Below are 47,715 nucleotides of genomic sequence, written 5' to 3'. Positions count from 1 at the left end.
GGTGGCGAGCTGGGCGGTTTTCTCGGTCAGGCCGAGGTCGACGAGCATGCCGATCAGCTCGGCCCGTTCGGCTTCCGCGCGGGCGCGGCGGCCGGCCCGACGGGTGGCACCGGCGGCGCGAACGGCCGAACCGGCGGCGGCGCCGGCTGCGGAGGTTGCTCAACCTCGTGCGAGTGGGTGGGTATCCGCATGGGTCCGGTGTCGCGCTGTGTCGGGGCAGGCGGTGGGTGGGCCGGGCCCTGATGCGGCCCCGACGGCCCGCCCGGCGGCGCGACCGGCGGCGCGATCTGAAAAACCAGCCGGGGACCGTGCTGCGGATCACCGAGCGTGATCGCCTGCCCGTCGTGGATATCGACGGCCGGCACCCGGAACCCGTTGCTGAAGATGCCGCTGCGGCTCTTGTCGATGGCCACCCAGTGCGTGCCCAGGAACCGCAGCAGAACCTCCGGGCGAGGCGCCTGCGGCGGGGGCCCCCCGAGTTGCTCCAGCGGAATGTCGGCCCCGGCGCCGTAGCCCACGACCACGTCGCGGCCCGGCGGGAAGACGTACCGCATCGATCCGACCCATACGGTGAGCGGGGAGGCTGGCACGGCGGAAGCCTCGGGCCGCATCGAACGCCACCTTTCGTCGCCGGTCAGACGGAATTGATCTTGTCTTCAGACCAATCGGGGATTGATCCAGTGTCTACCCGTTGCGGGTCGGCGATCCACCCGGCGCCGATCAAGCCGATCACAGGGTGTTCCGACGCGGCGCGGCCGCCGCATTGTCGAGTAGTCGGCGCAACACGTCGACCGCATCGGACAGCACCTGGCGGTCGGACGGCTCGAGCAGGGCCAGTTGCGGTTCGATCGCGGCCGCGCGGTCGGCCCGCACGGCGTTGAGCGTGCGCAATCCCTCATTCGTGATGCGAATGCGGACCGCCCGGGCATCCCCGGGGTCGACGGTTCGGGTGACCAGGCCGGCGTCCTCGAGGCGGCGCACCTGCGTGGTCATCGTGGGCTGCGAGCAGTGGTCGACGGCGGCCAGATCGCCGATGCGGGCTTCTCCGTTTACTTCGATGGTGGCCAGCAGCCTGGCCTGCGCGGCGGGCAACGGCATTTGGATGCGCTGGGTGGCCAGGCGATTGAGGCGCGCGACGACGGCGAGCAGGTCTGCTCCCAGGCCAGGCTGGGGATCGGTGTTTGCGGCGTCAACGACATCGGTGTGGTTGGCGGCGGATGCATTCATACCTACATCGTTGCATAGCTTTGCTAAGCGAGCGGAACCGTGGACACCCTGATATCCGTCTGTGTGCTGCGCGGACTTGGCGTCGCGGCCTGGCAGAATCGTTAGGGTGACCGTTCCGAGATCTCCCCGGGTAGGCCGTCGGGGTGGGTCGCTGCGTCCGGTCGAATTGGCGCAAGCCTCGGTCATGGGCGCGCTGTGTGCGGTCATCGCAATCATTTCCGTCGTCATCCCGTTCGCGGCGGGATTGGCCTTGCTGGGCACCGTGCCCACCGGGCTGCTCGCCTACCGTTATCGGCTGCGGGTGTTGCTCGCGGCGACGGTTGCCGCCGGGATGATCGCCTTCCTGATCGCCGGGTTGGGCGGTTTGATGACGGTCATCCACTGTGCCTACATCGGCGGGCTGACCGGAGTCGTCAAGCGCAGGGGCCGGGGCACATTCACGGTGGTCGTCTCGTCGTTGATCGCGGGGGTCGCCTTCGGCGTGCTGTCGGTCGGCGCGCTGACCGTCATGACCCGGTTGCGGCACCTGATTTTCGACGTGATGACCTCGAACGTGCACGGGGTCGCGTCCTTCCTGGGACGCGTGCATCTGCAGCGGCCCGCCGATGCGCTGATGCGGTATTTCTCCTGGGCATTGGGCTACTGGCAGTGGTGGATGGTGGCCTACTACGGCCTCGGAATCATGGTCGTGTCGTTGATCGGCTGGTGGGCGCTCTCCCGTCTGCTGGAGCGGATGCGCGGCCTGCCCGATGTGCACAAATTGGAGGCGTGGGACGGAGGTGAGGGCGACGCATCGGTCGGACCGGTTCCCGTGCGGCTGGATCGGGTGCGCTTCCGTTACCCCGGCGCCGGCCAAGACGCGCTGCGCGAGATCAGCCTGGACCTGAAGGTTGGGGAGCACGTGGCCATCACCGGGGCCAACGGCTCCGGGAAGACCACGCTGATGCTGATCCTGGCTGGCCGCCCACCGACGTCGGGCAGCGTGGAGCGACCGGGCGCGGTGGGTCTGGGCGAGCTCGGCGGCACGGCCCTCGTTTTGCAGCACCCCGAAAGCCAGGTCCTGGGCACCCGGGTGGCCGACGACGTGGTGTGGGGCTTGCCGCCGGGCACCGAAATCGACGTGAACCGATTGCTCAGCGAGGTCGGCCTCGAGGCACTCGCCGAGCGCGACACCGGAAGCCTGTCCGGCGGCGAACTGCAGCGCCTGGCGCTCGCCGCGGCGCTGGCCCGGGAGCCGGCACTGCTGATCGCCGACGAGGTCACCACCATGGTCGACCAGCAGGGCCGAGACGCGTTGTTGGGTGTGCTCTCCGGCCTCACCGCGCGGCACCGCACGGCGCTGGTGCACATCACGCATTACAACAACGAGGCCGATTCCGCGGACCGCAGGATCGATCTCAGCGATTCGCCGGATAACACCGGCATGGTCGAGACCTCGGCCGCGCCGACACCCGTTGTCCCGGTGGACTACCACCGGCCGCACACGCCGGTCATCGAACTCATCGGCGTCGGCCACGAATACGGCAGCGGCACCCCCTGGGCCAAGACCGCGCTGCGCGACGTCAACTTCGTGGTGGAGCAAGGAGACGGTGTCCTCATCCATGGCGGCAACGGGTCGGGTAAGTCGACGCTGGCGTGGATCATGGCCGGCCTGACCATCCCCACGGCCGGCGCCTGCCTCATCGACGGCAAGCCCACCCACGAGCAGGTCGGCGCGGTGGCGTTGTCGTTCCAAGCGGCCAGGCTGCAGTTGATGCGCAGCCGCGTAGACCTGGAAGTGGCTTCGGCAGCGGGCTTTTCGCACCTCGACCAAGATCGGGTCGCAACCGCTTTGGGCGTTGTCGGGCTCGATCCCACGCTCGCTAAGCGGGGCATCGACCAGCTCAGCGGTGGCCAGATGCGCCGTGTCGTGCTGGCCGGGCTGCTGGCGTGTTCGCCGCGCGCCTTGATCCTCGACGAGCCGCTGGCGGGTTTGGACGCCGCCAGCCAGCGCGGCCTGCTGCGGCTGCTGGAAGACCTGCGCCACGACCGGGGCCTGACAGTCGTGGTGATTTCACACGACTTCGCCGGGCTGGAGGAGCTGTGCCCGCGCACCCTGCATCTGCGCGAGGGCACCGTCGAGCCGATGCCGACCGCGGCGGGGGGCATCGCGTGACGACGACTTCGACGACGGCAACGGCGGGCGGCGCAACCCGTCGCCCCTCTCGCCCGGTGGTGCTGCTGATCCCGGTGCCCGGACGTTCGGCCATCCACGATCTGTGGGCAGGGACCAAACTGCTTGTCGTTTTTGGTCTTTCGGTGCTATTGACGTTCTACCCGGGCTGGGTGACGATCGGGATTTCGGCGGCGTTGGTGGTCGCGGCGCTTCGGATCGCACGCATTCCGCGCGGCGTGCTGCCGTCGATACCACGGTGGCTGTGGATCGCTCTCGCGTTGGGCTTCATCACGGCCGCCCTGTCCGGTGGTAGCCCGAAGATCTCGATTGCCGGCCTCGAGATCGCGCTCGGCGGGGCGTTGAACTTCCTGCGGATCACTGCGCTGTCGATCGTGTTGCTTGGGCTGGGCGCGCTGGTGTCCTGGACCACCAACGTCGCCGAAATCGGCCCCGCGTTGGCGACGTTGGGCCGACCGCTGAAGATCTTCCGGATCCCGGTCGACGAATGGGCGGTGGCGTTGGCGCTCGCGCTGCGCGCGTTCCCGATGCTGATCGACGAATTCCAGATCCTCTACGCCGCGCGCCGGCTGCGCCCGAAACGAATACCGAAGAGCCGCAAGGCCCGTCGTCGGCGACATGCCCTGGAGCTGATCGACCTGATGGCCGCCGCCATCACCGTGACCCTGCGGCGCGGTGACGAGATGGGCGACGCGATCACCGCGCGCGGCGGCACCGGTCAGCTCTCCGCCCGTCCGGTCCGGCCGAAGCTGGCCGACTGGGTGACGATCGCCATCACCATCGCGGCCGGCGGGGCGGCGGTGGCGCTCGAGACGATGATGCATTCGCCGTACTGAGCGTGAAAGTGGCCGAGGCTCAAAGCGTCCGCGCGATCGCGGCCCGTGTGCACGAAGTCTGGGATGTCCTGGCCGATTTCGGCTCGATCGCTTCGTGGGCCGATAACGTCGACCACTCGTGCATTCTGTCCTCCGGTCCCGACGGCGCGCGAGTCGGGACCGCACGGCGAGTTCAGGTCAAACGCGACGCCCTCGTCGAGCGCATCACCGAGTTCGACCCGCCGCACACACTCGCCTACGACATCGAAGGCCTGCCCCGGCGCCTGCGCAGGGTGACTAACCGCTGGACGCTGGCGGCCGGGGGCGATTCGACCGTCGTGACCCTGACCAGCATGGTCGAAATCGGCTCCCGCCCACCGCAGCAGCTGGCCGAACGCGCGCTGTGTCGCTTCCTCGCACGACAGTCCGACGCGATGCTCGCCGGGCTCGCGAACCGATTGGAGAACGCCCGTGTCTGATCGCCCCGACATCGTGATCGTGATGACCGACGAGGAGCGCGCGGTTCCGCCGTACGAGGATCGCGGCGTGCTCGCCTGGCGCGACCGAACCCTGACAGGCCGCAAGTGGTTCGAAAGTCACGGCGTCAGTTTCGCCCGGCACTACACCGGCTCTCTGGCCTGCGTGCCCAGCCGCCCAACGATTTTCACCGGGCACTTCCCCGACCTCCACGGGGTCACCCAGACCGACGGCATCGGGAAGACGGCCGACGATTCGCGCATGCGTTGGCTGCGCCAGGGCGAGGTGCCGACACTGGGGAACTGGTTCCGCGCGGCCGGCTACGACACGCACTACGACGGCAAGTGGCACATCTCGCACGCCGATCTGATCGATTCCTCGACCGGCCGCGCGCTGGCCACCAACGACGACGACGGCATCGTCGATCCGGTGGCGGTGCAGCGCTACCTGGACGCAGATCCACTGGGCCCGTTCGGATTCTCCGGCTGGGTGGGCCCGGAACCGCACGGCGCACTGCTGGCCAATGCCGGCATTCGCCGCGATCCCCTGATCGCCGAGCGGGTGGTCGCTTGGCTCACCGATCGCTATGCGCGCCGTCGCGCCGGCGACCCCGCCGCGCAGCGTCCCTTCCTGCTCGTCGCCAGCTTCGTCAATCCCCACGACATCGTGCTTTTCCCGACGTGGTCGCGCCGCGGCCCGGTCAAGCCGTCACCGTTGGATCCACCCCCGGTGCCCGCGGCGCCCACCGCCGACGAGGACCTGTCGACCAAGCCCGCCGCCCAGATCGCGTTCCGCGAGGCCTACTACTCCGGCTACGGCCCGGCGCCCGCGATCAATTGGACCTACGACCGCAACGCCCAGCGCTACCGCGACCTGTACTACCGGCTGCACGCGGAGGTGGACGCGCCGATCGACCGTGTGAGACGGGCCGTCACCGAAGGTGGTTCGGACAACGCGGTTTTGGTGCGGACCGCCGATCACGGCGATCTGCTCGGCGCCCACGGCGGGCTGCACCAGAAATGGTTCAACCTCTACGACGAGGCGACGCGCGTTCCGTTCGTCATCGCCCGGATCGGCGCGGGCTCGACGTCGCCTCGGGTGATCACGGCGCCGACGTCGCATGTCGACCTGGTCCCGACGCTGCTCGCAGCCGCCGGTGTGGATATCGCGGCGGTGGCCGCGTCGTTGGCTCAGACGTTCTCGGAAGTGCACCCACTGCCGGGCCGGAATCTCATGCCGATCGTCGACGGCGCACCCGCCGATGACGGCCGAGCCGTCTACCTGATGACCCGCGACAACATGCTCGAGGGCGACAGCGGCGCATCGGGCCTGGCGCGCCGCCTGAAGCGCACCGTCAATCCGCCCGCGCCCCTGCGCATCCGAATCCCCGCGCACACCGCCTCCAATTTCGAGGGACTGGTCCTCCGCGTGGACGAGGCGACGGCGACCGGGGGCGGCGGGCATCTGTGGAAGCTGGTCCGCACCTTCGACGACCCGGGCACCTGGACCGAACCCGGCGTGCGTCACCTTGCGGCCAATGGACTTGGGGGAGAGGCCTATCGGACGTCGCCGCTGGATGACCAGTGGGAGCTCTACGACTTGACCGACGATCAGATCGAAGCCGTCAACCGGTGGACGGACCCGGGCCTGCACGAGTTGCGTCAGCACCTGCGGGCACAGCTGAAACACGTCCGCGCCAGTTCCGTCCCCGAACGAAATCAGCCGTGGCCCTATGCGTCTCGTCGACCGCCGAGCCCGGCTCCGTCCAGGCTGCGGCGGCTGGTTCGGCGGGTGCGTTCGCGAGCGTAACGCCATGGCGAAAATTCGACCGGAATCTCGCCGTGGCGTTACACCCGCATGGGGGTAGGCGTCAGGTCCGCATTCGGTCGATGAGGTTCGACAGCACCACGATGCTTTCGCTGCGTTCGATGTCGGCGCTCGCCCGGATCCGCTCGAGGGCGGTCTCCAGGTGCCGCATGTCGCGGGCCAGCACGTGCAAGATCGCATCCGACGTGCCGGTCACGGTCGCGGCGCTGACCACCTCCGGCATATCGACCCAGGCCGCCCGCAGCTGATCGGGCGCGATCGTGCCGTGGCAGAACACTTGCACAAACGCCTCCGTGTTCCAGCCGAGCGCATTGCGGTCGATGACGGTGGTGAAACCCTTGATCACGCCGTCGTCCAGCATCCGGTCGACGCGACGCTTCACCGCCGGCGCCGACAGGTTCACCTTCTGCCCGATTTCGGCGAAGGTGGCTCGCGCGTTCTCGGTGAGCTCGGAGAGGATGCGCTCATCGGTCTCGTTTAGACGTTCCATGCGACTCCTCAACGCAACAAATCATCGTAGGTGCGATCCTAGCGCAATAAATCGTCTATAGACACGCAAGAATCGTCGTTTGCTTGTCACACGAACCGCAAATACCGTTGATTTATGACGGATTCATACGTCGTGGCACCCGCGCCTCCGAGGCCAACCCGCAAGGCCCGGGCCCGCCGGTACGCGATGACCCGGCCGGACTTCTTCGCCGTCGAGTACGCCATCAATCCGTGGATGGATGTCAACGCACCGGTCGGTGCCCACCTCGCGCAAGCGCAGTGGCGGGCGCTCTACCAGACGTACGTCGACCTGGGCCACCGCGTGCATTTGATCGACCCCGTTCCCGGGCTGCCGGACATGGTCTACGCCGCGAACGGCGGATTCATCGCCGGCGACGTCGCCGTCGTCGCCCGGTTCCGACACGCACAGCGCGCCGGCGAGTCGAGGGCCTATGCCGAATGGATGTCGTCGATGGACTATCGGCCCGTGACCACCCGTCACGTCAACGAGGGGCAGGGCGACCTGCTGATGGTCGGCGACATGCTGTTGGCGGGCTACGGCTTTCGCACCGATCTGCGCGCCCACGACGAAATCTCGGCTCTGCTGGGCGTGCCGGTTGTGTCCCTCGAGCTGGTCGATCCCCGGTTCTATCACCTCGACACCGCGCTCGCCGTTCTCGACGACCACACCGTTGCGTTCTATCCGCCGGCGTTTAGCACGGCAGCGCAGGAGCAGCTGCGCGCGCTGTTCCCCGACGCAATTGTGGTCGGGAGCGCCGACGCATTCGTGCTCGGGTTGAACGTCGTTTCCGACGGCCTGCACGTCGTGCTTCCCTCTGCCGCAACGGGTTTCGCTGCTCAGCTGCGCGAAGCTGGCTTTGGGCCGGTCGGCGTCGATCTCTCCGAGCTGCTCAAGGGCGGCGGTTCCGTCAAGTGCTGCACGTTGGAGGTATTTCCATGACGATCCTCGACGCCCGCACCGAGCCCGCAACCGACGCGGCGATCGAGCTGGTCGAAAGGCATGCGGCGCACAACTATTCGCCGCTACCCGTGGTGGCGGCCAGCGCCGAGGGCGCCTGGATCACCGACGTCGACGGCCGGCGCTACCTGGATTGCCTGGCCGCCTATTCGGCGGTCAACTTCGGCCATCGCAACCCGGAGATCACCGCGACGGCCCACGCCCAACTCGACACTGTCACGCTCGTCAGCCGCGCGTTCCACTCCGAGAACCTCGGACGATTCTGCGCCGCGCTAGCCCAATTGTGCGGCAAAGACATGGTGCTGCCGATGAACTCGGGCGCCGAGGCGGTCGAGAGCGGTCTGAAAGTCGCCCGCAAATGGGGCGCCGACGTCAAGGGCGTTCCGAACGGTCACGCCAACATCATCGTGGCCGACAACAATTTCCATGGCCGCACGATCAGCATCGTGAGCTTCTCGTCCGACCCGACGGCTCGGGACGGCTTCGGACCCTTCACACCGGGATTCCGCTCCGTGCCGTTCGGCGACGCCCCGGCGCTGGCACGGGCGATCGACGACAACACCGTCGCGGTGCTACTGGAGCCGATCCAGGGCGAGGCCGGGATCATCGTCCCCCCCGACGACTACCTTCCGGCCGTGCGCGCGCTGTGCGACGAGCGCAACGTGCTGATGATCGCCGACGAAATCCAGTCGGGCCTGGCCCGCACCGGCCACACGTTCGCCTGCGACCACTGGGGTGTGGTGCCGGACATCTACCTGCTCGGTAAGGCCCTGGGTGGCGGGGTGATTCCGCTGTCGGCGGTGGTCGCGGACCGCGAAATCCTCGGCGTGCTGCATCCCGGCGAGCACGGCTCGACGTTCGGCGGCAACCCGTTGGCCGCCGCGATCGGCACGACAGTCGTGTCCATGCTGGCGACGGGGGAATTTCAGGCGCGCGCCGCCGAATTGGGCGCCCACCTGCACCGGCGCCTGGAGGCGCTGATCGGCGACGGTGTGCTGGCGGTGCGCGGCCTCGGATTGTGGGCCGGCGTCGACATTGAACCGTCCCTGGCCACCGGAAAGGGCATGAGCCTGCAGTTGGCCGAGCGCGGGGTGCTGGTCAAAGACACCCACGGCTCGACGCTGCGCTTCGCGCCGCCCCTGGTGATCACCGAGCCGGAAATCGACTGGGCGATCGACCAATTTGCTTTTGCGCTGGCGGAGGCTGCCTCATAATCAGCTGATCCGACATCAGGAGGCGCAATTGCCGGCCACGTCGATCGGCCTGAGACAGCAGATGCTGCGCCGCCGCCCGGTGACCGGCGCTCCCGTCGCGCACGGGGCCGCGGACCACCTCAAGCGCAGTTTCGGCACGTTCGAGCTGACCATGTTCGGCGTCGGCTCGACGATCGGCACCGGCATTTTCTTCGTGCTCTCGCAGGCCGTGCCGGAAGCCGGTCCGGGAGTGATCGTCTCGTTCGTCATCGCCGGCATCGCGGCCGGACTCGCGGCCATCTGCTATGCCGAATTGGCTTCCGCCGTACCGGTTTCCGGTTCGTCGTACTCGTATGCCTACACCACGCTGGGCGAGGCGGTCGCGATGGGTGTGGCCGCCTGCCTGCTGCTGGAGTACGGCGTGGCCACCGCGGCGGTCTCGGTCGGCTGGAGCGGCTACGTCAACAAGCTGCTGAACAACTGCTTCGGATTCCAGATGCCGCATGGGTTGTCGGCGGCGCCGTGGGATTCGGACCCGGGCTACATCAATCTGCCGGCGATCGTCCTGATCGGCATGTGTGCGTTGTTGCTGGTCCGCGGCGCCAGCGAGTCCGCTCGGGTCAACGCGATCATGGTGCTGATCAAGCTCGGCGTGCTGGCCATGTTCGTGATCATCGCCTTCACCGCCTTCGACGCCAACCACCTCCAGAACTTCGCGCCGTTCGGTGTCGCCGGCATCGGCTCGGCGGCGGGGACGATCTTCTTTTCGTTCATCGGCCTCGACACGGTGTCGACGGCGGGTGATGAAGTGCGAAACCCGCAGAAGACCATGCCGCGCGCGCTGATCTCGGCGCTGGCGATCGTCACGACCGTCTACGTGCTCGTCGCGTTGTCCGCGCTGGGCACCCAGCCGTGGCAGGATTTCGCCGCGCAGGAGAACGCCGGCCTGGCCACCATCCTCGACAACGTCACCCACGGCAGGTGGGCGAGCACGATCCTGTGCGCGGGCGCGGTCATCTCGATCTTCACCGTCACCCTGGTCACCATGTACGGCCAGACCCGCATCCTGTTCGCCATGGGCCGCGACGGACTGCTGCCAGCGCGGTTCGCGACGGTCAACACCCGCACGATGACCCCGGTGAACAACACGGTGATCGTCGCGATCGCGGCGGCCCTGCTCGCGGCCTTCATACCGCTCGACAAACTGGCGGACATGGTGTCCATCGGCACCCTCACCGCGTTCATCGTCGTCTCCGCCGGCGTCATCATCCTGCGGGTGCGCGCACCCGACCTGCCCCGCCCGTTCAAAGTGCCGGGTTACCCTGTCACGCCGGTACTTTCGGTGCTGGCGTGCGGGTACATCCTCGCCAGCCTGCACTGGTACACCTGGATCGCGTTCACCGGCTGGATCTCGGTGGCGTTGATCTTCTACTTCGTCTGGGGTCGTCACCACAGCGCGCTCAACGACGGCGGCGACCACCTCATCCCGACCGCGGCCGCGTCGGAAGACGAGCCAAGGGAACTGCTGTGACCGTTGTCGTCGGCTACCGGGCCGGCGAGGTCGGCCTGTCCGGGTTGTATCTGGCCGTGCGCGCCGCGCGGACGCTCGAGACGTCGCTGACCGTGGCGACCATCGTGCCCCAGCCGTGGCCGACACCGTCGTTCGCCCGCGTCGACGCCGAATACGAGCACTGGGCTGACCAACTGGCCGCGGACTCGGCGGCCGAGGCAAGGGGGTATCTCCACGGCGTGGCCGACGGGCTCGAGGTCACCTACTCCCACCGTGCCCACCGGTCGGTGTCGGGTGGATTGATCGAGCTGATCGCGGACGTCGACCCCGAGGTCCTGGTGCTGGGGTCATTGCCCAGCGGCGGGCGCGGCCAGGTGGTGATCGGCTCGACCGCCGACTGGCTGCTGCATGTGTCGCCGGTGCCGGTCGCGATCAGCCCCCGCGAATATCGTTCGTACACAGGTGGATTGACCCGGATCACATGTGCTTACTCCGCCACCCCGGACTCGGTTGACGTGGTACAGCGGTGCGTCGACTTCGCGCGGCGGTTGGGGTTGCCGGTACGGGTGATCACGTTCGCGGTCCGCGGCAAGACGATGTATCCACCCGAAGTGGGTCTGGACGTTGAGGATTCGATCCTGCAGGCGTGGGCGGCGCAGGCGCGGGACGTTCAGGAAAACCTGAAGACCGACGGCGTCGTAGACGCGGACGTTGCGCTGGACGTGGTGACCGGCCAGAGCTGGAGCGAGGCGCTCGAGAAGGTGGACTGGCAGGACGGCGACGTCCTGGCATTGGGCACGTCGCCGCGCGGCGACATCCGCAGGGTCTTCCTCGGATCGCGCAGCGGAAAGATCATCCGCGAGAGCACGGTGCCGGTGGTGGTGCTGCCGGGCTAGCGGCGGGCGGCGGCGTTGGCCGCCTGTTGGGCCCGTCGCAGAATATCCGCGACATCGCCTCGGCCCAGGAACATTTCGTCGAAGTAGCTTTGCAGCGCTGTGTCGCCGGCGGCGAAGCCCGCCCCACCCGGGGCCGGAATGCGCGGCCCGTCGAGCACCGTGAAGAACGGTGTGACATCGACGCCGCGGGCGGCCCAATAGGAGTAGTAGACCGGTTGGGCGGACAGCACGGCAGGGATGGCAGCACCCTGACGGCCCAAATACGCGTTGCCCTCGCCGCTGCCCATCCAGGCCAGCACCTGCCGCACCGCATCTGGGTGCTTGGTCGCGGCGTTGCCCGCCGCCGCAATGCCATTGGTGACGCTCACCCGACCGGCGGGTCCGATCGGCAGCATCGCCACACCCCAGTGGAACCGGGCATCGCGGGCCACCGCTGCCAGGTTGTAGGTGCCGGACTGAAACAGCGCCATCCTGCCGGCAAGAAACTGGTTGCGGGAGAAGTCACCGTTGTCGTTGGTGTCCGAGGCGGGCGGGGCGACGTGGTCGTCGTTGATCAGGCGGACCAGGTAGCGGAAGGCCTTGATCGCGGCGGGGTTGTCGAATGCGAACTCGTCGCCGCGCTGAAATACCCCGCCCGCCGACCCGATGTAGTTGAGGTAGATGGCCTGAGCGTCGTTGGCGGCGTTGTACCCCCACTGACGTACCCGCCCGGCGTCGAAACCCGGTGTGCCCGCGGCATGTCCATCCGCGTCGAAGGTGAGCCGGGACAGCAATGGCCGCAACGTGTCGTCGCCGTAGGGACTCCACCGCGCGCCGTTCAGCTGGGCGGGGTCAACCCCCGCGGCCGCAAGCAGGTCCGCGTTGTAGAACACGGCGATGCCGGCGTCGGTCAGCTGCGGCACACCCCACAGCGCCCCGCCGCGGGTGAATTGATCGACCACGGCCGGCTCCCACGCCGACGCGGCGCCCGGGCCGAGCGTCTTGCCGATGTCCAGCAGCCGGTCGCTGTCGGCATACGCGGCCAGATAGGCGTTGGACACCCAGAAGATGTCGTCGGCGCTGCCGCCGGCCACGTCGGTGCGCAGGGTGTTGAAGTACGTCGAGTAGGCGACCGTGTTGAGGTGCACCTGGATATCGGGATGCGCGCGGGTGAATGCCTCGAACGATTGCCGATATGCCGTACCGATCTGATCGCCCCAGACCCGCACCGTCACAACGATCTTGCTGCCGTGCGGGTCGCCGGAATAATCCAGCAGCATCGCCGTCGCGGCCAACAACGCCGCGACGAGGGCGATCGCTCCCGCAACCATCGTGGAGAACCGAGGACGGGTCATCGCGTGCGCCCAGATTGCCGTGGTGGTCGTAAATTCGTGAAAATCGCAGCCATGGCGGCAATCTCGGCGCGAGTCCGGGTCACTTGAGCCCCGACACGACGATCGACGCGACGATATGCCGCTGGAAGATCACGAATAGCACGATCAACGGCGCGATCGCGATCGTGGTCGCGGCCATCACCAGCGTCCACTGCGAGTTGAAACGCGACTGCAGGTCGGCCGTAGCCACCGTCAGCACCCGCCACTTGTGGCCACTGGTGATCACCAACGGCCACATGAAGTTATTCCATTGCGACACCACGGTGATCAGCGTCAGGGCGGCCAGGACCGGACGGCTGGACGGAATCACCACGTGCACGATCACGTCCAACGTGGTGGCGCCGTCGAGGCGCGCGGCGTTGATCAAGTCGCTCGGAATGATCCGAAAATGCTCGCGCAGCAGGAAAATCGCGTAGGGCGAGCCGAACATGAACGGCAACACCAACGCCCAGAACGTGTTGCGCAGACCGAGCTGCGCCATCATCAGGTACATCGGGACTACCGTGACGGTGCCCGGCACCATCAGCGTCGCGATGTAGACCCAGAACAGCGCGTCGCGCCCGGGAAACTGCAGCCGAGCAAACGCGTAGGCAGCCAGCACCGAAAACGTCAGTTGGCCAACCAGAATCACCGCCGTCATCAACGCGGTCACCGCCGCCGCCCGGCCGAACCCGGCGCCGGCCAGGTCGGCATAGTTGGCCAGCGTCGGTGGCCGCGGCCACTGCAGCGGTGTGCCCGTCGCGAATTGGTGGGCCGACGTGAACGATGTCAGCAACCCAAGCGCGAAGGGCGCCAACGTGATCAGCGCACCGAGTGCGAGGCTCGCGTAGATCACGCCGTTGGAGAGGCGACTAGGTGAGGTCATAGCTGATCCGCCGCCGGAAGTACAAGTGCTGGACGGCCGTGACGCCGACCAGGATGACGAACAGCACCACCGCCATGACCGACGCCCGGCCGATCGCCGCCGAGCCGAACGCCTCGGCGTAGATGCGGTGGGCCACCAGGTCGGTGCGGAGTTCCGGACCGCCGCCGGTCAGCGCGTAGACGGTGTCGAAAACCTGTGCGCTGCTGACGATCCCGGTCACCAGGACGAAAAACATCGTCGGCCTCAGCATGGGCAGCGTGATGCGCCAGAACCGCTGCCAGGCGGTGGCGCCGTCGGTGCGTGCGGCGGCGTAGATGTCGGCTGGGATCGCCAGCAGCCCCGCGAGAAAGGACAGCGAGACGTAGCCGACGTTGGTCCACACGACCACCGCCGACACCAGCGGCAGCGCAAAGCTGGGATCCGACAGCCAGCCGATGCTGTGCCCGAGCACGGCGCTGACGGCGCCGTCGGTGGGAGCCAGGATCCAGCGCCACAACACGGCGATGGCCAGCGGCGCGCAGATCCACGGCAGCACGTAGAGGGTGCGAAACAGGCCGGTGCCCGGCAACTCGCGAGCCAGCATCGTGGCGGCGGCCAGCCCCAGCACGGTCTGCGCGGGAACGACGATCGCCACGAAGACGGCGGTGACGATCAGCGAGTTGCCGAAGTCGGCGTCGGCCAGCACCGCGCGCCAGTTGGCCAGGCCCACGTAGCGCAGCGGGCCGAGCAGGTCCCAGCGGTACAGGCTCAGCCAGATCACCACGAGGATGGGCAGTAGCAAGAACGCGACGACCCCGAACAGGCTGGGCGCCAGCAGGGCATAACCCAGCGGAGTGGATCGGCGGGGCGCGTCGGCCATGGGTGTATTAAAGCGGGTCGTTACGGTGGATTCGTGACACCGAACCGGGGGATCGATGCCGACTTCCTGGACCTGCCGCGCCACGAGCTGGCCGACGCCGCGCTGTCGGCGGCCACCAAGGCCGGGGCCAGCCACGCCGACCTGCGGGTTCACCGCATCAGTACCGAGATCGTCCAGCTGCGTGACGGCGAGCTGGAGACCGCGGTCATCAGCCGAGAGGTGGGCCTCGCGGTGCGCGTGATCGTCGACGGCACCTGGGGATTCGCCTCGCATGCCGAGTTGGCGCCGTCGGTCGCCGCCGAGACCGCGCGCCGTGCCGTGCATGTCGCCACCACGCTGGCGACGCTGAACACCGAGCGCGTCGAGCTCGCGCCGGAGCCGGTCTACGCCGACGCCACCTACGTGTCGAACTACCGGATCGATCCGTTCGACATCCCGGCCGCCGACAAGATCGCCGTGCTCGAGGATTACTCCGGGCGGCTGCTGGACGCCGACGGCATCGACCACGTGTCGGCCGGGTTGACCGCGGTCAAGGAGCAGACGTTCTACGCCGATACCTTCGGGTCGTCGATCACCCAGCAGCGGGTGCGGCTGCAGCCGTCGCTGGAAGCGGTGACCGTTGATGCGGCCGCGGGCAGTTTCGACTCGATGCGCACGCTGGTGCCGCCGATGGGCCGGGGCTGGGAGGTGGTGGCCGGCGACGACGTGTGGAACTGGACCGACGAGCTCGCGCAGCTGCCGTCGCTGCTGGCCGAGAAGGTCAAGGCGCCCAGCGTTACCCCGGGCCGCAACGACCTGGTGATCGACCCGACCAACCTGTGGCTGACGATTCACGAATCCATCGGGCACGCCACCGAATACGACCGCGCGATCGGCTACGAGGCCGCCTACGCCGGAACGTCGTTCGCCACCCCCGACAAGCTTGGCACCATGCGCTACGGGTCGCCAGTGATGAACGTGACCGCCGACCGCACCGTCGAATTCGGCTTGGCCACAATTGGTTACGACGACGAGGGCGTGGCCGCGCAAAGCTGGGATCTGGTGCGCGACGGGGTGTTCGTCGGCTATCAACTCGACCGGGTGTTCGCGCCGAGGCTGGGGCAGCAGCGCTCCAACGGCTGCTCGTATGCCGATTCGCCGCACCACGTGCCGATCCAGCGGATGGCCAACGTGTCGCTGCAGCCCGGCCCCGACGACACCAGCACCGCCGATTTGATCGGCCGGGTCGAGGACGGCATCTACATCGTCGGCGACAAGTCGTGGTCGATCGACATGCAGCGCTACAACTTTCAGTTCACCGGGCAACGGTTCTTCCGGATTCGCGACGGCCGCCTGGACGGCCAGTTGCGCGATGTCGCCTATCAGGCGACCACCATCGACTTCTGGAATTCCATGGAAGCCGTGGGCGGCGCGTCCACCTGGCGGCTGGGCGGCGCGCTCAACTGCGGCAAGGCCCAGCCCGGACAGATCGCCGCCGTCAGCCACGGCTGCCCGTCGGCGTTGTTCCGGGGCGTCAACGTGCTCAACACCCGTACAGAGGGTGGCCGATGATTTCAGCGCAGCACGTCGTCAACATCGTTTTGGACGAGGCGGCGAAACTCGGCGGCGCCAACGAGACCATGGTTCTGGTCACCGACCGCGTCGAGGCGACGTTGCGCTGGGCGGGCAATTCGATGACCACCAATGGGGTTTCGGTCAACCGCAGCGTGACGGTGATTTCGATTGTGCGCGACGGCAGCAGCACGCGCGTCGGCACCATGGTTTCCGCGGAAGTGGATCCGCGGGTGATCCCCGGGCTGGTTGCGGCGTCCCAGGACGCGGCCCGCTCCGCGCCGGAGGCCGGCGATGCCGCGCCGTTGCTCGCCGATACCGGGGTGCCGGCTGATTGGAATGCCCCCGCACCGGGGACAGGGCCGGAGATATTCGGCGACCTCGCCGCCTCGCTGAGCCGCGGGTTCAAGGGCAGCGACCGTTTGTATGGCTATGCGCACCATAGTGTTTCGACGACGTTCCTGGCGTCGTCGACCGGGTTGCGCCGCCGCTTCACCCAGCCCGCCGGTGCGGTGGAGATCAACGGCAAGCGTGGCGACGCGAGCGCCTGGGTGGGGGTCGGCACGCCCGATTTCGTCGATGTGCCAACGGATCTGCTGCTCGAGCAACTGTCGACGCGGCTCGGTTGGGCGCAGCGGACCGTCGAATTGCCAGCGGGGCATTACGAGACGCTCATGCCCCCATCGACGGTGGCAGACATGATGATCTACCTGGGCTGGTCGATGGCCGGCCGCGGCGCGCGCGAGGGCCGGACCGCCTTCTCCGCCCCCGGGGGCGGGACCCGGATAGGGGAGCGGCTCACCGATCTGCCGCTGACGTTGTTCTCCGATCCGATGGCGCCGGGCCTGGCCTGCACGCCGTTCGTCGCGACGAGCAACTCCTCGGAGACCGTGTCGGTGTTCGATAACGGCATGGAGATCGGCCAGGTGGACTGGATCCGCGACGGGGTGATCAACGCGCTGGCGTATCCGCGGGCCATTGCCGCCAAATACGACGCCCAGGTCGCCGTGGCCGCCGACAACCTGGTGATGACGGGCGGGTCGGCTGAGCTGGCCGACATGATCGCGGGCACCGAGCGCGGCCTGCTGCTGACCACGCTGTGGTACATGCGGGTGGTCGACCCGACCACCCTGCTGCTCACGGGCCTGACCCGCGACGGCGTATACCTGGTCGAAGACGGCGAGGTGACCGCGGCCGTCAACAACTTCCGCTTCAACGAGAGCCCGCTGGGCCTGCTGCGGCGGGCCACCGAGGCCGGGGTCAGCGAGAAGACCCTGCCGCGGGAGTGGGGAGATTGGGCCACCCGGGCGGCGATGCCGTCGCTGCGCATCCCGGACTTCTACATGTCGTCGGTGAGCCAGGCGCACTAGCCAATTGCCCAGCGGCGGGGCGGGTTCTAACGTGTGACGAATGCTGACGCGGTTAGTGGCGTTGTCGCCAGGCGACGGACGCATCGCGGGACTGGTGCGGCGGGTGTGCGGGCAGACGTTGTCACTGCCGCCGTTGCCCGCGTGCGTCGAGGTGGACGAGCCCGCTTCCGAGGCGGAGGCCGTCGTCGCCGAGTTCGCCGAGCAGTTCAGCGTCGACGTCTCGGCGATCACCGGCGAGCAGCGGTCGCGGCTGTGGAAGCAGTTGGGGGACAGCACCTTTGGTGTTGTGGTGCAGATGTATATCGCCGACTTCATTCCGCGGGTGCGCGCTGGGTTCGAGGCGCTCGGTATCGGGTCCGAACATCTCGGCTGGGTTGACGGGCCGATCTCGTGGGATCACGCCACCGACCCTTCCGATGTGGTGTTCAACGACTTCCTGCCCGCGGTGGCGCGGATGCGGGCGCTTGATCCCGTCACCGCCGAGCTGGTCCGGCTGCGCGGCGCGGCCCAGCACAACTGCCGGCTGTGCAAATCCCTGCGCGAAACCACCGCCCTCGACGCCGGAGGCTCCGAGACCCTGTACGGCGATATCGAGCGGTACGAGGACTCAAGTTTGCTCGACGAGCGCGCTAAAGCAGCGCTTCGCTACACCGATGCGTTAATTTGGACTCCTGCGCACCTCGTCGCCGACGTTGCCGCCGAGGTGCGCTCCCGGTTTTCCGAGGCGAAGGCCGTGGAGCTCACCTTCGACGTCATGCGCAATGCCAGCAACAAGATCGCGGTGTCGCTGGGCGCCGACGCCGCCCGAGTCGATCACGGCACCGAGCGCTACCTGCTCGACGCCGAGGGCCAGACGGTGTTCAGCTGACGGCGGCGTGGCACCATTGGTGCCGCACCAAGCGGGGGCGGTAGCTCAGTTGGTTAGAGCCGCGGACTCATAATCCGTTGGTCGCGGGTTCGAGCCCCGCCCGCCCCACGTCAGCTGTATGACCTCAGTTGATGCCCGACAGCTTGCCTTCGGGTGATGCCCGACAGTGTTCCGGCTGATGGTTGACAGATACCTCGGCTGATCCTTGACACTCCTTCGATGAGGGAGTTAACCGTGGCCGAGCAGAGGGACCGGGCCTTGCTGGCGGTGATGGGTTAGCGATTTCGCAGGTCGCCGAGAAGGTGGGTGTGTCGCGTCAGACGCTGCATGCCTGGTTGGTGTGAACCGTGCGATTCTGGAAAACTTCGGCGCGATCAGAGCAGGAGAGGCGTGTGACAACCACCCATTCTGAACGGCTCCCGCTGCTGACCCAGCGTGACCGCATCATGATCACCATCACGGTTATCGCGGCCATGGCGACCGGAGTTCTGCACTTCGCCCACGTGAATGCAGTGCTGACGTTCATCGTGTCCGCACTTGCGTTGGCCACGTTGGCATCTTTGGTCGGCCGTTCGGTGGAGGCGCTCGGAGACCGGCTCGGGCCCAACGCGACTGGGATACTGCAGACGGCGTTGGGGAACCTGCCCGAATTGTTCGTCATACTGTTCGCACTCAAAGCAGGTCTTTATGGGGTGGTTAAGGCCACCATCGTCGGCTCGATTCTCTCCAACGCCCTGCTGGTGCTCGGGCTGTCCTTCGTGGTCGGCGGTATCAAACACGGCCGCCAGCGCTTCGCCGCCGACGACGGACGCACCCTCGGATTGATGTTCACCCTCGCGGTATTCATCCTCGCTGTGCCCTCGCTCACCGCTGCAACACACACCCCGGCGCAACCGCACGAGCGGGCGGTGTCGGTCGTCGTCTCCATCGTCATGCTTGCGCTGTTCGCACTCTCGCTGCCCGCCACGCTCGGAAAGCGTGCTGTCGACCCGGTGGGGCAAGTTCGTCATGAAACGTCCAGAGCGTCGTCTCCCATTGTGGCCAGCCCCGATTCGGCCAAAGCCGCCAGTGTGGCGGCAGCACACGGGGAGTGGCCGCTGGCGATGGCTATCGGCATGCTGGCCGTCGCCGGGATCGGTGCGGCCTTCGTGTCGGAATGGTTCGTCGCCGCCCTAGAGCCGGCGATGCATGCAGCGGGCATTAACGAGGTGTTCGCCGGTCTGGTGATCGTGGCGATCGCCGGCAACGCTGTGGAGAATTTCGTCGGCATTCAGCTGGCGGCCAAGAACCAGATGGACTACGCGGTCCAGGTAATCCTCCAGTCGCCTGTCCAGATCGCGCTCACCATCGCCCCGATCGTCTGCCTGGCGGCGGCATGGCTCGGCCAGCCTGGTTTCGATCTGGTGTTCTCACCGCTGTTGCTGGCGTCGATGATCATGTCGGCGCTCGTTGCGGTGCTGGTGACCTTCGACGGCGAGTCGACCTGGTTTGAGGGGACGGTGCTCATCGCGCTCTACGTGGCGATCGCCACGTCGTTCTGGTGGGGGTGAGTACCTCAACCGTCGGAGATCCGTCGTCGCGCCTGGCGAATTCGCGCTCAAGGCTTGCCCTCCGTCAGCACGGTCGAAATCCACCGGACTGCGGCCACGTGGCAGCGGCCTGACAGCGGTGTGCTCCGCTCGTCGTCTTCCGTGTAGCTGGCGGCGCCTGTGGCCGATCCTGAGGATAGACTCGCGGCATCGAAGTTCCAGGTGGCGCCGCTAATCCGTGGTTCGCAGCGACCGCCGATCGTGAAAGTCGGTGGTGTGCGGTGATCGGGTCTGGCGGCGAGGCCGCTGACGCTGCGCTGGAAGTCATGCGGTCGGACGAGGACGCAGCAGCGGGTTTTCGGGAGTGGCTGGCCGCCGCAGAACGGGCCGGTCAAAGAGTCCTGCGGGAGCCTGACGGCACGTACGTGTTATGGCGGCGCGACGACGTCCTCGCCGCCGTACGTGACGGCGAAGTCTTCGCCAGCCGCCAAGGCGAACTGATGGAAGGCAATCCGCCGTTCGGCCCGTACCGGAAAATCATGGTCGAGCTGTTGTTCAATCCGGAAAATTCGCGGGAAATGCTGAAGCCCGTGCGTGGGATCATTGAAAATTGCGTCAGCGCCCTAGCGACGACACGAGACCGTTGCGACGGCGCGGCTGTCGCTGAGGTTGTTTGGCGCGCAGCATTCGTTACGGTCTGCGGGCTGCCGACTGACGTCGCTCTTGAAGCGGTCGACACGGAGCTGGTGCGGGAGACCCGTCGAGCGCCGCAGGGTGGCCCTGATGTGATCAGCCGCCTCGCCACCCAACCCCTCAGCGACAAAGAAGTGTTGGGACTGATGGCGTCGGTGGGCCGCGGTTTGATTTTCGCGTCGTTCGCTATTAAGGCCGGGCTGGCGGTGCTGGCGCGGATGCCGATGCTTCAGCGGGAGCTACGCGAAAATCCAGGCCGGCAACGCAGATTCATCGAGGAACTGCTGCGGTTGGATGGCGGGGCGAAGACCGTTTCACGAATCACGAGTCGCAGCGTGACAATCGGCGGAACGACGATCCCAGCCGGGTCCCCTGTCGAGTTGTGCGTCGGACTTGTTCACCGTGATGAGACCGACGAGATGTCAGGTCACAGCATTAAACTGGATGGCCCGCAACGGAATTGGAGTTTTGGGGGAGGACCGCACCGGTGTCCGGCGTCGCACCTGGCCCGGGATCTGCTGGGCGCGTTCTTTGAAGTGTGGCTTGCCAGAGTCCCATTTTTCTCGTTCGACTGGAACGGCGGCGATGTCCCCAAAGCGTGGTACCCCAAACCCTACGATCCTTCGCGGGGCGCAATTTTCGAGGGTTGGTTCCCTGCCCACGTGCCACTCAGGTGGGGACCAGAGCGGTGACTAGGGACGGACCTACCCCGGCGAGTTCTCGCTCTACTACGACGCGTTAACGCCTTAGAGGATGTAGAGCATCTCTTGGTACGTGGGTAGCGGCCACAAATCATCGGCCACAACGCTTTCCAGTGTGTCGGCGGCGGTGCGCACCGCGTGCATCGCCGGCAGCAGCTGCTGCTGGGCGTGCTTGGCCTCGTCGAGGGCCGACACCGCCGACTGGTCGGACAGCGCCGTCCTCAGCGTCGCCAACGCCGCGGAAAGCTCGGCAAGCGGAGCCGAAACCGCTTCCAGCGCAGCCGTGCTGGGATTCACCCCGGCGGCCTTCAAAGTCGCGACGTTCTGCGCGAGCTCCGTTTGATAGCGAATCGCCGCCGGCAGGATGATTGTCGTTCCGATCTCCAGCGCCAGCTTCGCCTCGACTGCGATGGTTAGCGCGTACTGCTCCAGGCGCACCTCGTACCGGCTCTGCAGCTCGCGCTCGGTGAAGACGCCATATTTCTCGAAGACTTCGATCGCTGCCGGCTTGATCAGCTCAGGAATCGCGTCCAGCGTGGTCTTGAGGTTGGGCAGTCCGCGCTCGGCCGCCTCGATCTGCCAGTTCTCGGAATACCCGTCCCCGTTGAACACCACCGCGCCGTGCTCGGTGATGACCTCGGTGAGCAGCTTTTGCACTGCCACGTCGAAGTCTTCGCCGTTTTCCACAGCCCGCTCGAGGACGGTCGCGAGGTAATCGAACGAATCGGCCATGATCGTGTTGAGCACGATCATCGGCACGGCTACCGTCTGCCCGGAGCCGGGCGCCCGGAACTCGAATCGGTTGCCCGTGAAGGCGAACGGACTCGTGCGATTGCGGTCGCCCGCGTCGGTCGGCAGCGGGGGCAGCGTATCGACACCAATGATCATGGTGCCCTTGCCCTTTGATGACGTCGCCGCTCCTTTGGCTATCTGCTCGAAGACATCGGCGAGCTGTTCGCCGAGGAAGATCGAGATGATCGCCGGCGGTGCCTCGTTGGCGCCCAGCCTGTGGTCGTTGGTGGCGGACGCGACCGATACCCGCAGCAGCCCGGCGAACTTGTGCACGGCACGGATTACCGCGGCGCAGAACACCAGGAACTGTGCATTCTCGTGCGGGGTGTCACCGGGCACCAGCAGCGAGCCCAGCTCAGAGTTGCCGACCGAAAAGTTGACGTGCTTGCCCGATCCGTTCACCCCGGCAAAAGGCTTCTCGTGGAACAGGCACTCCATGCCGTGCTTTTTGGCCAGCGTCTTGAAAATCGTCATCAGCAGCTGCTGATGGTCGGAGGCGATGTTGGCCCGTTCGAACATTGGGGCCACTTCGAATTGGCCCGGGGCCACCTCGTTGTGCCGAGTCTTGGCGGGAATACCGAGCTTGAACAGCTCGCGCTCGGTGTCCATCATGAAGCCCAGGACACGCTCGGGCACCGCGCCGAAGTAGTGGTCGTCGAACTCCTGGCCTTTGGGCGGCTTGGCGCCGAACACGGTGCGACCGGCGTTGATCAGGTCGGGCCGCGCGAGGAAGAAGTGCCGATCGATTAAGAAGTACTCCTGCTCGGGGCCGCAGAACGATACGATTTTGTTTAGGTCCTTGTGGCCGAACAGTTTCAAGATGCGCTCGGCATGCACACCCATGGCCTGCTGGCTGCGCAGCAGCGGTGTCTTGTAGTCCAGTGCCTCACCGGTCATCGAAACGAAAACCGTTGGGATGCAGAGCGTGTTGCCGTTCGGGTTCTCCAGGACGTAGGCGGGGCTGGTGACGTCCCAGCCGGTATATCCTCGTGCCTCGAAGGTGCTTCGCAGGCCACCCGAGGGGAAGCTGGACGCATCGGGCTCACCCTGGATGAGGGTCTTGCCGGCGAACTCGGCGAGCGTCTGCCCGTCCGAAACCGGCTCCAGGAAACTGTCGTGCTTCTCGGCGGTCAGGCCGGTCATCGGGTAGAAGACGTGGGCGTAGTGGGTGGCGCCTTTCTCCAGCGCCCAATCTTTCATGGCTACCGCGACCGCGTCGGCGACGGCGGGGTCGAGCTTGGCGCCTTTCTCGATCGTCGCCGCGACGGACTTGTATACCGACTTGGGCAGCCGTGCCTGCATCTCGGCCTTCGTAAAGACGTTGCAGCCGAAGACCTCGCCGGGGGCTTCACCAGCGACAAAGCTGACGGCCGGAGGGATATAGGCCTCGACGTTGTTGATCGCCTGCAGGCGGACTGGGTTTCCGCTCAATTGAGTTCCTATCGCTGAGGGGGTCCGCGATTTTCCGGTTCGGACGATGGACCGCCTCACCCTAGGAAGGTTCGATGACAAATCTGTTACGGCGACGTCAATGGTAAAACCCGAACGGTTTAGAACCTTGATCGCGAACTTTCCGCACCTGGGCGTCGCGATGAGTTTTGCCCTCCGGTGCAGTCTGACCTGCATGGGCAAACTCATCTATGGCTTCAACGTGTCGGTGGACGGGTACATCGCCGACGCACAAGGCAACATCGACTGGGCCGATCCGAGCGAAGAACTGCACCAGTACTGGAACGACTTCGAGCGGGAGACCGCCCTGTCGTTCTACGGCCGGCGGCTCTACGAACTGATGTCCGCGTACTGGCCGACGGCCGACCAGGCCCCGGACGCGACCCCTCTGATCGTTGACTTCGCCCGCATCTGGCGTGACATGCCCAAGGTCGTGTTCTCGCACACCCTGCAGTCCGTCGACCGGAACTCCCGCCTGGAACGCGGCGACCCGGTCGAGGTGGTGACGAAGCTGAAAGCCGAAACCGACGGCAGGCTGGAGGTGGCCGGGGCGACGCTGGCCGCACCGATCGTGCAGGCCGGACTGGTGGACGAATACCGAATCGTGGTCGCGCCCACCGCCGTGGGCGGCGGCACCCCGTTCTTTCCGAGCCTGCCGTCATGGATCTCGCTGCGACTGTTGGAGAACCGCACCTTCCCGGGTGGCACGGTCCTGCTGCGCTACGAGGCGAAACGCGACTGATCGGACATACACAGCCCAGAGCATGGGGGGCAGAATCGAAAGCGTCCGCAACAGCGTCCACATCGTCGGGGAGAGTTGCCCGCAACGATCGATCGTCAGGGAGGAACAGGATCATGACGATCACACGGGGGATCACCGCAGCCGTCATGCTCGCCGGTTCGGCGGTCGGTACAGCTGGCAGCGCATCTGCAGACACGACGATGAGCGGTCACTACGTCATGACTGAGACGTATAACGATGGTCGGCCGGTAACCAACGATTGGAATTTCACTCCGTGCGGTGACGGATGCGCCTCGCTAGTTAGCAATGGAATCCTTGTTGGTCAGGCGCGATTGGTTAACGGACAATGGACAAGTCCAGAGGCGGCGGGTGACATCCACTGTCCCGACGGCACAGTGGTTCCCAATGCGAGTTCCGCCCGGATGGTGTGGGATCCGAACACCCTCGCGGGCACAGACCAAATAACCCTGACTGTGCCGGCCTGCGGTGCCCCGGCGGGGTACCAATACGGCCGTAGGATCCAACTCACGCAGGCGCCCTGACACAGATGTCTAGAAACCGCGCTTGGCGGCCCGCACTGCGGCAACGCTATCGTCATCCCCGCCGAAGTCGGCGCGGACGGCGTTGCGGCCGAACGCGAACAGCAGCAGCTCCAGCGGTTCGCCCGTCACCGTGACCGGCGAACCGCTGCCGACGGCCACCACTTTCTGACCGTCGGGGGTGCGCAGCGTCAGCCGCACGCGCACCGCGTTCATTGACTTCGACATTCCGGCCCGGCTGATCATCGCGACGCGCCGCCTCACCGACGCGCTGGTGCGCGCATCGAATTCCCTTGGCTCCCAGCCATTCTGCGCACGCCGGACGTCCTCATGGTGGACGAACATCTCGTGGACGCTCGCCACCGGGTCGAGAACCTTGAACACGGAAAGCGCCGGAGGACCCGAAGCGAACAGTTCGACCAGATCCTCCCACGTCCTCGTCGTCGCCAGTCGGGTCTGCATGCGCGCGGTGTAGGACGCCAAGGGCCCGAACACGAGGCCGGGCAACGCGTCGGGACGGCGTTCGCGCACCACCAGGTGCGCGACCAGGTCGCGGGTCGTCCAGCCCTCGCACAGGGTCGGGGCGTCCGGTCCCACTGCGCGCAGGGTTTCGATCATGGCGACCCGTTCGCGTTGGACCACCGACATGCCCACACGATAACGGTCGCACTACCAGCCCCATCAATCGGTGAAGTCGATCCGCACTGACACCGGTGTGGTTTCCAGAGCCTTTACCACCGTGGCTCCTAGTCGCCCGAACTTGCGGCCACGCGCGACGACGTCATCGTCGGGCCTCAGCGTCGCGACGCCTGTGCGCCAATGATCTCCTTGTCGCACGCGGATATTCGGGTTGTCAGCAATGTTGCGGCCCCACCCGGAGCGGGTGCCATGCTGACTAATGACCCACGCGCCTTTGTCATCGAATTGAGCGGACACGGGAACGCGGCGCACCTGGCCAGTCTTGCGCCCGATGGTCTCCAGCTCGGTGGCAAGCGCGGTTCGCACTCCCAGCTTGCTCAACCCTTTCACTATTGGGTTGAGAAAATAGCGTCCGATAGCCCGTTCCCTGCGGAACTTTCGTAGCGTCTTGGCGCCATTCGTATCCGTCATGGCAATCTCCGTATTTCGGATGTGTTGAGCAACGCATCAACCGTCAGCCAGTACCGGTGTCGATCGCGGCTTGCTCAGGCCGCTTTGCTTGCGGATGCCGTTGTCCAGCAGGGCAGCTGGCGCGACGCGCTTCAGCAGAGTCAGTTGTCGCGCCTGGCGGCCCGCGGGGTAGCGCAGTTTGACTCGCTTGTCGGTGGCCGCGGCGTACGTGGCATCGGCGACAACGTCGGGCAACTCCGCGCTGCGAATTTTCTCGGCGACCATCGCGCGGGCGGTCGCGCGATTATCGGCGTAGGTGGCCTGCGGTGTGTCGGCGTCCCACATGTTCGCCTCGAAAGCAGTTCGGGTGTAACCGGGTTCGACCAGCAGCGCGCGGACGCCGTACTCGCGAAGTTCGTGGTCCAACGATTCGGTGTAGCCCTCCAGGGCATGCTTCGACGCCGAGTACAGGGCCGCGTACGGCGCGGGAAGGTAGCCGAGCACGGAGCTGATATTGATGATGCGCCCACTGCCGCGACGGCGCATGTGCGGGAGCACCTCGTTGGTGAGGCGGATGACGCCGAAGAAGTTGGTCTCGAACAACGAACGGGCTTGCGCGATCGAACTCTCCTCGGCGGCGCCCACGATTCCCAACCCAGCGTTGTTGACTAGGACGTCGATGTGTCCGGCTCGGTCAATGACCTCCGACACCGCCGCGTGGACTGCTGTCTCGTCGGTAACGTCGAGCGCCAAGGTCTCGACGCCGGGGATCGCAGCGAGGCGCTGCGGCGCCCGCGAGGTGCCGAACACGCGGAATCCCGCGTTCACCAGTTTCTTTGCAATGGCGGCGCCGATACCTGAGGACACTCCGGTGATCAGCGCGACGGGCGGTGTGGATGTCATCGGGGCGACCTCTCCATGTGTTAGACCGGTTGGTCTACCTGACGTTAGTAGACCAATCGGTATACTGCAACCGACGGGCTTACCCGAGGGGCCCTGGAAGGGTGCGAGGATGACCGCGCGCGAGCGTCTGATCGGCAGCGCCATCGAACTGCTGCGCCGTAACGGGGTCGCCGGTACCGGCCTGGCTGCACTGCTCGAACACAGCGGCACGGCGCGCCGGTCGGTCTACCTGAACTTCCCTGGCGGGAAGTCGGAACTCATCACCGAGGCGACCCGGACTGCGGGCCGACTCATCGATTCGACGCTGATAGGCACAGCGCAGGTCGGCGACCGACGCGAATCGTTGGCCGCCTTCGTCGAGTCGTGGAAGGAGACGTTGCGCTCCAGCGACTACACCGCCGGATGCCCGATCGTTGCTGCCGCACTCGGACGCACGGAGTCGCCCTCGGCCGCCGATGCCGCCGGTGAGGTATTTGCCGAGTGGCAGACGATGATTGCCGGACGCCTGAGGGCCGAGGGAGCCGAGAACGACGAGGCGGAATCTTTGGCCACCACCGTGGTGGCTGCCGTCGAGGGCGCAGTCATCCTCTGCCTGGCCGCGCGATCGACCGATCCCTTGGACCGGACCGTGCAGATGCTCGACCGGCTGATCGCGCACCACATCCGGTGATGTCGAGAGGGCACAGATTTAGTGAGGGCCGTTAGAGGCCGGTGAAGGCGGGGCCTCAAACATCGTTGGATCGGCCACGGTGACGCTGGGCGGCACATCGCCTGTCCGGGTCGCGACGACGGGGGTTCGGTACACCGTTCCCTTGTTGCCGCATTCATTGGTGAGGACGGTTTCGATCGCAACGCCTCGCAGTGTGCCGTCGGGCTGTGGCTCCAATGACCAACTCAGTGTCGAGGTGTCGGCAGCTGTGCCGCTTGTTCCGCGGCACTGCACTGGTGGATGGAGATAGGGCGTGTCCTGCCAGTGACCGTCGGCGAAGTGGAGAACGTGCGCACCACCTGTGGCCTCGTTGTGGTTGGTGTCGGCCAGCCGGGATCCTGTGGCCACGCATCCCGTGGCTGTGCACAACGAACGAAACGCCCACCAATTAGTGGTCTGGGCGGTGGTGGGATCGCCGGTTGTTGGGTGGTCGTTGGCCGTTTGCTTTGCCCAGTCGTAGTCCACGCGATAGGCGCCGTCGAGCGCCGGACCCGCAGCGGCTGGGGCAGGGGTGCTGGCCGCCGGGGTCCCGCTGACTGTTGCTGGGTCGGCCATAGCGGCGCCCGGGGGGACATCGCCGGTCCGTGTCAACGCAAAGGGGGTCTGGACCACCGCTCCTTGATCGGCGCATTCGTTGGTGAGAACGGTTTCGGTCGCAATGCCTCGGAGCGTGCCGTCGGCCTGTGGATCCAATGACCACGTAAACGCCTCGGTTTCTGCACCGGCGACGACTTTTCCGTCTGCTCCGAGGCACCGCGGTTGCTGGATTTGGCCCTGAACAGGCGCGGCTTGCCAGCGACCGTCGACGAAGTGGAGAACGTGAGGAGATGCCGGCGTGCGCGCCCCTTGATGGTTGTTGTCGTCTGCCTGGGTCCCGGTGGCTACGCATCCGTTGGGTGTGCACGTTGAACGAAAGCCCCACCAAGTCGATGAAAGAAAGGCCCAACTGGGCTGGGTGTGCGCACCGTTCTGCGTCTGCTTTGAAAGGTCGTAGTCCACGCGATAGGCGCCGTCGAGTACGGGACCCGCAGCGGCGGCGGCTGCCGCTGGGGCAGGGGTGCTGGTCGCGGGCGCGGAGGTCTTCTGGTCGACGGCACCGATGTTGTAGATGAGGACGCCGAGCATGACGGCGAACGCGGCCACCGCTGCCGTGTCGACCACGATCCGGCGTCGCCTGCGCCCCAGAGCTCCCCACCCCGAACTCGCGGGCGCCGAGTACGCTGCCGCGCTGTTTCGTCCCTCGGGCGCCGACCCGCCGGCCTGCAGGAAGAAATCGCGCTGGTCGCCGGGCGGCCTGGCGTCTTGCACCATGCGCGGATAATACGACGGCACATCGGTGGGCGCCTGTTGTACGGCGTTGAGCAGCTCGCCGAGACTGACGGGATAGGCACACGAGATGCGGTCCGACCCCCCATCTGCGACGATCAGTGGAGCCATGAAACTACTGCCGACCCTGACGAGCTTTGCCGCCATCATCGGCATGGCCGTGCCCGCGCACGCCGATAGCACCGACGACGCATTCATCGCCTCGCTCAAAGCCGCCGGCATCACCTATTCCGACCCGGATGCGGCGGTAGGGGCAGGCAAATGGGTGTGCGACAAGGTAAACGGGGGCACGGACGTGTCGTCTGTCGTCAAGACGCTCGCAACCAAGAACGCCGCGCTGAACCCCGACAAAGCCACCAAGTTCGCGGCGATCGCCGCCAACGCGTACTGCCCCGGCGCGATCTCGACCACTGATGCCCCGAGCAGTGTGCCCAGCAGTGCGCCCAGCAGTGCCCCCGTGAGTGCGCCCAGCAGTGCCCCCGTGAGTGCGCCCAGCAGTGCCCCCGTGAGTGCGGCTAGCAGTGCGCCGAGCGATGTTCCTACCAGTGCTCCGAGCAGCGTCCCTCGGAGTACCCTAACGCCCTAGCCGCGCCGTCTATCGGGGCAGCACGGCCTCGATGGCGCTGATGACCTCGGGCGCGTCTGGCTCGGTCCGCGGCCGAAACCGATTGACCACCTCACCGTCGGGCGCGACCAGAAATTTCTCGAAGTTCCACTGAATGTCGCCGGCGTTGCCATCGGAATCGACGGCCTTGGTCAGCTCGGCGTAGAGCGGGTGGCGGTCATCGCCGTTGACGTCTGTCTTCTCCAGCAACGGGAACGTCACCCCGTAGGTGGTCGAGCAAAACTCCTGGATCTCCTCGGCCGTGCCGGGTTCCTGGCCCATGAACTGGTTGCACGGCACCCCGACAACCGTCAAGCCGCGGTCGCGATAATCCTTGGCCAGCTTCTCCAATGCCGTGTACTGCGGAGTGAGTCCGCATTTGGAGGCTACGTTCACGATTAGCGTTGCGCCGCCGGACAATTCGGCTAGCGTGGCCGGCTTGCCGTCGAGAGTGGTCAGGGCGATGTCTTTGAGGGTCACGCCGACGACGCTAACACCGCGCGCGTCGTGCGAGCAGGTGGCGCCTATTCGCACCCAATTCCATTGCCGTCTCGGTCAAGCCCGTAGATGTCCTTTCCAATGACGGTTACGGGACCCTTGACATAGGCCGGGCCGTTACCGCTACCGCCCGCACAGTCGACATCACTAGCGATAGGGACGCAGGCGCCCGAGTAATTCGGGTCGCATGACGGGCTTGGTTTTTTCGGTATGGGCGCTGCGGGGCCCAGCGACCGCTCAAACGATGCATCGACAGGATCGGCGGCGGCTGCGGGGGCGAGCGTGAGCGCCACGGCGAATCCAATTGTCACTGCTGTCAATCTACCCATGGTGGCGGATCGTAACCTCAACAGTGGCCGTCTGTTGGGGTTTCCATCCAAAGGCAAATACTCACGATCGCGGACGGCCAAATTAGGCGCGAAGCCTCTGCTACTGGCCCGCGTTGTGGGCCATATCGATGGCGTACTGACTGACGAAGGTGCCGGCCGGCGGATCGCCCTTGTCGCACGTTCCGTCCGATTCGCCGGGGCGTTTGATCCACAAGTAGGCGTCGGCGTGCGCGCCCGCGGTGGCGGTGGTAGGCGGAGTGCCCAGCCCCCGACCGCTGGGGTTGCACCAGTTGAGCCCGGCGTCGGGCGCTGGGCCGGCGCCGTTGCGCGACGTGTCGATCACGTAGTGCGAACCATTCGTGAGCCCCGAAATCGCTTCCCCGTAACCGATTTCGTCCGCGGTGGTGTAGAAGTTCGCGGTGTTGAGGCTGAAACCCCGCGCCCGGGCGACATCGACCTTGTTGAGCCTGGCGGCCATGTCTTCGGCACTATGCCAGCGCAGGTGACCGCCGTCGACGTACACGGCGGTCGCCGGACTGCGGGTTAGCGTGTCGACGGCGTAGCGAATCAAGTCGTAGCGTTCTTGGCGCTGGTCGGCCGACAGGCAATCGGCCATCGCGAGTGCATCGGGTTCGAGGATGATCGCCGTGCGCGTACCGCCCACGCCGGACGCGATGCCGTCGATCCACCCGCGGTAGTCGTCGGCCGACGCCATGCCGCCGGCGGCGAAGCTGCCACAGTCGCGGTGCGGGATTCCATAGATCGCCAGCACCGGGATGGCGCCGGCAGCCGCCGCGTCGCTGGTGTACTTGCCGACCGTCCCCGCCGAAGGGCCCGGCACAATCCAGTACGCCTGCGGCGTGTTGGCGATGGCGGTCAACTCGGGACTCGGTGGGTCGGCATGCTGCGCGGCGCGCATGGCCGCCGAGCCTGGATTGACGTAGAAGGGCATGCCGGCCAACGGATTGGCGTCATCAGCCAAGCGCACCGCCGGGGCGGGGCCGACGTGCACCGGGCTGGCTAGAAAACCGGCAACGGCCGCAATCGTCAGGAAGGGGGCGATCCACCGCGCGGCTGCAGCAGCAGCTGAGAACGTCACCCCAGGAAAATAGTGCATCTGAGCTTCTGTGCCGCCAGCGGGCTAAGTTACCCGTATGCGCCCTGTCCGCCTGCTCGGTGTAGTCCTGACGATCCTCACGGCGGGGCTGCTGCTGGCCGCTCCTGGTCAGGCCCAACCGCCGTCCAAGCTCACCGAGCACGTCACCGACAACACGGGGGCGTTGACGGACTCCAGTCGTGCAGCGGTCAGCTCGGCGATCGACCGGCTCTACCGCGATAAGCACCTCCAACTGTGGGTGGTCTACGTCGACAACTTCTCCAGGTTCAAACCCGAAAACTGGGCCGACCGAACCCGCAGTGCCAGCGAGATGGGCGACCACGACGCCGTGCTGGCCGTGGCCACCAACACCAAGGCGTACTGGCTAAGCGTGCCGCCGACGATGCAGGGCATCACAACCGACGAGTTAAACAGCTTGCGTAGCAACCAAATTGAACCAAAAGTGAACGCCAAAGACTGGGGCGGCGCTGCTATCGCTGCGGCTGACGGGTTGAACAAATCGGCAAGCTCGTCACACCGGATCTGGCCGCTGATCGCGATGGGCGTGGCCGTGATCGTGCTCGTCGTCGTCATCGTGGTGCTTCTCTTGCTCTACCAACGCCACCGCCGACGGGCCCGCCGCGTCGACTCCCGCGATGTGCCCATTGAAGGGAGCGGTCAGCAGCAAGCGTTGTCCACCGCGGACGCCCGACTGCGCCAAATCTCCGACTACGTCGGCAGGCATCACGACAGCATCGGCGCCGAGGCGAAGGCCCGCTGCGAAGAGGCGAGACGGTATTTGGCGGCGGCGCACGGCAAAGGAGCAAGCGACGAAGCAATTGCCTACGCCAATCGCGCATCGACGCTGGCCGCTCAGGCGCAATCCCTCGCCAACGCCGACGTGCAGGCGGCGCACCGCACGCCGCGGCGGCGAGGCACCACCTCCACGCGCTGATCCCCTTTTGCCTTCCTTTTAACGCGGACCTCCTGACTAGCGCTCATCCGACCGATAAATTGTCTTCGTGAGCAGCGACCGGCGGCCCCCGCGTTCGCCTGGCAGGGCAGGCGCGAGCCGATGAGCCGCCCGGACGAGCTGGCCGCGGCGCTCGACCAGATGGAGCGACTGGTGCGCGCCATCGTGGAGATCGGTTCCGATCTGGACCTGAATGTGACGTTGCAGCGAATCGTCAACGCGGCGATGGAGCTGACCGGCGCCCGATATGGAGCGCTGGGCATACGCGCGTCCGACGGCGGACCCGTCTCCTTCGTCCGTGCGGGGCTCGATGAGGACACTGCGCGACAGCTCGACGGTCTGCAGGTAGGTGAGGGCCTACGTCTCGACGATCTGAGCGCTGATCCGCAGGGCGCCGGGCTGCACACACCTGGCGCGCCGCTGCGGGCATTCCTCGGAATACCAATCACCGTGCGGGGCGCTGACTTCGGGACCCTTTACCTTGCCGACGACCGGCCCGCCCACCTGTTCTCCGACGCGCAGGAGGCAGCCGTCCGGGCAATGGCCACCGCGGCGGCGGCCGCGATCGACAATGCGCGACTTTTCGAGCGAGAGCGCGAGTCGGCGAAATGGACGAAGGCCAGCCGCGAGATCACGACCGCGCTGCTATCCGGCGACCCGCAGACTGGGCCGTTGCAACTCATCGTGAACCTGGCGCTCGAGCTGGCCGCGGCCGAACAGGCCATTTTGCTGGTTCCGAGCGAGCCCGATCTGCCCGCCGAAGACGTCGACACCCTTGTCGTGGCCGCTACTGCGGGCCGGTACTCCGCGGAGGTGATTGGTCGGCAGGTTCCGATGGAAGGCTCCACCACGGGCGGTGTCGCGCGCCGTGGCCTGCCGCTGATCACTGACTCCTTCGAATATCCGATCGAGGGGTTCACCGATGTCGGTGACCGTTCGGCGATCGTCATACCGCTGATCGCGGACGATGCGGTGCTTGGCGTGATCGCGGTTGCACGGGGCCCGCGGCAGCCGCCGTTCGGCACCGATTACCTCGAGTTGGTGAGTGACTTCGCCCGACACGCCGCTATCGCGTTGGCGCTGGCTGCAGGTCGCGAACACGCCCTCAACCAGGAACTCGCCCAAGCGGATAACGTCAATGACGCAGTGCAAGCGGCAGCCGAGGAACTGCGCCGCCTATGGCGGGCGCGCCGAGTCCTGGCTGTGACCTTTCTGGCCCACATCTCTGCTGCGGAAATCGATTCCGGCGCACCGGAATTGGTTTCGGTCGGCGAACCGACGCAGTGGGCCGATCTGCCGTCAGACACACGAGAGATGCTCAGCTCGATGCGGGACGGCGACCTACTCACTCCCCACACGACGAACCCCGGTGCGGCGGCCATCGCGCTGCAGCATCCCGAGGGCGTGCTCGTTGTCTGGATCGAGCTGACGGAGGAACGGCCGTTCACCCTCGAGGATCAGACCTTGCTAACGGTGCTCGCTGGCCGCCTGAGCCAGGGCCTGCAGCGGGTGCACCAAGTTGACCAGCAGCGCGAAACCGCGCTTGCCCTGCAACACGCAATCCTGGGCCCCGCTGATCTGCCGCGCGGGTTCGCGGTGCGCTATCAGGCCGCCACCCGACCTCTGCAAGTCGGCGGCGACTGGTATGACATCTTCGACCTCGAGGATGGCCGCATCGCGTTGATCGTCGGTGACTGTGTCGGCCACGGCCTCGGCGCGGCGACCGTCATGGGACAGGTGCGCAGCGCTTGCCGCGCGTTGCTGTTCGAAAACCCCAGCCCCGCGGCCGCCCTTGCGGGGCTAGATCGCTTCGCCGCCCGGCTTCCCGGCGCCAAATCCACGACCGCCGTCTGCGCAGTGCTCAACCCCGACACCGGTGAATTGGTGTACTCGACTGCCGGGCATCCGCCGCCGGTCGTGGTCCACGCCGACGGCACCACGCGGATGCTCGATGACGGCCACACCATCGCATTGGGCGTGCGACCCGACCGGCCCCGCCCCGAGGCCCTGGTGACCCTGCCGGCCCGCGCGACCCTGTTGCTCTACACCGACGGGCTGGTCGAACGTCGCCGTGTTCCCCTCGACGATGGCATCTCCCGCGCCGCCAGCTTCCTCGAGGAGGGCCGCGGTTCGCCTTTGGAGGACTTGGCGAACGAGATCATGTCCGGTCTCGCGCCAAGCGGCGGCTATCAGGACGACGTTGCCCTTTTGCTGTACCGCCAACCCGCCCCGCTGGAATTGGAGTTTCCCGCCGAAGCCAACAACCTCGCCTCATCCCGGAAAGCCTTGCGCACCTGGCTATCCCGAGCCCGGATAGGGCCGGATCAGGCTTTGAACGTGCTCATCGCCGCCGGAGAAGCCGTCGCCAATGCCATCGAGCATGGTCATCGCGACGATCCGGAGGGCACGATCAGCCTGGCCGCGATCGCGCTTGTCGACCAGCTGCTCGTGACGATCGCCGACACCGGCTCGTGGAAGCCGCCACAACCGGCCGCCAACCCCCATCGCGGCCGGGGTATCGCCCTCATGCGAGGGCTGATGCACGATGTCACCATCAACCTCGACACCGACGGAACCACAGTTCACCTATCCACGAGGATTACCTGATGCCCGCCTCGCTTACCCTCGACACCGCGCGCAACGACGACGGGAAACTCGTGCTGAGCGCGGCCGGTGAAATCGACCTGAGCAACATCGACGCATTCGACCAAGCCCTCGGCATCGCCATCACCGCGGCCGCGAACGACGGCGGAACTCTCACCGTCGACCTCACCGCCGTCGAATACTTGGACAGCGCCGCAGTCAACGCCTTATTCGCCCGGGCCGACCACATCCGCCTGATCGCTCATCCGGTCCTCATGCCCGTCCTGACGATCAGCGGTCTCGCCGAACTGGTCCCGATCGAATCCCCGCCGCCGGCAGCAGAGCGCTGACGCAGCGCGCGCCGTCGAAACGGAATTCATGTGCCGGACGCCGCAGCGGCTCGACGGTGGAATCCGGGTGCACGATGATCCCGCCGCCAGAGGGAATTCCCAGCCCGGTGCTCGCTCCCTGAAGCGAATGAATCGCCCGCGAAAGCCGCGCCCACTCGGCCCGCTCATCGTGCGTGTCGATAATCATCGGGACGAGTCCGAACACATCGAACAGCTCGATTGATTCGAGCGTCTCGACAATCCCGCAGCGCCCGAGTTGGACGGCGCCGGCCGAAATACCCACCAGGACAGCGCCATTGGCGTACCGGTTCAGGATCACGTCCTTTATGCCGGTTCTCTCGAACGTGTTCCAGCCAAGGCGCACATCACCGCCCGCGAGAACGATCAACTGCGCACCCGCCAGGAACGCGCGGTCGTCGGGGCCGAACGACGAATCGATCATCCGCCGCTCGGTGAGTCCGATCGCATCCATTGCCGCCTCGAAGATCTCGTAGAACTCCGGTCGATCCCCGTTGGAGGCACCGATGTAGGCCGCGGGGAGCGGTGTGTGCGGCGCGAATCCGGCGAGGGCCGCCTCGAGGATCAAACGATCCTGCCGCTTCCAGAACAGCAGCTGACTGTCCGCCAGCAGATACAGGGGTTGGATCACGCGGGTGGCGTGGGCGTCATGGAGGCGATGTAGTAGGTCTCGTGCCCAGTCGGGTATCCGCCGCCGTTGGTGGCGATGTGCACGTGGTCGTAGTGGTTCGCGGTTTCCGATCCGTAGTCGGCCGTCCAGCTTCCCGCGCCGACGCCGGGATAAATCTTCTGCCGCCAGATCACGTGGTTGATGCCCCATCGCTTGGCATTCGCCAGGGCATACCCCGCGATCTGGTTGCCGAGCTCGATGCCTTCCGGCGTGTGCGGGTTCGGGATCATCACGTCGATCGCCAACCCGTTGGGATGCCACGGCAACGGATCCTGCCGGTAGCCGTAGATGGTCTTGATCTCCGGAAACAGCACGCTGATGACGCGGGCCGCCCAGATGGTCTTGACCTGCAGCCTGTCCTCCGAAGCGACACCGGGCGACAGTGGGAACTGGAATTGCTGGGCGGTGGTGGGCGCGGTTGCCGCCAATGCGGCCAACTGTTCCGCCTCGGCCTGACTGGCGATGTGTGGGGCGCCGGGGGGCGCGGCCACCGGATCTTTCGGGGTCGCTGACGGGGTCGCCGTCGGAGTTGCCGCCGGGGGCTGGACGTAGGACCGAGGCTTGGTGTCTTGGGCGTAGATCATCGCCGCGGCGACGACGAGCGAGGCCACGATTGCCAACCATCGGCCCCGGCCGTTGGCCAACACGTTCGTGCTCACCAGCAGCACTTTAGTGCCGGGTGCGGCGCGTGTGGCGATCTTTTGACGTTGACTCGGCTACTTTCGGCCGGGAAAAACGATCGCCTGAGTCACGCTGCCGCCGTTGACGGTCGGCCCGAGCAACGTGCTGAACGTGTTGGCCGCCGGGTCGTAGGCCAGCAGCGAAGTGCCGGGACCGCAGCCGGCCGTGGCCACGAGTACCAGCTTGTCGCCACTTACGCCATTGACGATCACACTGTTGGACACGCCGGGCACCTTCACCCGCGTGGCGTGCCCGTCGGACGTCAGTCGGGACAGAAAAACGGTGCCGCATCCGCCAATTGACTGCGTGAACGTGCCGCTGGGCAACTGCCACGCGTCGGTATCGCCGAGGTCGCCGCTGAATCCGGGATCATTGCCGCCTCCCGAGTTGACCGCTGTCAGCGCGGTCGGCGCCGTGCCGTCGACGGGCACCTGCCAGAGCTGAATCGTGTGTGAAAAACGGTTGTCGTCGCTGCAACGCGCGAGAACCACCGTCGAGGTCCACCACCGAACCGGCGAGCACGTGGTGAGGTTGCCGGGTACCGGCAACTGTTTCCCGGGCGTCCCGTCGCTGCCCATCAGGGCAAGGCCTTTCGACGAGCCGAGGACGAGCTGCGCGCCGTCGGGCGTAGGGAGGGCGCCTCCCCGGTAGTCCTGCCCCAACGGATACGTCAGCTCGCGGTTGCCGGCGAGGTCGACGCGCTCGAGCGACGGCCGAGCGGGGAAGTGGCCCTTGCCAATCAGCATCGCCGTGCCGTCCGGGCGCGCGTAGCCGATGGGTCCCCCGTCGACGACGGGGAACGTGGTCTGCTTGCCGTCGCGAAGGTCAACGGCAATCGCCGTGTGGTCCTGCAACGACCCGGGTTTGAACGCGGAGACGAGGACATGGCTCCCGTCAGCCGACCAGTCGACCAATCGGGCCGTGGAGCCGGCCGGGAACGTGGTGATCGGGTAGCGCCCACCGGCCGGGTCGACCAAATACAGCGTCGTCGTGACCGTGGCCGGGTCGGGCTCGTCGGGGGCACCTTTCTCGCCGGGGCGATGGCTGATGGCCGGGCTCCACAACGCGAGCATCCAGCCGGGGCCGACCTGCGACCACGGGATGGTTCCGATCGCGGCCTCGACACCATGGGCCGCCGGCTGTGCCTCCGCCGCCGGTCTGTGTGCCGCAATCGAACCGGACCACAGCGAGCACCCAGCGGCCAGTGCCGTCGCCACCGCGACGACGCCGACTCGGGCGCGCCACCTCGTGACACGTCGTGATCGCACTCGAACATCCTTGTGGCTCACGATGATTGGTTTCCTTTCCAGATCAGGACAGCATTGATGCGAGTTCGATGCGCGGCACCGCGACTTTGTGTGGACCCGCGTGGTCCATCACCACTTGGTTTTGGCCGAAGAAGAAAATCACTGTCTCGTCGGTTATCGCGAAGTTGCGGTATGTCGTCTCGTCGAGGTCGGCGGACGGCGCGTCTAATTCGGCCCGGACGATCGGGTTGAGCACATCCATCGGCTTTGTCCCGGGCTTGAACAACGTGTCGAACGTGATGGGGACGTGCTTGACCAAGTCGAAGTTGAACGCCCGAAACGTCGTATCCGGGTGGCCCTCGTTGGCGGCGCCGGTGTCGTTGTCGATTTCGAGCACCAGGCTTTGGGTGCGCGCGTCCGGTTTTCCTGAACGGTAGGCCTTAGCCCTGACGAAATACTGATACGGCCGGTGACGCCCATCGCGCGGTCCGAACCGGGCGACCCAATCGATGAACTCGTCGCGATCCCGCTTCAGGAATGCGGCCACCGCCGGCATCTCCGGGTAGTCGAGGGGAAAGGTCATCTCGATCTTGTACGTCGATGTGGTGCTCCGCACGCGGCAGATGTTGTCGGGGCCGACGTCGCCGTTGAGCTCGGCGCACGCGGACTGCCCCTGCGCGGCAAGCGATGTGGCTACCGTCGTCGACGCGGCCTGACGCGTGACGCTCGATGTGCCGCAACCCGGCGCTCCGGCGATCGACGCCGTCGCCGCGATGGCGATGGCAATGCGACGCAACATGGTTTTCATGGCTGTGTCCATCACCGGGCCGGCAGCTCGAGGATGCGGAAGTGCAGGCCGTCGTTGAGATACACGTTGCCCTTGCTATCGACCGCCACGCTGCAGGGGTCCTTGAGGTCGGTGAACGGCAACGTGGTTGGGCCGCTCGCGCCCGCGTCCAGCTTCAGCACGCGGTCTGTCCCGAGGTCGACGACATAGACGTTGCCGCGTCTGTCGACCGCCACACGGGTAGGCAGTTTGAGGTCGCCGAACGGCAGCACGGTTGGGTCCCCGGCGCCGGGCAACAGCTTGAGCACCCGCTTGCCGTCGGAGTCGACGACGTAGACGTTGCCATCGATGTCGACCGTCACGCCCTCGGGGTGAATGCCGTTGAATGGCAAGGTGGTCGGGCTCGCGGACCCCGGTGCCAGCCTTAGCACCCGATTGTTGGTCGAGTCGCTGACATATACGTTGCCCGCGGTGTCCACCGCTACGCCGGCGATCACGTCGAGGTCGGTGAAGGGCAGCACGGCGGGGGTCATGGTCCCGGGGGTCAATTTCAGCACCCGCTTGTGGAAATCATCGGTGACGTAGAGGTTGCCGGCCGCGTCCACCGCCGCATCGAGGGTCCGGCCTAGGCCTATGTACGGCAACGGCTCTGGGTTACGCGTGCCCGCAGCCATCTTCCATACGTGGCCGAAGTACAGGTCGAGCGCGTACACGTTGTCCGCGCCGTCCACCGCCACGCCGGCGAGGTGGTTGATCGACCTGCCGAACGGCAACTCGATTTGCGGGGCATAGGTCACGGGGTGCGGCGGCTGGATAGCGCTCGGCGCGATATGCATCGCGGGCGCGCCCGCGATGGTCGTGGCGCACCCCGCGGTTGACAGTGCCGCCGTGGCGATCCCGACCGCCAGGGCGAAGGCGATTCGTTTCCTCATGCGTATCAGGCTGCGGCGGAGGCCTTGCGCGATTCTTGCGTCGGCCTTGTGCCGGGTCCGCGGTGCCATCAGTAGGGGGCCCTAACGCCGTCCCGCTGCATGGTCATGTCGCCGCAGCTGATCCCGCCTGCCGTGCTCCATACGGGGTCTTGAACCGAAGTTGCGGTAACGGTGTCCGAGCGGCCAATCGTCGCCATCGCGCCGTTCAGGTCAATTTCGGTGCGGCGCACCGTCAAGAGTGGGTCGTGCTGGTCGTCGTGCTGTTGTAGCAGCCCGACGAGGCGACGCCCTTCGCCGAGGTCGCTGCATCCGATGCCGTCGCCGTTGCCCCGGCGGTGTCCGAGATCGAATCGGAAGGGCTCGCCCCGTTGATCGACAACCGGGGAGATGGCGCAGCCGGACACCGCATACAGGATCGCCTCGCGGCCGGTGTCGACGATGATCTGGTGGTTGCCATCCTGTTGGGCGTCGATCAGTAGCGCGGAGCGCTGCAGGGGGCTGGGGCTATGAATCTGCGCCCCGCCGTAGCCCCGGGCGGTGACGATGCCGACGACCGTGTCGCTGATCCACAGCGTGGCGGGCTCGCCGTAGGCAGCGCTGACGTCCTTGCTCGTCGCACCGGGTGGGGGCCTACCCGGCCCGCACTGCGCGTCCGCGATGGCGGGCGGCGCGGTGGCGATGCCGAACGATGCCGCCGCGGTAACGAGGAGCGTCACGGTGTTGATTAAGGTGCGGCTCGTAAGCTGTTGGTGGCGTACAGTTTTGGGCATGTTCTGCGCCTCACTTCTGGCCCGGATAGGGCACTGCACTTACGACCCCACCGCCGTTGACTGACGGCCCCAGCAGCACGGTCGAGGTGCCGGTCGCGGGGTTGTAGTCGATGAGTGCCTGACCGCTCCCGCACCCGGCCCTGGCTTTGAGGTCGAGGTCGCCGCCATTGACACCGACCACGACGACGCTGTCGTCCTTCACCTCGGGCACCGAGACCTTCGATGTGGTGCCGTCGCCGTTGAGCTTGGCGAGGAAAACGACGCCGCACGCGCCCGCCGCCTGTACGAACGTTCCTGTCGGAAGCCGCCATGCGTTCAAGTCGCCGTAGTCGGGGCCCTGGTGCCCGTCGTTCGGCGCCGTCAGGGCCGTCGGCGCTCCGCCGTCGATCGGCACCAGCCATAGCTGTGACGTGGTGGAGGTACCGCAGCGGGCAAGCGCGATCGTCGAGCCCGCGTCCCACCACCGCAGCGGTGTGCAGTCCCGCTGCCCGGCGATCGTGACTGTTTGGCCGGCGACCCCGTCGTTGCCCATGACGGCCAGGCCGGAGTGCGTGCCCAGCACCAGCCGTGTGCCGTCCGCGGTGGCCAGGTACGAGGTGAAATCCTCGCCCAGCGGGTACGTCAGCTGGTGGTTACCCGCGAGGTCGACGCGTTCGAGCGACCCTGGTCCCGAGCCCTTCCGTCTGGACACCAGCACCGCCTTGCCGTCGGGCCGCGTGTAGCGAGGGGAGCCGCCGTTCTCCGTGGTGAAGGTGGTCTTCGCGCCGGTGCGCAGGTCGACCTCCGTGACGACCGTTCGGCCCTTTTCTGTTGCAGAGAACAGGGCGCGGGTCCCGTCGCCCGACCAGTCGTCCAACGTCGGCCCACCAACCTTGCCCGGCGGCGGGAAGGTTGTGATGGGGTATCGGCCACCGGCCGGATCAACCAAATACAGCGTCGTGCTGGCGGTCTCCCAGGTTGGTGACCCGGGGGGAGGTTTCTCGCCGGTGTGCAAGCCGGGAACCGGGCTCCACACCGCGAGCATCCAACCCGGGCCCACCTGCGACCAGGGGACGGCCGAGAGCGGGGCCTCGACGCCGTGGGCCGCCATCGTCGGGGCGGGTTCGGCGTGCGCGGCCGGCGCGACGGCGATTGTCGCCGCAGCGGTCGCTATCGCCATCAGCGCGGACATCGCGCGGGACGTGATGGTCATATCGGACTCCTCAGAAACGTGTCCGGGGTCTTGTTGCCCGGTCACGTAGAGGCTGCGGCGGACGCCTTGCGTGTTTCTTGCGCGAACCTTTTGCTGAGGGGAGATACTGCGTCGTACGACGACCAAGGAGATGGCGGTGGATTCGCGCGTCGGCACGACGTTCGGCAAGTACAACATCACGCGCCTGCTCGGCAAGGGCGGCGGTGGAGTGGTGTACGAGGCCTACGACACCGGCAAAGGGCGGACGGTCGCGCTGAAAGTGCTCGCCGACGAGTTTTCGACCAACGAAACGTTTCGGACACGGTTCCAGCGCGAGTCCCAGGCGGCGGCAATGCTGCAAGAGCCGCACGTCATACCAATTCACGACTGGGGTGAGATCGACGGCAGTCTTTACATCGACATGCGGATGGTGCAGGGGCAGACGCTTCTCGATCTGATCGCGCAGGGGCCGCTGGCGCCCGCACGGGCGGTCGGCATCATCAGTCAGGTCGCCGCTGCCCTGGATGCGGCACACGCCGAGGGATTGATCCATCGAGACGTCAAGCCACAGAACATCATCGTCACCCCCGCGGATTTCGTGTATCTCGTCGACTTCGGAATCGCTCAGACCAAAGGCGATCCGCGACTCACGACGGTGGGAACTCAGATCGGCACGCTGAATTACATGGCGCCCGAACGGTTTAACGAGAAGGCGACCACTCCAAGTGTCGACGTGTACTCGCTGGCGTGCGTGTTGTACGAGTCGCTGACCGGAGAAGCCCCGTTCGCCGGTGAGAGTCTTGAGCATCTGGTGGCGGCCCACCTCGCCGTGCCGCCCCCGCGACCGAGCGTGACGACTGGGCAGGTTCCCGCCGCGCTTGACGAAGTCGTTGCGCGCGGCATGGCCAAGCGTCCCGACGACCGGTATGCGACGGCGGGCAGCCTCGCCCGTGCTGCGCAGCGTGCCGTGGGGATCTCGTCAGCCGACGCGGACAGCACTCGACCTTTCACGGCGGGTGCGCCTCCCCAGCGCGATTCGAGCAAGCGCGGCCGCCGGTGGGTGCGGCCGACCGCGATCGCTGTCGGCGCGGTGCTGGTTCTCGCGGCCGTTGGGGTGGTCATCGGGCTCATCGTCTATGAGCCGAGCGGGCAGCGGGAGAGCCCGACCGCGCGTACTGCGTTGCCGCCGCTGCTGACCGGACCCGACCTGAGCAGCTTGCATCAGTCCTGCGACCAGGGCTTCTCCTTGCCCACCGGCACGGGATTCGGCACTCATGCCGGGCGGGGAACCCCCGAAACGTCATGCCTTTTCACCAACAGCGTGCTGACCTCGTATTGGGCCGAGTACGGCAACGCCAGCCCGCTACCGCGGGCCGTCTCGGCGCCGGGGGCCGTTGACTGCAAGACCGTGCCCGGTGCGCTTTGCGACGGTTCGAATTTCCTCATGCACTGCCAGCAGCACCCGGGAGACAGCTGGATCACCTGCATCGGGGGGAAAAGCGCGCGCGTGTACTTGTGGTGAGAGCTGAAGGGATTGCTACCGCGATGGCCCAGGGCGATCTCTGGTTCGGGGTGTTGGGGCCGTTGCGGCTGAGCGCCAACGGTATTGACGTGCCGTTGGGCGCCGCGAAGCAGCGGGCGGTATTGGCCACGCTGTTGATCAATCGAAATCGCACCGTTCCGGTTGACTCGTTGATCGACGCGGCATGGCAGGAACGCCCCCCGCCCGAGGCCCGGGGCAGCCTGCACGCGCACGTATCCCGGCTGCGTCGAATGGTGAGCAGTGGCGGCGTGGATCCGGCCGCCGTCCTGGCCAGTGCCCCGCCGGGATATCGGCTCAGCGTGTCCGACGAGGCGTGCGACGTCGGCCGCTTTTCCATCGCACGGAAAGCGGGATTCGAGGCCGCGGCCGCGGGCAGATTCGAACAGGCCAGCGGCCACCTATCGGATGCGCTTGCGGAGTGGCGCGGCCCGGTGCTCGAAGATCTGCGCGACTTTCGATTCGTCGACGCCTTCGCCGCGGCGCTGGCGGAGGACAAGCTGGTGACGCTTACCGTGCGGGCCGAAGCTGAAATAGCTTGTGGAAGAACTAATTCCATAATCGGAGAACTCGAAGCACTGGTGGCCGAGCATCCCTACCGAGAACCGCTGTGGGCACAGCTGATAACCGGCTACTACCTGACGGAGCGCCAATACGATGCACTCGATGCTTACGACCGGGTGAAGACTGCGCTCGCCGACGATTTGGGCATCGACCCTGGGCCCACGTTGCAGGGGCTTCATCAGCGGGTCCTTCGCCAAGAGCCGCTGGACGTCAAACACGCGGCCCGCGCCACCGCTAAGCGCGCCGCCAGCACCCTCCAGTGGCGTACCGACCCGGCCCGCGAATCCTCCGTCGCACATCTGCACGACGCTGATGGGCGCCGTTATCCGTTGCGGGGAGCGGCCACTCGGATCGGCCGACTGTCCGATAACGACATCGTCGTTGACGATGACACGGTTAGTCGCTACCACGCGGTGATCGTCGACACCGGAAACAGCTTTGTCATCACCGATTTGCAGTCCGCCAACGGGGTCGACGTCGCGGGTCAGCGGATTCGCACCAGTGCGACGCTGGCCGATGGTGACCGCATTCGCATCTGCGGCCACGAATTCACGTTTGAAACGGACCGAGGCTAGCGCGTGGCCTTGGGGCGGCCGTCGCCGAACCTGACGCTGACACGCTGAAAGCCTTTGACGCGTTCGGCTTTGGCCCGTTTGGCGTAGGTCTTGCGATCCGCCGGGGTGAGGACGGCGTCGTCGGTGAACGGTGTGAGCAACGCGCGCGGGTAAAGCTTTTCCACCAGAACGACATTGATCTCCGCGCACAGCACCAGCGTCGAGGACACGAGGAAGAGGAAGGCGAGCAGACCGAGCACCAGCGCGAAGACGCTGTTGGTGGCGCTCGCCGATTTCACCGTGTGCCCTACATAGCCGGCCCCGAACCACTGCAGGATCTGCCAGATGAATGCCGCCACAATCGCTCCCGGCAAGACCTGCCGGTAGGTGAGCGCTCGCGCGGTGGTCACCCGAAAAGCCACCAGGCAGATCATCGCGTTGATCGCCACGGCGGCCAGGGCGACGCCGATCCTTCCGAAGACGCCCAGCGAGCCGGTGGCCTGGCCGATCGCCGATAGGGCGGTGGCCGTGATGGCCGCCGAGCCGAGCACCAACAGCAGTAGCAAGCTGCGCACTCGTGATCGGATCGGATCGGGACGCTGGTTCCTCGGGACGGCCCAGACGGAGTCCATCGCGTTCTGCACCGCTTGGCCGACCCCCAGGCCGCCGTAGAGCGCGCCGCCGATGCCGACGACCACCGCAACGCTCCCACCGCTGAGCCCGTGTGGCTCGTGCAGCTGGCTCCCGATGACCGGGAACTGGCTCAACGTGCTCTGCAGAACCTGGTGTTGCAGAGCGGGGTGACCGGCGAGCACCAACCCGAGACCGGTGGTCAGGAGGAGAAGCAGCGGGAACAACGAGACGAAGCCGTAGTAGGTGATCAGCGCGGCCAGGTAACCGCCTTGGTCATCGAGATACTTGTAGATGACCGCAATGACGACACCGACGGCACGGTTCCGTCGTTGCAGCCTGTCCAGCCAGCCGACCATCCCCGCTCACTTCGTCCCCAGAAGCCGACACCCAATTGATGGGTTGGCCAGGTAATACCCGCGTTCGCCCACCGTCAATCGCGGCGGTCGAGCGTGACGCTGCAGTCACGCTGGGCCCCGAACGTGACCGCACCGTCACGTTCGGGACATCGAAGCCCCGCCAAAATCGCCAATCCGGAACGCGAGCGCGTCCGCAGGCGCAAGATAGGCCAATGAGCGATTTACGGCGGCGTTGCGCAATTGGCGCGTTCGCTCTTGTGTTGGCGGGCCTGCCGCTGCCCGCACTCGTCTCCCCGGCGGTGAGCCGGGCCGATGAACCCTGCGCACCGGGCTGGGCCTGGAGCGTTGACTTGAGCCAATGCGTGTTCGTGCTCCCTGCCGCCAATGGACCCGGCGGACCTGGGGGGCCGGGGGGACCTGGCGGCCCGGGCGGGCCTGGTGGTCCTGGCGGGCCAGGGGGACCCGGTGGGCCAGGTGGCCCGGGCCGCTAGGCGAACTTGATCGCAGTTACCCGCGCACCTGGCGCCGGGGCACAATGAGCGCATGACGGCACCGCAACGCCGGGGACTCAACAGCGCGGTCACGCGGCTATGGAGTTTCCTGGCCCCGGCCTACGACCTGCCGATTCTGCAGCAGTGGGTGTACCGCCCGCCGCACGACGAGGTCATCGCCCAGTTACGCGAGCACGGAGCCCGCCGGATCGCTGACATCGCCTGCGGCACAGGCATTCTCAGCGACCGGATCCAGCGCGAACTGCAACCCGATGAGATCTATGGGATCGACATGTCCGACGGCATGCTCGAGAAAGCCCGCGCTAGGTCCGACCGGGTGAAATGGCTGCGCGGTCCGGCCGAACAGCTGCCCTTCGGCGAAGGGGCCCTGGACGCCGTGGTGACGACGTCGGCGTTTCACTTCTTCGACCAGCCGGCGGCGCTGCGGGAATTCCACCGCGTGCTGGCCCCCGGCGGCCTGGTGGCCGTCAGCGCCCTAAGCACTCGGCAACCGCGGCTGCAGGCTTCGGCGGCCAACAGGTGGAAACCTCAGCACAACGCGTCGCCAACCGAGATGCGGTCGTTGTTCGAGAACGCGGGGTTCACCGTCACCGATCAGCACCGCATCCCGAGACCGCTGTGGACGCAGATCGTGTCCGATCTGATCACCGTCGGCACCAAGAGCCCCTAGCACTGCGGGGGATCGGCATCCCAGTCGGTCAATGTCCAGCCGTCGGAGGGATTTCCGGTGATCACCACGCGCCCGACGTTCGGCAGCGGCTTGGCGGTCAGCTGCGGCGGGACATTGCGGACATTCATCAGCATCCAGAACATGATCGCCGCGCTGTGCGAGAAGGCGACGGGGTTCTGCTCGCCGCTGTCGTAAATCTGTTGGACGGCAGCGTCGAACCGCGCGTCGAACTCGTTGCCGTCCACCGAGCCCGGGATCCGCGCGCTCCGGTCACCCTGCAGCCATCGCCGGGGTGCTGCGAAGTACGTCTGCGGGATGTCGGCCTCGGGGGTGCCCTCGTACTGGCCCGCCTCAATCTCCCGCAGCCCGGGCAGCACGGTGACGGCTTCACCCAGCGCCTGCGCCGTCGGTGTGGCCGTCTCCTGCGTGCGGATCAGGGGCGAGGCGTAGATGCCGTCGTAGTGATTGGGGGCCAATTGGGTGGCCGCGAGCGTCGCCTGACACCACCCCTTGGGGGTTATGTCCGGGCCGGGGATTGAAGTGTCGATCAAGCCGGACGCGTTGGCCGCCGACTGGGCATGTCGCACTAGCGTCAACGTAATGGTGCGGGGGCCCGTCGCATGCGCCGAGCCGCAGCCCGCGCCCAGCACCGAGACGGCGACGACGGCGACGAAACGCCGCAGGGTTAGCACGATTTCACCGGATTCACGCGAGCAGTCTAAAGCCCGCGGCCCGTTGTTGGGCACCCGACGGGTACTGCCAACTGTCGACCCGACATCATGGCGGGATGAAGTTAGCATTCGGCCTGCCGCACACGCTGGAGTTGCCGGCGATGACGGCCGACTGGGAGTTCGCCGTGACGGGACCGCAGCAAGCGGCGATGCTCAAGCGCGCAGACGAGCTGGGCTACGACATGGTCACGGTGCCTGAGCATTTCGTCGTCCCGCATTCGCATCTGGAGCTGTCCGGCCCGTTTTATCTGCATTCGACGGTCGCGCAGGCGTTCATCGCGGGGGCGACACAGCGAATCCGCGTCAATTCGAGCGTGACGATCCTGCCGTTGCACCATCCGGTGGTGCTGGCCAAAGCGCTGGCGACCGCGGACTGGATGAGCGGCGGGCGCATCACCGCGACGTTCGGGGTGGGATGGGACGCAGAGGAATTCGATGCGCTAGGCGTGCCGTTCCGTCAGCGGGGCCGAATCGCCGACGAGTATCTTCAGGCGATGGTCGA

Annotated in this window: 45 protein-coding genes, 1 tRNA gene and 2 pseudogenes (1 of these 48 running past the window's edge); 25 read left to right on the top strand and 23 right to left on the bottom strand. The window is 66.5% G+C overall.

Annotation, left to right across the window (positions count from 1 at the left end):
* Nucleotides 1–53: 53 nt before the first annotated feature.
* Together A5747_RS04385 and A5747_RS04380 are read right to left on the bottom strand one after the other, a co-directional pair.
* Complete coding sequence (locus A5747_RS04385; RefSeq protein WP_076122417.1) at nucleotides 54–590, bottom strand: hypothetical protein; 537 nt, start codon at nucleotides 588–590, stop codon at nucleotides 54–56.
* 139 nt (nucleotides 591–729) lie between these two features.
* Nucleotides 730–1,227, bottom strand: a complete 498-nt coding sequence (locus A5747_RS04380) for a MarR family winged helix-turn-helix transcriptional regulator (RefSeq protein WP_076122416.1) — start codon at nucleotides 1,225–1,227, stop codon at nucleotides 730–732.
* A gap of 106 nt (nucleotides 1,228–1,333) precedes the next feature.
* Here A5747_RS04380 and A5747_RS04375 point away from each other — a divergent pair, with 106 nt between their 5' ends.
* The 4 genes from A5747_RS04375 to A5747_RS04360 are packed head-to-tail and all read left to right on the top strand — an operon-like array spanning nucleotide 1,334 to nucleotide 6,501.
* On the top strand, nucleotides 1,334–3,382 hold the full coding sequence (locus A5747_RS04375) for a DUF2232 domain-containing protein (protein WP_083700102.1): 2,049 nt from the start codon (nucleotides 1,334–1,336) through the stop codon (nucleotides 3,380–3,382).
* The gene (locus A5747_RS04370) at nucleotides 3,379–4,236 is read left to right on the top strand and encodes a CbiQ family ECF transporter T component (RefSeq protein ID WP_076122414.1); all 858 of its coding nucleotides are present in this window, start codon (nucleotides 3,379–3,381) and stop codon (nucleotides 4,234–4,236) included. The genes A5747_RS04375 and A5747_RS04370 overlap by 4 nt, the downstream gene beginning before the upstream one ends.
* 8 nt (nucleotides 4,237–4,244) lie before the next feature.
* Entirely contained in the window at nucleotides 4,245–4,694 is a 450-nt protein-coding gene (locus A5747_RS04365) for an SRPBCC family protein (protein WP_076122449.1), read from the top strand.
* Complete coding sequence (locus tag A5747_RS04360) at nucleotides 4,687–6,501, top strand: sulfatase-like hydrolase/transferase (protein ID WP_076122413.1); 1,815 nt, start codon at nucleotides 4,687–4,689, stop codon at nucleotides 6,499–6,501. The genes A5747_RS04365 and A5747_RS04360 overlap by 8 nt, the downstream gene beginning before the upstream one ends.
* 61 nt (nucleotides 6,502–6,562) lie before the next feature.
* Here the strand turns inward: A5747_RS04360 and A5747_RS04355 are convergent, their stop codons facing one another.
* Entirely contained in the window at nucleotides 6,563–7,009 is a 447-nt protein-coding gene (locus A5747_RS04355) for an Lrp/AsnC family transcriptional regulator (RefSeq protein ID WP_076122412.1), read from the bottom strand.
* 114 nt (nucleotides 7,010–7,123) lie between these two features.
* Between A5747_RS04355 and ddaH the strand changes: the two genes are divergently transcribed.
* From ddaH to A5747_RS04335, 4 genes are read left to right on the top strand one after another with little or no spacing between them, the layout of a single operon-like run.
* Nucleotides 7,124–7,969, top strand: a complete 846-nt coding sequence (gene ddaH, locus A5747_RS04350) for a dimethylargininase (protein ID WP_076122411.1) — start codon at nucleotides 7,124–7,126, stop codon at nucleotides 7,967–7,969.
* Nucleotides 7,966–9,201: an ornithine--oxo-acid transaminase gene (gene rocD / locus A5747_RS04345; protein WP_076122410.1), complete on the top strand. Its 1,236-nt coding sequence runs from the start codon at nucleotides 7,966–7,968 to the stop codon at nucleotides 9,199–9,201. The genes ddaH and rocD overlap by 4 nt, the downstream gene beginning before the upstream one ends.
* Nucleotides 9,202–9,229: 28 nt before the next feature.
* On the top strand, nucleotides 9,230–10,711 hold the full coding sequence (locus A5747_RS04340; protein WP_083700121.1) for an amino acid permease: 1,482 nt from the start codon (nucleotides 9,230–9,232) through the stop codon (nucleotides 10,709–10,711).
* The gene (locus A5747_RS04335; protein ID WP_076122409.1) at nucleotides 10,708–11,586 is read left to right on the top strand and encodes a universal stress protein; all 879 of its coding nucleotides are present in this window, start codon (nucleotides 10,708–10,710) and stop codon (nucleotides 11,584–11,586) included. Before A5747_RS04340 ends, A5747_RS04335 begins: the two co-directional genes overlap by 4 nt.
* Here A5747_RS04335 and A5747_RS04330 read toward each other — a convergent pair.
* The 3 genes from A5747_RS04330 to A5747_RS04320 form a co-directional block, all read right to left on the bottom strand.
* Nucleotides 11,583–12,920, bottom strand: a complete 1,338-nt coding sequence (locus A5747_RS04330) for an extracellular solute-binding protein (protein WP_076122408.1) — start codon at nucleotides 12,918–12,920, stop codon at nucleotides 11,583–11,585. The two genes, A5747_RS04335 and A5747_RS04330, sit on opposite strands and share 4 nt — an antisense overlap.
* Before the next feature lie 79 nt (nucleotides 12,921–12,999).
* Entirely contained in the window at nucleotides 13,000–13,824 is an 825-nt protein-coding gene (locus tag A5747_RS04325) for a carbohydrate ABC transporter permease (RefSeq protein WP_076122407.1), read from the bottom strand.
* Nucleotides 13,811–14,683: a carbohydrate ABC transporter permease gene (locus A5747_RS04320; protein ID WP_076122406.1), complete on the bottom strand. Its 873-nt coding sequence runs from the start codon at nucleotides 14,681–14,683 to the stop codon at nucleotides 13,811–13,813. The genes A5747_RS04325 and A5747_RS04320 overlap by 14 nt, the downstream gene beginning before the upstream one ends.
* A gap of 33 nt (nucleotides 14,684–14,716) precedes the next feature.
* On the opposite strand from A5747_RS04320, the gene A5747_RS04315 reads away from it, so the two are divergent.
* From A5747_RS04315 to A5747_RS04285, 7 genes and pseudogenes are all read left to right on the top strand, one after another.
* Nucleotides 14,717–16,234 carry a TldD/PmbA family protein gene (locus tag A5747_RS04315; RefSeq protein WP_076122405.1) on the top strand — a complete coding sequence of 506 codons (1,518 nt, stop codon included), beginning with the start codon at nucleotides 14,717–14,719 and terminating at the stop codon, nucleotides 16,232–16,234.
* A complete protein-coding gene (locus A5747_RS04310; RefSeq protein ID WP_076122404.1) occupies nucleotides 16,231–17,604 on the top strand; it encodes a metallopeptidase TldD-related protein in 1,374 nt (457 codons plus the stop codon). Before A5747_RS04315 ends, A5747_RS04310 begins: the two co-directional genes overlap by 4 nt.
* A gap of 40 nt (nucleotides 17,605–17,644) precedes the next feature.
* Complete coding sequence (locus tag A5747_RS04305) at nucleotides 17,645–18,472, top strand: carboxymuconolactone decarboxylase family protein (RefSeq protein WP_076122403.1); 828 nt, start codon at nucleotides 17,645–17,647, stop codon at nucleotides 18,470–18,472.
* Between the two features lie 34 nt (nucleotides 18,473–18,506).
* Nucleotides 18,507–18,580 (top strand) — tRNA-Ile (locus A5747_RS04300).
* Between the two features lie 111 nt (nucleotides 18,581–18,691).
* Nucleotides 18,692–18,810, top strand: a pseudogene (locus A5747_RS25195) (helix-turn-helix domain-containing protein); the annotation flags it as partial.
* A 54-nt stretch (nucleotides 18,811–18,864) separates the two neighbouring features.
* Nucleotides 18,865–20,022, top strand: coding sequence for a calcium/proton exchanger (gene cax / locus A5747_RS04290; RefSeq protein ID WP_083700099.1), 1,158 nt, complete (start codon nucleotides 18,865–18,867; stop codon nucleotides 20,020–20,022).
* A 305-nt stretch (nucleotides 20,023–20,327) separates the two neighbouring features.
* A complete protein-coding gene (locus tag A5747_RS04285; RefSeq protein WP_142245445.1) occupies nucleotides 20,328–21,386 on the top strand; it encodes a cytochrome P450 in 1,059 nt (352 codons plus the stop codon).
* 54 nt (nucleotides 21,387–21,440) lie between these two features.
* Here A5747_RS04285 and A5747_RS04280 read toward each other — a convergent pair whose 3' ends face one another.
* Nucleotides 21,441–23,618, bottom strand: a complete 2,178-nt coding sequence (locus tag A5747_RS04280; RefSeq protein WP_076122401.1) for a glutamine synthetase III — start codon at nucleotides 23,616–23,618, stop codon at nucleotides 21,441–21,443.
* Between the two features lie 193 nt (nucleotides 23,619–23,811).
* Here A5747_RS04280 and A5747_RS04275 point away from each other — a divergent pair, with 193 nt between their 5' ends.
* Nucleotides 23,812–24,378 carry a dihydrofolate reductase family protein gene (locus tag A5747_RS04275; RefSeq protein WP_076122400.1) on the top strand — a complete coding sequence of 189 codons (567 nt, stop codon included), beginning with the start codon at nucleotides 23,812–23,814 and terminating at the stop codon, nucleotides 24,376–24,378.
* A 551-nt stretch (nucleotides 24,379–24,929) separates the two neighbouring features.
* Here the strand turns inward: A5747_RS04275 and A5747_RS04270 are convergent.
* From A5747_RS04270 to A5747_RS04260, 3 genes are read right to left on the bottom strand one after another with little or no spacing between them, the layout of a single operon-like run.
* Nucleotides 24,930–25,565: a TIGR03085 family metal-binding protein gene (locus tag A5747_RS04270; protein WP_076122399.1), complete on the bottom strand. Its 636-nt coding sequence runs from the start codon at nucleotides 25,563–25,565 to the stop codon at nucleotides 24,930–24,932.
* Nucleotides 25,566–25,598: 33 nt separating this feature from the next.
* On the bottom strand, nucleotides 25,599–26,027 hold the full coding sequence (locus tag A5747_RS04265) for a nitroreductase family deazaflavin-dependent oxidoreductase (protein WP_076122398.1): 429 nt from the start codon (nucleotides 26,025–26,027) through the stop codon (nucleotides 25,599–25,601).
* Nucleotides 26,028–26,063: 36 nt separating this feature from the next.
* Nucleotides 26,064–26,909 carry an oxidoreductase gene (locus A5747_RS04260; RefSeq protein WP_076122397.1) on the bottom strand — a complete coding sequence of 282 codons (846 nt, stop codon included), beginning with the start codon at nucleotides 26,907–26,909 and terminating at the stop codon, nucleotides 26,064–26,066.
* Nucleotides 26,910–27,018: 109 nt separating this feature from the next.
* On the opposite strand from A5747_RS04260, the gene A5747_RS04255 reads away from it, so the two are divergent.
* Nucleotides 27,019–27,579 (top strand): TetR/AcrR family transcriptional regulator, encoded by a 561-nt coding sequence (locus tag A5747_RS04255; protein WP_076122396.1) that lies wholly within the window; start codon nucleotides 27,019–27,021, stop codon nucleotides 27,577–27,579.
* A gap of 18 nt (nucleotides 27,580–27,597) precedes the next feature.
* On the opposite strand, the gene A5747_RS04250 is transcribed toward A5747_RS04255, so the two are convergent.
* A complete protein-coding gene (locus A5747_RS04250; protein ID WP_076122395.1) occupies nucleotides 27,598–29,055 on the bottom strand; it encodes a hypothetical protein in 1,458 nt (485 codons plus the stop codon).
* Between A5747_RS04250 and A5747_RS25370 the strand changes: the two are divergent.
* Nucleotides 29,054–29,365: pseudogene (locus tag A5747_RS25370) on the top strand (DUF732 domain-containing protein); the annotation flags it as partial. The gene A5747_RS04250 and the pseudogene A5747_RS25370 overlap by 2 nt on opposite strands.
* Before the next feature lie 174 nt (nucleotides 29,366–29,539).
* Here the strand turns inward: A5747_RS25370 and A5747_RS04240 are convergent.
* From A5747_RS04240 to A5747_RS04230, 3 genes are all read right to left on the bottom strand, one after another.
* On the bottom strand, nucleotides 29,540–30,028 hold the full coding sequence (locus A5747_RS04240) for a glutathione peroxidase (protein WP_076122393.1): 489 nt from the start codon (nucleotides 30,026–30,028) through the stop codon (nucleotides 29,540–29,542).
* 44 nt (nucleotides 30,029–30,072) lie between these two features.
* Nucleotides 30,073–30,375 (bottom strand): excalibur domain-containing protein, encoded by a 303-nt coding sequence (locus A5747_RS25365; protein ID WP_233147947.1) that lies wholly within the window; start codon nucleotides 30,373–30,375, stop codon nucleotides 30,073–30,075.
* A gap of 100 nt (nucleotides 30,376–30,475) precedes the next feature.
* Nucleotides 30,476–31,474: a glycoside hydrolase family 6 protein gene (locus A5747_RS04230; protein ID WP_076122392.1), complete on the bottom strand. Its 999-nt coding sequence runs from the start codon at nucleotides 31,472–31,474 to the stop codon at nucleotides 30,476–30,478.
* A gap of 55 nt (nucleotides 31,475–31,529) precedes the next feature.
* On the opposite strand from A5747_RS04230, the gene A5747_RS04225 reads away from it, so the two are divergent.
* From A5747_RS04225 to A5747_RS04215, 3 genes are all read left to right on the top strand, one after another.
* The gene (locus A5747_RS04225) at nucleotides 31,530–32,426 is read left to right on the top strand and encodes a YgcG family protein (RefSeq protein WP_076122391.1); all 897 of its coding nucleotides are present in this window, start codon (nucleotides 31,530–31,532) and stop codon (nucleotides 32,424–32,426) included.
* A 120-nt stretch (nucleotides 32,427–32,546) separates the two neighbouring features.
* Entirely contained in the window at nucleotides 32,547–35,051 is a 2,505-nt protein-coding gene (locus A5747_RS04220) for a SpoIIE family protein phosphatase (RefSeq protein ID WP_076122390.1), read from the top strand.
* Nucleotides 35,051–35,377, top strand: coding sequence for an STAS domain-containing protein (locus A5747_RS04215; protein ID WP_076122389.1), 327 nt, complete (start codon nucleotides 35,051–35,053; stop codon nucleotides 35,375–35,377). Before A5747_RS04220 ends, A5747_RS04215 begins: the two co-directional genes overlap by 1 nt.
* Here A5747_RS04215 and A5747_RS04210 read toward each other — a convergent pair.
* The 7 genes from A5747_RS04210 to A5747_RS04180 all read right to left on the bottom strand — a co-directional run bounded on the left by A5747_RS04210 (nucleotide 35,319) and on the right by A5747_RS04180 (nucleotide 41,674).
* On the bottom strand, nucleotides 35,319–36,026 hold the full coding sequence (locus A5747_RS04210) for a Type 1 glutamine amidotransferase-like domain-containing protein (protein WP_076122388.1): 708 nt from the start codon (nucleotides 36,024–36,026) through the stop codon (nucleotides 35,319–35,321). The genes A5747_RS04215 and A5747_RS04210 overlap by 59 nt on opposite strands.
* Complete coding sequence (locus A5747_RS25360) at nucleotides 36,023–36,733, bottom strand: glycoside hydrolase (RefSeq protein ID WP_369804989.1); 711 nt, start codon at nucleotides 36,731–36,733, stop codon at nucleotides 36,023–36,025. Before A5747_RS25360 ends, A5747_RS04210 begins: the two co-directional genes overlap by 4 nt.
* Nucleotides 36,734–36,781: 48 nt before the next feature.
* Complete coding sequence (locus A5747_RS04200; RefSeq protein WP_233147945.1) at nucleotides 36,782–38,014, bottom strand: hypothetical protein; 1,233 nt, start codon at nucleotides 38,012–38,014, stop codon at nucleotides 36,782–36,784.
* Between the two features lie 43 nt (nucleotides 38,015–38,057).
* Nucleotides 38,058–38,801 (bottom strand): esterase, encoded by a 744-nt coding sequence (locus A5747_RS04195; protein ID WP_158070249.1) that lies wholly within the window; start codon nucleotides 38,799–38,801, stop codon nucleotides 38,058–38,060.
* 11 nt (nucleotides 38,802–38,812) lie between these two features.
* Nucleotides 38,813–39,712 carry an NHL repeat-containing protein gene (locus A5747_RS04190; RefSeq protein WP_076122386.1) on the bottom strand — a complete coding sequence of 300 codons (900 nt, stop codon included), beginning with the start codon at nucleotides 39,710–39,712 and terminating at the stop codon, nucleotides 38,813–38,815.
* 68 nt (nucleotides 39,713–39,780) lie between these two features.
* Nucleotides 39,781–40,428, bottom strand: coding sequence for a hypothetical protein (locus A5747_RS04185; protein WP_083700090.1), 648 nt, complete (start codon nucleotides 40,426–40,428; stop codon nucleotides 39,781–39,783).
* A 64-nt stretch (nucleotides 40,429–40,492) separates the two neighbouring features.
* Nucleotides 40,493–41,674, bottom strand: coding sequence for a hypothetical protein (locus tag A5747_RS04180; RefSeq protein ID WP_076122384.1), 1,182 nt, complete (start codon nucleotides 41,672–41,674; stop codon nucleotides 40,493–40,495).
* Nucleotides 41,675–41,810: 136 nt separating this feature from the next.
* Between A5747_RS04180 and A5747_RS04175 the strand changes: the two genes are divergently transcribed.
* Complete coding sequence (locus tag A5747_RS04175) at nucleotides 41,811–43,175, top strand: serine/threonine-protein kinase (protein WP_369804988.1); 1,365 nt, start codon at nucleotides 41,811–41,813, stop codon at nucleotides 43,173–43,175.
* 23 nt (nucleotides 43,176–43,198) lie between these two features.
* Nucleotides 43,199–44,332, top strand: a complete 1,134-nt coding sequence (locus A5747_RS04170) for a BTAD domain-containing putative transcriptional regulator (protein ID WP_076122382.1) — start codon at nucleotides 43,199–43,201, stop codon at nucleotides 44,330–44,332.
* Here the strand turns inward: A5747_RS04170 and A5747_RS04165 are convergent.
* Complete coding sequence (locus tag A5747_RS04165) at nucleotides 44,329–45,300, bottom strand: YihY/virulence factor BrkB family protein (RefSeq protein ID WP_076122381.1); 972 nt, start codon at nucleotides 45,298–45,300, stop codon at nucleotides 44,329–44,331. The genes A5747_RS04170 and A5747_RS04165 overlap by 4 nt on opposite strands.
* A 543-nt stretch (nucleotides 45,301–45,843) precedes the next feature.
* On the opposite strand from A5747_RS04165, the gene A5747_RS04160 reads away from it, so the two are divergent.
* On the top strand, nucleotides 45,844–46,482 hold the full coding sequence (locus A5747_RS04160; RefSeq protein ID WP_076122380.1) for a class I SAM-dependent methyltransferase: 639 nt from the start codon (nucleotides 45,844–45,846) through the stop codon (nucleotides 46,480–46,482).
* Here the strand turns inward: A5747_RS04160 and A5747_RS04155 are convergent.
* Complete coding sequence (locus tag A5747_RS04155) at nucleotides 46,479–47,174, bottom strand: histidine phosphatase family protein (protein ID WP_369804987.1); 696 nt, start codon at nucleotides 47,172–47,174, stop codon at nucleotides 46,479–46,481. The genes A5747_RS04160 and A5747_RS04155 overlap by 4 nt on opposite strands.
* Nucleotides 47,175–47,269: 95 nt before the next feature.
* On the opposite strand from A5747_RS04155, the gene A5747_RS04150 reads away from it, so the two are divergent.
* Nucleotides 47,270–47,715, top strand: partial view of a TIGR03619 family F420-dependent LLM class oxidoreductase gene (locus A5747_RS04150; protein WP_076122379.1) — the 5' portion only. Its footprint extends 478 nt past the window's final position; the window shows 446 of its 924 coding nt (coding positions 1–446); it begins with the start codon at nucleotides 47,270–47,272; its stop codon lies beyond the right edge, outside the window.

Source organism: Mycobacterium sp. IS-836, from assembly GCF_001954275.1.
In the GTDB taxonomy this organism is placed as follows: domain Bacteria; phylum Actinomycetota; class Actinomycetes; order Mycobacteriales; family Mycobacteriaceae; genus Mycobacterium.
Note: the sequence above shows the minus strand (reverse complement) of the source record. Positions and strands in the feature narration are given on the sequence as shown.

Coding starts and splice junctions, on each gene's coding strand:
- A5747_RS04250 (WP_076122395.1), bottom strand. CDS start 29,055: ATGGCTCCACTGATCGTCGCAGATGGGGGGTCGGACCGCATCTCGTGT.
- A5747_RS04320 (WP_076122406.1), bottom strand. CDS start 14,683: ATGGCCGACGCGCCCCGCCGATCCACTCCGCTGGGTTATGCCCTGCTG.
- A5747_RS04215 (WP_076122389.1), top strand. CDS start 35,051: ATGCCCGCCTCGCTTACCCTCGACACCGCGCGCAACGACGACGGGAAA.
- A5747_RS04190 (WP_076122386.1), bottom strand. CDS start 39,712: ATGAGGAAACGAATCGCCTTCGCCCTGGCGGTCGGGATCGCCACGGCG.
- A5747_RS04260 (WP_076122397.1), bottom strand. CDS start 26,909: ATGACATCCACACCGCCCGTCGCGCTGATCACCGGAGTGTCCTCAGGT.
- A5747_RS04180 (WP_076122384.1), bottom strand. CDS start 41,674: ATGACCATCACGTCCCGCGCGATGTCCGCGCTGATGGCGATAGCGACC.
- A5747_RS04170 (WP_076122382.1), top strand. CDS start 43,199: ATGGCCCAGGGCGATCTCTGGTTCGGGGTGTTGGGGCCGTTGCGGCTG.
- A5747_RS04325 (WP_076122407.1), bottom strand. CDS start 13,824: ATGACCTCACCTAGTCGCCTCTCCAACGGCGTGATCTACGCGAGCCTC.
- rocD (WP_076122410.1), top strand. CDS start 7,966: ATGACGATCCTCGACGCCCGCACCGAGCCCGCAACCGACGCGGCGATC.
- ddaH (WP_076122411.1), top strand. CDS start 7,124: ATGACGGATTCATACGTCGTGGCACCCGCGCCTCCGAGGCCAACCCGC.
- A5747_RS04165 (WP_076122381.1), bottom strand. CDS start 45,300: ATGGTCGGCTGGCTGGACAGGCTGCAACGACGGAACCGTGCCGTCGGT.
- A5747_RS04285 (WP_142245445.1), top strand. CDS start 20,328: ATGCGGTCGGACGAGGACGCAGCAGCGGGTTTTCGGGAGTGGCTGGCC.
- A5747_RS04330 (WP_076122408.1), bottom strand. CDS start 12,920: ATGACCCGTCCTCGGTTCTCCACGATGGTTGCGGGAGCGATCGCCCTC.
- A5747_RS04380 (WP_076122416.1), bottom strand. CDS start 1,227: ATGAATGCATCCGCCGCCAACCACACCGATGTCGTTGACGCCGCAAAC.
- A5747_RS04310 (WP_076122404.1), top strand. CDS start 16,231: ATGATTTCAGCGCAGCACGTCGTCAACATCGTTTTGGACGAGGCGGCG.
- A5747_RS04195 (WP_158070249.1), bottom strand. CDS start 38,801: ATGAAAACCATGTTGCGTCGCATTGCCATCGCCATCGCGGCGACGGCG.
- A5747_RS04355 (WP_076122412.1), bottom strand. CDS start 7,009: ATGGAACGTCTAAACGAGACCGATGAGCGCATCCTCTCCGAGCTCACC.
- A5747_RS04160 (WP_076122380.1), top strand. CDS start 45,844: ATGACGGCACCGCAACGCCGGGGACTCAACAGCGCGGTCACGCGGCTA.
- A5747_RS25365 (WP_233147947.1), bottom strand. CDS start 30,375: ATGGGTAGATTGACAGCAGTGACAATTGGATTCGCCGTGGCGCTCACG.
- A5747_RS04220 (WP_076122390.1), top strand. CDS start 32,547: ATGAGCCGCCCGGACGAGCTGGCCGCGGCGCTCGACCAGATGGAGCGA.
- A5747_RS04275 (WP_076122400.1), top strand. CDS start 23,812: ATGGGCAAACTCATCTATGGCTTCAACGTGTCGGTGGACGGGTACATC.
- A5747_RS04270 (WP_076122399.1), bottom strand. CDS start 25,565: ATGTCGGTGGTCCAACGCGAACGGGTCGCCATGATCGAAACCCTGCGC.
- A5747_RS04225 (WP_076122391.1), top strand. CDS start 31,530: ATGCGCCCTGTCCGCCTGCTCGGTGTAGTCCTGACGATCCTCACGGCG.
- A5747_RS04255 (WP_076122396.1), top strand. CDS start 27,019: ATGACCGCGCGCGAGCGTCTGATCGGCAGCGCCATCGAACTGCTGCGC.
- A5747_RS04265 (WP_076122398.1), bottom strand. CDS start 26,027: ATGACGGATACGAATGGCGCCAAGACGCTACGAAAGTTCCGCAGGGAA.
- A5747_RS04305 (WP_076122403.1), top strand. CDS start 17,645: ATGCTGACGCGGTTAGTGGCGTTGTCGCCAGGCGACGGACGCATCGCG.